The sequence below is a fragment of the Bordetella tumbae genome, assembly GCF_965139195.1.
GTDB classification, from domain to species: domain Bacteria; phylum Pseudomonadota; class Gammaproteobacteria; order Burkholderiales; family Burkholderiaceae_B; genus Bordetella_A; species Bordetella_A tumbae.
The window spans coordinates 48739-97773 of record NZ_CBCSJH010000017.1 but is presented as its reverse complement, the minus strand read 5'-3'; the positions used below and the strand labels follow the sequence as shown (position 1 = coordinate 97773).

The 49035-nt window shown below is 60.7% G+C and carries 43 protein-coding genes and 3 pseudogenes; 25 read left to right on the top strand and 21 right to left on the bottom strand.

From position 1 onward, the window contains the following. Positions 1–203 precede the first annotated feature (203 nt). Complete coding sequence (locus tag ACNA0J_RS17805) at positions 204–842, top strand: bifunctional 4-hydroxy-2-oxoglutarate aldolase/2-dehydro-3-deoxy-phosphogluconate aldolase (RefSeq protein WP_415820185.1); 639 nt, start codon at positions 204–206, stop codon at positions 840–842. After that, positions 835–1767 carry a sugar kinase gene (locus ACNA0J_RS17800; RefSeq protein WP_415820199.1) on the top strand — a complete coding sequence of 311 codons (933 nt, stop codon included), beginning with the start codon at positions 835–837 and terminating at the stop codon, positions 1765–1767. Before ACNA0J_RS17805 ends, ACNA0J_RS17800 begins: the two co-directional genes overlap by 8 nt. On the opposite strand, the gene ACNA0J_RS17795 is transcribed toward ACNA0J_RS17800, so the two are convergent. Further along, complete coding sequence (locus ACNA0J_RS17795; protein ID WP_415820184.1) at positions 1724–2761, bottom strand: zinc-dependent alcohol dehydrogenase family protein; 1038 nt, start codon at positions 2759–2761, stop codon at positions 1724–1726. The two genes, ACNA0J_RS17800 and ACNA0J_RS17795, sit on opposite strands and share 44 nt — an antisense overlap. Positions 2762–2823: 62 nt before the next feature. Continuing rightward, on the bottom strand, positions 2824–3126 hold the full coding sequence (locus ACNA0J_RS17790; protein ID WP_415820183.1) for an ArsR/SmtB family transcription factor: 303 nt from the start codon (positions 3124–3126) through the stop codon (positions 2824–2826). A 232-nt stretch (positions 3127–3358) separates the two neighbouring features. Between ACNA0J_RS17790 and ACNA0J_RS17785 the strand changes: the two genes are divergently transcribed. From ACNA0J_RS17785 to ACNA0J_RS17725, 13 genes and pseudogenes are all read left to right on the top strand, one after another. Further along, positions 3359–3862 (top strand): MaoC family dehydratase, encoded by a 504-nt coding sequence (locus tag ACNA0J_RS17785; protein ID WP_415805800.1) that lies wholly within the window; start codon positions 3359–3361, stop codon positions 3860–3862. A gap of 106 nt (positions 3863–3968) precedes the next feature. After that, the gene (dctP, locus tag ACNA0J_RS17780) at positions 3969–4958 is read left to right on the top strand and encodes a TRAP transporter substrate-binding protein DctP (RefSeq protein ID WP_415820182.1); all 990 of its coding nucleotides are present in this window, start codon (positions 3969–3971) and stop codon (positions 4956–4958) included. Next, positions 4840–6413, top strand: a pseudogene (locus ACNA0J_RS17775) (amidase); the annotation flags it as partial. The gene dctP (ACNA0J_RS17780) and the pseudogene ACNA0J_RS17775, both read left to right, overlap by 119 nt. A 1-nt stretch (position 6414) precedes the next feature. Beyond that, positions 6415–6588, top strand: a 174-nt coding sequence (locus tag ACNA0J_RS17770; protein WP_415820198.1) for a hypothetical protein, incomplete at its 5' end; no start/stop codon positions are given. Then, positions 6585–7589, top strand: coding sequence for a TRAP transporter substrate-binding protein DctP (gene dctP, locus ACNA0J_RS17765; protein WP_415820181.1), 1005 nt, complete (start codon positions 6585–6587; stop codon positions 7587–7589). The genes ACNA0J_RS17770 and dctP (ACNA0J_RS17765), both read left to right, overlap by 4 nt. Continuing rightward, the gene (locus tag ACNA0J_RS17760) at positions 7576–8220 is read left to right on the top strand and encodes a TRAP transporter small permease (protein ID WP_415820180.1); all 645 of its coding nucleotides are present in this window, start codon (positions 7576–7578) and stop codon (positions 8218–8220) included. Before dctP (ACNA0J_RS17765) ends, ACNA0J_RS17760 begins: the two co-directional genes overlap by 14 nt. Beyond that, positions 8217–9488 (top strand): TRAP transporter large permease, encoded by a 1272-nt coding sequence (locus ACNA0J_RS17755; protein ID WP_415820179.1) that lies wholly within the window; start codon positions 8217–8219, stop codon positions 9486–9488. The genes ACNA0J_RS17760 and ACNA0J_RS17755 overlap by 4 nt, the downstream gene beginning before the upstream one ends. A 30-nt stretch (positions 9489–9518) precedes the next feature. Beyond that, on the top strand, positions 9519–10919 hold the full coding sequence (locus ACNA0J_RS17750; protein WP_415820178.1) for an MmgE/PrpD family protein: 1401 nt from the start codon (positions 9519–9521) through the stop codon (positions 10917–10919). Positions 10920–10956: 37 nt separating this feature from the next. Beyond that, on the top strand, positions 10957–12111 hold the full coding sequence (locus ACNA0J_RS17745; protein WP_415820177.1) for an acyl-CoA dehydrogenase family protein: 1155 nt from the start codon (positions 10957–10959) through the stop codon (positions 12109–12111). After that, positions 12108–13298 carry a CaiB/BaiF CoA transferase family protein gene (locus ACNA0J_RS17740; protein WP_415820176.1) on the top strand — a complete coding sequence of 397 codons (1191 nt, stop codon included), beginning with the start codon at positions 12108–12110 and terminating at the stop codon, positions 13296–13298. The genes ACNA0J_RS17745 and ACNA0J_RS17740 overlap by 4 nt, the downstream gene beginning before the upstream one ends. Continuing rightward, positions 13295–14053: a GntR family transcriptional regulator gene (locus tag ACNA0J_RS17735; RefSeq protein ID WP_415820175.1), complete on the top strand. Its 759-nt coding sequence runs from the start codon at positions 13295–13297 to the stop codon at positions 14051–14053. Before ACNA0J_RS17740 ends, ACNA0J_RS17735 begins: the two co-directional genes overlap by 4 nt. After that, a complete protein-coding gene (locus ACNA0J_RS17730) occupies positions 14050–15252 on the top strand; it encodes an MFS transporter (protein ID WP_415820174.1) in 1203 nt (400 codons plus the stop codon). Before ACNA0J_RS17735 ends, ACNA0J_RS17730 begins: the two co-directional genes overlap by 4 nt. Next, complete coding sequence (locus ACNA0J_RS17725) at positions 15253–16080, top strand: HpcH/HpaI aldolase/citrate lyase family protein (RefSeq protein WP_415820173.1); 828 nt, start codon at positions 15253–15255, stop codon at positions 16078–16080. It begins immediately after the preceding gene. A 32-nt stretch (positions 16081–16112) separates the two neighbouring features. Here the strand turns inward: ACNA0J_RS17725 and ACNA0J_RS17720 are convergent, their stop codons facing one another. From ACNA0J_RS17720 to ACNA0J_RS17710, 3 genes are all read right to left on the bottom strand, one after another. Further along, the gene (locus tag ACNA0J_RS17720) at positions 16113–17264 is read right to left on the bottom strand and encodes a CaiB/BaiF CoA transferase family protein (RefSeq protein WP_415820172.1); all 1152 of its coding nucleotides are present in this window, start codon (positions 17262–17264) and stop codon (positions 16113–16115) included. Positions 17265–17274: 10 nt separating this feature from the next. Further along, entirely contained in the window at positions 17275–18252 is a 978-nt protein-coding gene (locus tag ACNA0J_RS17715; RefSeq protein WP_415820171.1) for a Bug family tripartite tricarboxylate transporter substrate binding protein, read from the bottom strand. Between the two features lie 139 nt (positions 18253–18391). Then, positions 18392–20110, bottom strand: a complete 1719-nt coding sequence (locus ACNA0J_RS17710; RefSeq protein ID WP_415820170.1) for an acyl-CoA dehydrogenase family protein — start codon at positions 20108–20110, stop codon at positions 18392–18394. A 134-nt stretch (positions 20111–20244) separates the two neighbouring features. Between ACNA0J_RS17710 and ACNA0J_RS17705 the strand changes: the two genes are divergently transcribed. Beyond that, complete coding sequence (locus ACNA0J_RS17705; RefSeq protein ID WP_415820169.1) at positions 20245–21147, top strand: LysR family transcriptional regulator; 903 nt, start codon at positions 20245–20247, stop codon at positions 21145–21147. Here ACNA0J_RS17705 and purU read toward each other — a convergent pair. The 6 genes from purU to ACNA0J_RS17675 all read right to left on the bottom strand — a co-directional run bounded on the left by purU (position 21144) and on the right by ACNA0J_RS17675 (position 26295). Beyond that, on the bottom strand, positions 21144–21998 hold the full coding sequence (purU, locus tag ACNA0J_RS17700; protein ID WP_415820168.1) for a formyltetrahydrofolate deformylase: 855 nt from the start codon (positions 21996–21998) through the stop codon (positions 21144–21146). The genes ACNA0J_RS17705 and purU overlap by 4 nt on opposite strands. Before the next feature lie 51 nt (positions 21999–22049). Further along, the gene (locus ACNA0J_RS17695) at positions 22050–23156 is read right to left on the bottom strand and encodes an NAD(P)/FAD-dependent oxidoreductase (protein WP_415820167.1); all 1107 of its coding nucleotides are present in this window, start codon (positions 23154–23156) and stop codon (positions 22050–22052) included. 13 nt (positions 23157–23169) lie between these two features. After that, on the bottom strand, positions 23170–23682 hold the full coding sequence (locus ACNA0J_RS17690) for a flavin reductase family protein (RefSeq protein WP_415820166.1): 513 nt from the start codon (positions 23680–23682) through the stop codon (positions 23170–23172). A gap of 48 nt (positions 23683–23730) precedes the next feature. Then, a complete protein-coding gene (gene pdxH, locus ACNA0J_RS17685) occupies positions 23731–24363 on the bottom strand; it encodes a pyridoxamine 5'-phosphate oxidase (protein WP_415820165.1) in 633 nt (210 codons plus the stop codon). A gap of 67 nt (positions 24364–24430) precedes the next feature. Then, positions 24431–25084, bottom strand: a complete 654-nt coding sequence (locus ACNA0J_RS17680) for a gamma-glutamylcyclotransferase (RefSeq protein WP_415820164.1) — start codon at positions 25082–25084, stop codon at positions 24431–24433. Beyond that, positions 25081–26295, bottom strand: a complete 1215-nt coding sequence (locus ACNA0J_RS17675) for an MFS transporter (RefSeq protein ID WP_415820163.1) — start codon at positions 26293–26295, stop codon at positions 25081–25083. The genes ACNA0J_RS17680 and ACNA0J_RS17675 overlap by 4 nt, the downstream gene beginning before the upstream one ends. Before the next feature lie 298 nt (positions 26296–26593). Between ACNA0J_RS17675 and ACNA0J_RS17670 the strand changes: the two genes are divergently transcribed. Continuing rightward, positions 26594–27442 (top strand): tRNA threonylcarbamoyladenosine dehydratase, encoded by an 849-nt coding sequence (locus tag ACNA0J_RS17670; protein ID WP_415820162.1) that lies wholly within the window; start codon positions 26594–26596, stop codon positions 27440–27442. Positions 27443–27513: 71 nt separating this feature from the next. Here the strand turns inward: ACNA0J_RS17670 and ACNA0J_RS17665 are convergent, their stop codons facing one another. From ACNA0J_RS17665 to uvrA, 4 genes and pseudogenes are all read right to left on the bottom strand, one after another. Continuing rightward, a complete protein-coding gene (locus ACNA0J_RS17665) occupies positions 27514–28149 on the bottom strand; it encodes an aminotransferase class IV family protein (protein ID WP_415820161.1) in 636 nt (211 codons plus the stop codon). A gap of 127 nt (positions 28150–28276) precedes the next feature. After that, positions 28277–29333: pseudogene (gene pabB, locus ACNA0J_RS17660) on the bottom strand (aminodeoxychorismate synthase component I); the annotation flags it as partial. A 1-nt stretch (position 29334) separates the two neighbouring features. After that, a pseudogene (locus ACNA0J_RS17655) lies at positions 29335–29548 on the bottom strand (aminodeoxychorismate synthase component I); the annotation flags it as partial. 5 nt (positions 29549–29553) lie between these two features. Further along, entirely contained in the window at positions 29554–35325 is a 5772-nt protein-coding gene (gene uvrA / locus ACNA0J_RS17650; RefSeq protein ID WP_415820160.1) for an excinuclease ABC subunit UvrA, read from the bottom strand. A gap of 314 nt (positions 35326–35639) precedes the next feature. Between uvrA and ACNA0J_RS17645 the strand changes: the two genes are divergently transcribed. Next, entirely contained in the window at positions 35640–35768 is a 129-nt protein-coding gene (locus tag ACNA0J_RS17645; RefSeq protein WP_005016451.1) for a hypothetical protein, read from the top strand. Positions 35769–35944: 176 nt separating this feature from the next. On the opposite strand, the gene ACNA0J_RS17640 is transcribed toward ACNA0J_RS17645, so the two are convergent. Further along, positions 35945–36871: a LysR family transcriptional regulator gene (locus tag ACNA0J_RS17640; protein WP_415820159.1), complete on the bottom strand. Its 927-nt coding sequence runs from the start codon at positions 36869–36871 to the stop codon at positions 35945–35947. 232 nt (positions 36872–37103) lie between these two features. Here ACNA0J_RS17640 and ACNA0J_RS17635 point away from each other — a divergent pair, with 232 nt between their 5' ends. Then, positions 37104–38039, top strand: a complete 936-nt coding sequence (locus ACNA0J_RS17635) for a glycosyltransferase family 2 protein (protein ID WP_415820158.1) — start codon at positions 37104–37106, stop codon at positions 38037–38039. A gap of 40 nt (positions 38040–38079) precedes the next feature. On the opposite strand, the gene ACNA0J_RS17630 is transcribed toward ACNA0J_RS17635, so the two are convergent. Continuing rightward, entirely contained in the window at positions 38080–38592 is a 513-nt protein-coding gene (locus ACNA0J_RS17630) for a hypothetical protein (RefSeq protein ID WP_415820157.1), read from the bottom strand. A 154-nt stretch (positions 38593–38746) separates the two neighbouring features. On the opposite strand from ACNA0J_RS17630, the gene ACNA0J_RS17625 reads away from it, so the two are divergent. From ACNA0J_RS17625 to ACNA0J_RS17610, 4 genes are all read left to right on the top strand, one after another. Further along, positions 38747–39646 carry a DMT family transporter gene (locus ACNA0J_RS17625; RefSeq protein WP_415820156.1) on the top strand — a complete coding sequence of 300 codons (900 nt, stop codon included), beginning with the start codon at positions 38747–38749 and terminating at the stop codon, positions 39644–39646. Between the two features lie 60 nt (positions 39647–39706). Next, on the top strand, positions 39707–41380 hold the full coding sequence (ettA, locus tag ACNA0J_RS17620) for an energy-dependent translational throttle protein EttA (RefSeq protein WP_415820155.1): 1674 nt from the start codon (positions 39707–39709) through the stop codon (positions 41378–41380). Positions 41381–41404: 24 nt separating this feature from the next. After that, positions 41405–41938: an isochorismatase family protein gene (locus ACNA0J_RS17615; protein WP_415820154.1), complete on the top strand. Its 534-nt coding sequence runs from the start codon at positions 41405–41407 to the stop codon at positions 41936–41938. Positions 41939–42119: 181 nt separating this feature from the next. Beyond that, positions 42120–42341, top strand: coding sequence for a glycine zipper 2TM domain-containing protein (locus tag ACNA0J_RS17610; protein ID WP_094820162.1), 222 nt, complete (start codon positions 42120–42122; stop codon positions 42339–42341). Between the two features lie 166 nt (positions 42342–42507). Here the strand turns inward: ACNA0J_RS17610 and minE are convergent, their stop codons facing one another. From minE to ACNA0J_RS17590, 4 genes are all read right to left on the bottom strand, one after another. Beyond that, positions 42508–42768: a cell division topological specificity factor MinE gene (gene minE / locus ACNA0J_RS17605; RefSeq protein ID WP_094819981.1), complete on the bottom strand. Its 261-nt coding sequence runs from the start codon at positions 42766–42768 to the stop codon at positions 42508–42510. A 3-nt stretch (positions 42769–42771) separates the two neighbouring features. Then, a complete protein-coding gene (gene minD / locus ACNA0J_RS17600; RefSeq protein WP_415805700.1) occupies positions 42772–43590 on the bottom strand; it encodes a septum site-determining protein MinD in 819 nt (272 codons plus the stop codon). A 125-nt stretch (positions 43591–43715) separates the two neighbouring features. After that, positions 43716–44675 (bottom strand): septum site-determining protein MinC, encoded by a 960-nt coding sequence (gene minC / locus ACNA0J_RS17595; protein WP_415820153.1) that lies wholly within the window; start codon positions 44673–44675, stop codon positions 43716–43718. Positions 44676–44683: 8 nt separating this feature from the next. After that, positions 44684–46447 carry a glutamine--tRNA ligase/YqeY domain fusion protein gene (locus ACNA0J_RS17590; protein ID WP_415820152.1) on the bottom strand — a complete coding sequence of 588 codons (1764 nt, stop codon included), beginning with the start codon at positions 46445–46447 and terminating at the stop codon, positions 44684–44686. Positions 46448–46562: 115 nt separating this feature from the next. Between ACNA0J_RS17590 and ACNA0J_RS17585 the strand changes: the two genes are divergently transcribed. Both ACNA0J_RS17585 and ACNA0J_RS17580 read left to right on the top strand, forming a co-directional pair. Continuing rightward, a complete protein-coding gene (locus tag ACNA0J_RS17585; RefSeq protein WP_415820151.1) occupies positions 46563–47906 on the top strand; it encodes a cytochrome ubiquinol oxidase subunit I in 1344 nt (447 codons plus the stop codon). After that, positions 47903–48931 carry a cytochrome d ubiquinol oxidase subunit II gene (locus ACNA0J_RS17580; protein WP_415820150.1) on the top strand — a complete coding sequence of 343 codons (1029 nt, stop codon included), beginning with the start codon at positions 47903–47905 and terminating at the stop codon, positions 48929–48931. Before ACNA0J_RS17585 ends, ACNA0J_RS17580 begins: the two co-directional genes overlap by 4 nt. The last annotated feature ends 104 nt before the right edge of the window (positions 48932–49035 follow it).

Sequence of the window (49035 nt, the reverse complement as noted above, 5' to 3'; positions counted from 1 at the left end):
GGCCCCTGCTCATGGGCCGAGTCGCGGCGATAGGNCCGGCNGNGAATTGNCCNGGCACGCGGCAGGGACGCCTCCATNGAGNCACCCGTGAACAGCCTTTGAAACACCCGCGAACACCATCGAGATCCTCGCGAACAGCCTCGAAACATCCGTGACCATCCTAGCGCCGCCCTCGTGAACAGAACATCCCCAGGACAATCCCGATGCCAACCCCTCAGCTAACCACATTGATCCAGACCCGCGTAGTCCCCGTCCTCCGTTACACCGACGCCGACCAAGCCCTCTACGCCGCCGACATCGCCATCCGTGCAGGCTTCGAAGCCATCGAACTGACCTGGACCATCCCCGGCGTCCTGAGCGTCCTGCAAACCCTGCGCCAGCAACACGGCAATGCCGTCCTGCTAGGCGTAGGCACCTTGATGGACGCCGCTCAGGCAACCGCCGTACTCAAAGCCGGCGCAGATTTCCTGGTCTCCCCCGGACTCGCCACCGACATGATCCCGCCCACCCACGAGGCCGGCAAACTCTGCCTCGTAGGCGCCTTCACCCCCAGCGAAGTCATGATCGCGACCCGGGCCAAAGCCGACGTCGTCAAAATCTTTCCCGCCGACACCGGCGGCCCAGCCCATCTGGCCGCGCTGCGAGCCGTGTTCCCCGATACCGTGTTCTGCCCCACGGGCGGCATATCGACAAGCAACATGCACGACTATTTCCGCGCCGGCGCCAATTTCGTCGGCATAGGGTCCTCTCTCTACGACAAAAAAGCCTTTGCCGCGCGCGACACCGACAGCCTCTTGGCAGCCGTGCGCCAGACTCGGGAGACCGCCCATGGCCGTGCATGATTTCGATGTGGTGGGCCTGGGCGAGGCCTTGATCGAATTCAACCAGACCGTGCCGGGCGAGCCCATGTATCGCCAAGGCATCGGCGGCGACACCTCGAACGTCATCATCGCCGCAGCGCGCGCAGGCGCACGCACCGCCTATCTGGGCCGCTACGGCGGCAACGACGATTTCGGCGAATTGCTGCTGCAAACCTGGCGCAACGAGGGGGTCGATGTGTCCGGCATGATATGTGACGAACAGGCCAACAACGGCCTCTATTTCGTACAGCACACGCCAGAAGGTCATCGCTTCAGCTACGCACGCCACGAGTCAGCCGCCGCTCGCATGCGGCCTGCTGACCTGCAGCATGGGCTGGTCGAACGATCGCGCTATCTGCACGTATCCGGTATCAGCCTGGCCATCAGCACCACCGCATGCGATACCGTGTTCGCCGCCATGGAGCGTGCCCGCAGCACAGGCACGCGCTCGTGCCTGGACGCCAACCTGCGCGCCCGCCTGTGGCCGATGTCACGCGCTCGCGCCATCCTGCGCGAAGCCATCGCACAGTGCGACGTGTTTCTCCCCGGCCTGGACGACATGGCGTTGATGACCGGCATGGATCAACCGGATGCGATCCTGGACTGGATTCGCGCCGTCAACGATCATGCCATCGTCGTACTGAAAATGGGCAGCAAGGGCGTTATCCTGGACGACAAGCTCACGCGCACGCCCATCGGCCCGCGCCAAGTAAAAGCCGTCGACGCCACCGGGGCGGGCGATTGCTTCGCCGGCAATTTACTGGCGCGAGCCTGCGCTGGCGACGATTGGTTGCAAGCCTGCCAGTACGCCAATGCCGCCGCAGGCTTGTCGACCACCGGATACGGGGCGGTCGACCCGTTGCCTAGGCCCGAGCAGGTGAGGGCATTTCTGGATGCAGCGGGCTAGGCTCACTGGCCGGAGCAGACGCGAGATGAGCTAGGGGCCCGACTGCTATCGCGATTTTTCCTCGTATCCCGTTGTTGGGTGCCTCCAGCCGGGCATGCGCGAGCGGAATCTCGGCAAGCGGGTAGACTGCGCCCACGTGCGGCCGCAACTGACCGCGCTCTATCAATGCGCTCAACTCATCGAGCTTGCCGCGGTTCTGCCGTGTGAAAACGAAGTGATAACTCGCGTTCTTGCCCCAAGCCTGAACCAGGTTTTGCGGCCGCGCAATGTCCACGATCGTGACAACACGGCCCAGTTGTGCGAGCGCGTCGGGGCTGCGCGACAAGGTGTCACCGCCAATGGTATCGAACACGACATCGACGCCGCGGCCACCCGTTTCCCGCATGATCGCGTCGACATAGTCTTCGCTTTCGTAGTCTATGGCGACATCCGCGCCCAGGCTCCATACAAATTCAAAGTTTGCTTCACGCACGGTCGTGAACACGCGTGCTCCCATGGCTTTTGCGAGTTGGATCGCCACGTGACCGACCCCGCCAGCGCCGCCGTGTACCAGAATGCTTTCCCCCACTCTTAGCGCAGCACGCACGACCAAGGCTTCCCACACCGTCCCGCCAACTAGGGTCAGGCTTGCGGCTTCGAGATGGCTCAGCGACGAGGGCTTCTTTCCGATGATTCCTTCTGCAGCGACGTGGTACTCGGCATAACTGCCTGGTCCGTCAAATATTTGCGGGGTGTACCAGACTTCGTCCCCCGGAGCGAAGGCCGTCACACCTGGCCCGACCGCTTCTACAACGCCAGATACGTCGTGTCCGGTAATGGCCGGCAGTTGCACCAAATCGGAATAATCGCCGCGCCGGACCTGGTAGTCCAACGGATTGATAGAGGTTGCCTGCACCTGGACCAGGACTTGTCCTGCGCCTGGCACAGGCTTGGGCACGTCGCAAAGTTCAAATGCTTCCGGGCCGCCAAATGATTTCAGTCTTAACGCTTTCATTGCATATCCTTATTTCGTTAAAAAGGGATATCGGGAATTATCGATATAGTGGGGTAAAAAAATTACAGCTCTTTGCCTATGAGCTTGGCAAAAGCACTGATGGTTGCTTCGTTTCGCTTGTAGTAGGTCCACTGGCCAATGCGTCTGACTTCGACCAAACCTGCTCGTTGCAGCGTGGCAAGATAATCGGACACCGTCGACTGCGACAGGCCGACACCTTCTTGGATACTGCTGACGCAGACGCCTACCATGAGAACGTCGCCTTCATCCTGTGGAGGGAAGTTCTTCGCAGGATCCTTCAAACCTTTCAAGATTTCAAGACGGGTGCGGTTTGAGAGGGCTTTGAATATTTCGAGCAAGTCCATGCGTGCATGATATCGGGATTTACCGATATGTCAATGCGATAAATAACGCCTGTGTCTGCGGAGCAACGACGGTGCTTCGGTGCGCCTCAGGATCGTTGGCATCGCCATGTGCTCAATGCCAGCGGTTTCTTGTGCGCTGTGTTGCATCGCACGACAAAAAGTCGTTGACACGCTTCTGCGCTTGATGGACTATTTGTCCAGACAAACTAACAAACTGAACAAAGGAGGCAACATGGAGGTAGTAGAGACCGGTCCTCAGCGATATCGCTTCAGCTTTGGACGCTATCTGGAGGAGTTCGAATTAGGTGCGGTGTACGAGCATCGGCCCGGCCGCACGCTGACGGATGCGGACAATATTCAGTTTTCACTGTTGACGATGAATTTTCATCCCATGCATTGCGACGCGGCATTTGCCGCGCAAAGCGAGTTTGGCCGCTTGCTGGTCAACAGTGGCTTGACGGTGGCGATGGTGCTGGGCATGACCGTCGCGGATGTCAGCGGTAAAGCGATCGCCAATCTGGGGTGGAAAGAGATCAACCTGACCGCTCCCGTTTTCGCCGGCGATACCTTGTATGCCGAATCGGAAGTTTTGGAGCTGCGTGAATCGCGCAGCCGGCCGACACAGGGCATTGTGACGACCCGGACGCGGGCCTATAACCAGAACGGCGTAGAAGTCATGAACTTCATCCGTTCCTGCCTGGTACCCAAACGCGGTCACGCTGTCGGCGACAAGTAGCGCCGGCATTTCACTTTCAGCTGTTTGATGGGCCTGCGTGGCTCAGGGGCTCTCTACGTCTGGAGAGAGCCGTGGCATTGCAGTACTCACTTCAGGAGATATTGCTATGTTTTATCCGTTTTTCCGCCGGCTTGCGGTGATATGCGCATTGGCCGTTCCTGTGAGCGCCAGTGCGGTCGAGATGGTGCTGACTTCCGAAGTCGCGGCGTCGCACTGGAAAACGCAATACATGAATGAGTTTGCCAAGGACGTTGCGAAACGTACCAACGGCGAAGTTCAAGTCAAGGTCTTCCCCGCCTCGCAGTTGTACAACGATCAGGACGGGGTAGCGGCACTGGGTACCGGCGCCGTGCACATGGTATGGCCGGTGTCGGTGCGGCTGGAGACACTGGATGCAGGATTGGGTTATCTGAATCTGCCGTTCGGCCTATCGGATCAAAAAATGGAAAATGCCTGCTTTGCCAGCGGCCTGACCGATTTGATATCCGAACGATTGAAATCCCGGCAATTGCAAGTGTTGGGTTTATTGCGCACCGCTGATCTGTTTTTCATCTTTCGTGACCGGGACGTGAAGTCGCTCGCTGATATGCAGGGAGCCAAACTGCGCGTGACAGGCGGCCGCATTTTCCTGGACATGGTGCGTGGGTTTGGCGCCAGCCCGATTTCCATGGCTGCATCGGAAATGAGTTCGGCGCTCGCGCAGGGCGCGATCGATGGCGTGTTGACGTCGCCGGCAGGTTGGGCCGAGATGATAGGCAAAACGGGCAAGTATGCCTTCCATGTTCCGGGCATGTCGTTGGCCACCTATGCCATCGTGGTAGACCGGGGATGGATGGAGACGCTCTCGGCATCGCAGCGCCAAGCCATCGTGGACAGTTTGAACAGCATCATTCCGCGCCAATGGAAAGAGGCTCGTGCAGATGACGCGAAACTCGTGAAGAAAATGCAAGACGAGGGATCGGTCTATCGAGTTGCCGATGAGGCTGCTAGTGCGGAATGGAAAGCCCGTGCCGAAGCCGCCAGAAAGGTCTACACCGATAAATATCCCGAGGTCGTCAAACAGGTCGACGAGCTGGCCAAGCGTTGCGGAGTTTGAGATGAGCACGCTCATTGAATCGGCATTGCATTGGTCTCAGGCGCGCGACTTGCCCATCGATGCGCAGGACGTACCCGAATTGGCGGAGATGGTCGAGGCCCTGCGAGTGGAGCTCAGACAGGATTGGGCAGCATCTGACATGATGCAGACCTGCGAGCCATTTGGCCAGGTGTTGCGCTCATTGGCCCCCGAACCGTTCCCTGATGTCTCGATCGAGGCCCGCAGCGCATCGCCAGATAGTGAATGCCAAGTGCGTTCCAGCCTGGCGGCGATTGAACAGCGCCAGCCTGGCAAGTCCGCCTGGATGCATATCGATGCCGATACTGCGCTGGCCGAAGCACGTTCGCTGGACGAGGAACAGCGTCATGGCAAATGGCGTGGCCCATTGCATGGGATGCCTGTGGGCATCAAGGATATGTTCGACATGCAAGGCCGTACGGCGGGCTGGGGAACGCCTCTGCGTGCCGGCAGCCCTCAGGCGCATGCAGATGCCACCGTCGTGACGCGTTTGCGCCGCGCCGGCGCCGTCATCCTGGGGACGCAGCAGATGGCCGAGTTTGCCATGTCTCCCACTGGCTGGAATGAAACCTACGGGCCTGGCCGTAATCCTTGGGACCTGGACCGAGTGTCCGGCGGCAGTTCCAGCGGGGCGGCTGTGTCGGTGGCAGCGGGGCATGTGCCACTGGCGATCGGATCCGACACAGGTGGCTCGATTCGCCTGCCGGCCGCGTTGTGCGGTTTGACCGGGTTAAAGCCCACGCAGTATCGCGTCAGTGCCGCGGGGGCAATGCCCCTGTCAGCCAGCCTGGATTGTATTGGTCCATTGGCGTGGTCGGCCGAACTGTGCGGCTACGCGTATCGAGCCATCGCAGGCAGGGACCCCGCGGATCTGTCTTGCCTGGATGCACCGGTGACCTTGGGCGCGACGTCGCGACGCCTGAAGGTGGCTGTGCCGCAATGGGACGACGGCGATCCGATCTCTGATGCGATGCGGCTCGCGTTGGACGAAGCGCAACGTGTATGGCGCGATGCTGGCGTTGAGTGCGTCATGGTCCCGTCACCCTATGCCACCTTGCAGCAGGCGAGTGTCCTGGCCTCCGTCGTGTTGGCCGTCGAGGCCGCGGCATTGCATCAGCGGTGGCTGCGTCAGTTCGGCAATGCATACGGACATCAGGTGCGTCGCCGGATCTCGCGTGGTTTGCTGGTGTCTGGCGTGGATTACTACGATGCGCTGCGTCTGCGGCATGCATTCCTGCAGCGGTATTTGCGGGACATTCAGGGCGATGCCGATGCGTTGATGCTGCCCAGTACGCCGGACGTCGCGCCACTGGTGGCGCCCACTCAGCATGCAGATCAAGCCCGCCTGGAACGGGAGTTTGCCCTGCTGTCGATCTGGACGCGAGGCATCAACTATCTCGGATTGCCTGTACTGAGCGTGCCCGCAGGCCAAGGGGCNGCGGGCTTGCCGTTGGGGATGCAATTGGTGGGGCCGCCATTGGGCGAGGATCGTGTGCTGGCGTTGGGACGACGGTATCAACAATTCACCGAGTGGCATCAGCGGCGCCCTGCAGCATGGACAGCTCCATCGCATCGGGATAGTCGGACCACCGCAACGGAGGAGACGAAATGAAAGCACTTCGGAATTGGGCCATGGCCTGGACGGCAGCCGCGGTGGTGGGGTGGGGGGCGGCGGCCAACGCAGCCGACATGATCATCACCAGTGAAATTCCATCGGCGACCAATCCTAGCCCCTACATCGAGCAGTTTATTGCCGCGGTGAGTCAGCGTACTGGGGGCGCGATACAGGGAAAGTATTTTCCAGCATCGCAGCTCTATAACGATCGCGATGGCTTGGCGGCATTGGGTACGGGCGCGGTGCATATGGTGTGGCCGGTGTCTTCGCGGTTGGAGCAGTTCGATGCACGCGTCGGTGTCGCCAGCTTGCCGTTTGCATTGACCTCGGAGGATATGACCAATCCTTGTTTCTCGCAGCGGTTCACACGCCAGATTTCCGGCTATCTCGAGCCGCGCGGCATACAAGTGCTGGGTTTTTTGCGCACGGCCGATCTGATTTTTCTCATGAAAGATCGCGATATCCAGAGCGTGGACGATCTCAAGGGCCAGAAGATCCGGGTCATAGGCGGACAAATCATGCTGGATGCGATGCGCGCCGTGCAGGCCAGTCCGATCTCCATGTCTGCCTCGGAAATGTCGGCGGCATTGTCTCAGGGTGCGATTGATGGCGCCATGACGTCGCCCGCAGGGTGGGTGGACGTCTTGGGAAAAACCGCGAAATTCGCCACCTTGGCGCCAGGCATGGGACTGGCGACGTCCGCTGTGACGGTGGACAAGCCTTGGCTGGATGCATTGCCGGAGGACCAGCGCAAGGCCATCCATGACGTGTTGAACGAGATCATCGTCAAGCAGTGGAAAGAGACCGTCGCCAAAGATCAGCAACTGATCGAGCAGATGGTGGCTCAGGGCGGGCATTACCGGGTCATGGCGCCTGAACAGGTCGAACAACTGAAAGCGCGTGTCGTCGCAGCGGGTGCGGGGTTCCGCAGCAAGCATGCCGATGCGATTGTCGAGCTGGAAAACATACGCAAGGAGTGTGTCCATGATGGCAAGTAATTTGGAATCCCCTCCATTGGCCTCCGCAAAGCAGGCGTCAGGCAAGACCATCCAAACTGCAGCCACCATTGCACCGGTATTCGGCAAACTGGGCTGGATGTCCCGATTGACGTTGGCGCTGGCCACCGTGCTTGCGTTGGGCGCGACCTTGATCATGATCGTGGAGGGCTTTAGCCGCTATGTCTTGAATGTCAGTTATTTCTGGGCCGAGGAATCTGTACGTTTTCTGATGGTGTGGGCCTTTTTCCTGACATTGGGGATCGCCGGTTTTCGTCATTACCACATTCGCACCGAGTTGCTGGTTCAGCGTTTGCCGTTGATGGCGCAGCGCGCCGTGTGGTTGCTGTCTTGCATTGCGGGTATGGGGTTCGCTTTGATTCTGGCGTATTCATCCATCCCGCAAGTGCAGCGGTTTTATTCGATGGGCATGGTGTCTGAGTCATCGCTGGAGCTGCCCATGTGGCTGCTGTTTCTCGCGATGCCGGTAGGAGGTGTGGCGCTGTTTGTCTACTATGCCTGCGCCGCATGGTATGCGTGGCGTTGGGGAGATCCCTTTGCCCCCGAGCCTGTAGAAGAGGCGCCCGATGCGAGCGTCACCGCAGCGTTGAGCCGTCAGGAGCCGTTGCTATGACACTGGGACTCTCTGTTATTGGCTTATTGGTGCTGCTCGCGCTGGGTGCTCATGTCGGCACTGCGATGGGTCTGGTATCCAGCGGCATGGTGTTGTCGGTGGACGGCGTCCCCCTGACTGTCGTCGCCCAGACGGCTTTCAAATCCATCAATAGCTATCCGCTGATGGCGATTCCCATGTTTGTATTGATGGGTAATTTGATGATGCGCGGCAATATCGTCGCAGTCATGATCGAACTCATCGGCAGCCTGGTGCGTTGCGTGCGTGGTGGACTGGCGCTGACGGTGATGCTGGCGTGCGTGTTTTTCGCGGCCGTGTCGGGATCGAGTGTGGGATCGGCGGCCGCGATTGGTGCCGCGACGGTGGATGGCCTGAAGCGTGAGAACTATCCGCCGCGGTTTTCGGCAGCCTTGGTCGCGGTGGGCGGAACACTGGGCTTGATGATCCCGCCGTCATTGGGTTTCATCCTGATTGGCTCCATCGTCGGGTTGCCGGTGGACAAATTGTTCATCGCGGGAATCCTGCCGGGTCTGATGGAAGCGGCGTTTCTATTGATGACCACGGTATGGCTCACGCGCCGGCATGGTTACGGGAATACGGCGGGAACCCCGGATTTCGCAGGCTTTACGCGGCGCCTGCCGCGTGCCGCGGGGGCGTTGTCCATGCCGGTGCTGGTGCTGGGATCCATTTACCTGGGCATTTTTACGCCCACTGAGGTGTCGGCTGTCGCGGCGGGTTATGCCGCATTGTTATGCGTGTTGATCTACCGCACGATGAAATGGCGGGACGTGTGGCAGGCTTCACAAGAGTCGATCCTGCAGTCCACCATGATTTTTATGGTGGTCATGGGTGGAAGCCTGATCGGCTTCATCCTGGCACGTATGGGCGTGTCGGCGTCGTTGATCGGTTTCATGGAACGCATGGACATGAGCGCGTGGCAGTTTCTGCTGCTGGCAAACGCGGTGTTGCTCGTGTTGGGCATGTTCCTGGATGGTGTCGCCATGATTGTGCTGACCGCGCCGTTGCTCTTTCCCATGGCGACCCACCTCGGTATTGATCCTGTTCACTTCGCCGTGATCATGGTGGCGAACGTCGAGATCGCGACGTTGACGCCGCCGATCGGCCTGAACCTGTTCGTGATGAGCGGTATCGCCCGTATCCCGGTCGAGCAGGTCGCCCGTGGCGTGGTGCCGTTTTACGTCACCAGGCTGGTGTCCTTGGCCCTGATCACTTTTGTTCCCGCATTGTCGTTGGCGCTCGTGCATTGACGGCATCGTTATAGATTCTGGAGGACAGACATGAAAGACAATGCAATGCCCGCTGCAGGACTGGCTCTGTCGGAAGTATTGGCGCAATACGCTGCCGGTTTCGATGCACGGCGTATTCCTGATGAGGTGCGTGAGCGGGCCCGGCTGCTGATGCTGGATTCCGTCGGTATCGCCATCGCATCGCATGGCTATGACTTTTCCCGCCGTGCCTTGGCCGCGATTGACGAGCTGGATGGTGGTGGCGACAGCGTTGTGATCGGCAGTTCACGGCGCATGGACCTGCGTAACGCTGCGTTGGCCAATGGCATTCTGGTGCATGGCCTGGATTATGACGACACCCATGCCAGAGGCGTGATTCATGCCACGGCGTCGGCGTTGCCCACCGTGTTGGCGTTGGCGGCGCGCGAGGGCCGCAGCGGTGCGGACATGGTGGCCGCCTATGTGCTGGGCATGGAGGTGTCTACGCGCCTGGGAGCGGTAGCCAAGGGAGGCTTTCATCAAATCGGCTTTCATCCCACGGGATTGATTGGCGCCTTTGGTTGCACCTTGGCAGCGGCTTGGCTGCTGGGGTTGAACGTACAGCAAATGGTGGATGCGCAGGGCATCGCCCTGTCTCTGGCCTCGGGCAGCCTGGAGTTTCTCAACGACGGCGCATGGAACAAGCGGATGCATCCTGGCTGGGCCGCGGCTGCGGGTATCACGGCAGCCACGTTTGGCAAGCATGGTTATACCGGTACGCGTCTAGCCTATGAGGGGCGGTTCGGCTTGTATGCGAGTCATTTGGGCGGAGCCGACTATGACCTCGGCCTGGCCACTGCCGAACTCGGCGATCGATGGGAGTTGATGCGCGTGTCGGTCAAGCCTTTGCCTGCCTGCCACTTTACGCATGCCAGTGTCGACGCTGCCGCACGGTTGCATGCGCAAGGGCTCTCTGCGGAACAAGTACATCGCATTACGGTGCTGGTGCCGCAGGAGGTCGTCAAAACGGTATGCGAACCCGAGTCTTCCAAACGCAAGCCCGCCAATAGCTATGAGGCGCAGTTCAGCATTCCGTACCTGGTCGGTACGGCATTGAGCAAGGGGCGGCTGACGCTGGACGATCTGGAGCCGGACGCGCTGCGCGATCCGGCGGTGCTGGCCTTGGCCGAGGTGACGGATTACCGGCACGATCCCGATAGCGGTTTTCCCAAGCATTACTCGGGCGAGGTCATCGTGGAGCTGAAAGACGGCCGTGTGCTGCGCGAGCGCGAGGCAGTCAACCGCGGGGCGGAAGACCGGCCTTTGACCGAATCGGATATCCGGGCCAAGTATCGGGACAACGTATTGCGCCGAGTGGCGGCGGCGCGGGCTGATGCCATTGAACAGAGTGTGCTGCAACTGGAACAAGGGCCGTCGCGCGCGCTGGCAGATCAATTGGGACGTGAGGTTTGAGCGGCGTGTGCCGCCTATAGGGGTTGAGGAGTATCTGATGACAATGCACGATGATGGGCAGGAACAACTGATTCTGGATATGGTCGGCCGCTTTCTGGAACAAGAGGTACGGCCCCATGTGTGGCAGCTTGAGCATGACGATGTCTATCCCGAAGAAATCGTCGAAAAAATGAAGGCCATGGGGTTGTTCGGCTGCCTGATTGCGCCGGAGTACGGTGGCCTGGGGCTGTCGACGACAATCTATGCCAAGATCATTGAGCGCATTTCCGAGGAATGGATGTCGCTGTCGGGCATTCTGAATTCGCATCTGATCATGGCGGCCGCCGTACAGCGCAACGGTACAGAAGCACAAAAGCAGGCGTTTTTGCCCCGTTTCGCGACGGGCGAGCTGCGTGGCGGCATTGGCTTGACAGAGCCCGATTGCGGCACCGACCTGCAGGCGATTCGGACCACGGCACGGCGCGAAGGCGACGAGTATGTCGTCAATGGCGCAAAGATGTGGATCACCAATGGCTATTACGGAAATTGCTTTGCACTGTTGGTCAAAACGGATCCGCAAGCCGAGCCGCGTCATAAAGGGATGAGTCTTTTCATCGCGGAGAAAGGACCGGGATTCAACGTCAGCCGAAAACTGGAAAAGCTGGGATACAAAGGCATCGACTCGACTGAACTCGTATTCGAGAACTACCGCATTGCGGCCGATCGCTTGATTGGCGGAGTCGAAGGCCGGGGGTTGCAGATGATCCTGAACGGACTGGAGTTGGGCCGCATCAATGTTGCGGCCCGCGGCGTGGGGGTGGCGCAAGCCGCGTTGCGCGAGTCGGTCAAGTACGCCCAGCAGCGCAAGACCTTCGGCAAGCCGATCTGCGAACATCAGGCCATCCAGACCAAGCTCGGCGAAATGGCAACACGCACGCAAGCCGCACGCCTGTTGACGCTGCAAGCGGCACAAGCCTATGACCGCGGTGAACGTTGCGACATGGAGGCGGGGATGGCAAAGCTCTTTGCGACCGAGACTGCCGTGGAGAACTCTTTGGAAGCCATGCGTATTCATGGCGGATATGGCTATTCGAAAGAATACCTGGTCGAGCGTTTCTACCGCGATGCGCCGCTGCTGGTCATTGGCGAAGGCACCAACGAACTGCAACGCATCATCATTTCCAAGCAGTTGATCGAAAGGAACCGCGTATGAGTCTGCCGCTCACTGGATTGCGTATTGTCTCGGTGGAGCAATATGGCGCGGGGCCGTTCGGCACGCAGCATCTGGCCGATCTAGGTGCAGAGGTCATCAAAATAGAAAATCCTCACGATGGCGGTGATGTCGGCCGCGCGGTGGGACCACACTATTTCGGACCGGGAGATAGCCATTTTTATCAGGCCTTCAATCGCAACAAGAAAAGTGTCACGCTGGATTTGAAACAGCCGCAAGGCCAGCAGGTGCTGCGCGATCTGTGCCGGCACGCCGATGCGGTATTCAATAACTTGCGCGGAGACCTGCCAGGGCGGCTCGGGCTGACCTATGATGCCTTGCGTGACGTGCGGGCGGACATCGTCTGCGTGCATTTATCGGCGTATGGCCGCGATGGCGAGCGTGCGAGCTGGCCGGGGTATGACTATCTGATGCAATCGGAGGCAGGGTACTTGTCGCTCACCGGCGAGCCTGATGGTCCGCCGTCGCGATTCGGACTGTCCATCATCGATTTGATGACGGGAACGACGGCAGCGCTGGGCCTGGTATCGGCTGTTCTGGGTGCGCGCCAGAGCGGGATAGGGCGAGACGTGGATGTCAGCCTGTTCGACGTGGCGCTGCACAACCTGGGATATCTGGCAACATGGTATTTGAACGGCGGGCACAAAACAGGACGTGCGCCTCGGTCCGGGCATCCTTCGCTAGTGCCCAGCCAGTTGTATCGTACGGCAGACAGCTGGATCTTTATTATGTGCAACAAGGAAAAGTTCTGGCCTTTGCTGGCGCAAGCGATGGGCCATCCCGAGTGGATCGATAACCCCGATTACCGCAGTTTCAAGGATCGTCTGCAGAACCGCGATCGTTTTAATGAGGAGCTGGAAGCCGTCTTCATGTCCCAGACGACAGACCACTGGATGGCGCGTTTTGCCGGCCGGGTGCCCGCGGCGCCCGTTTATGATGTGGCCCAGGCGCTGGATAGTTCGTTTGTAAAGGCGCGTCAGTGCTTGCTGGACGCTTATGATACGGAGGGCAGGGCGATCCGGAATGTAGCGTCACCGATCCGGTGCCCTGGAGAAGCCCCATTGACCCGGGCGGCGCCAGCCATGGGCGTTGATACTGACGATTTGCTGGCGCAGGCGGGTTATGGACCTGATCAGATTGCCAGTTTGAGGAATAATTCCGTTTTATGACAGTAAAGATCGAAGCGCCAGGGGGCCGCCCGCGATATTTGCAGCTGGCGACGACGCTGATCAACGAGATACGAGCGGGCCGGTATCCGGTGGGCAGTTTGCTGCCCACCGAGTTTGAGTTGTGTGATCAGTTTGGCGTGTCGCGCTTTACCATCCGCGAGGCGGTCAAACAGTTGGTACAGATGGGGATGGTGACGCGTCAGGCGGGCGTCGGCAGCCGCGTGCTCAGGCAGGCGCCGGTGACGCAGTACACGCAGACCATGTCGGGGATTACGGATCTGCGCCAGTATGCCTACGAAACCTCTCTGGAAATCGAGGGCCAGGCATTGTTGAATGTGGACGGAGACCTGGCAGATACCCTGGATGCGTCGCCGGGCGAAACCTGGCTGCACGTATGGGGATTGCGTTACACCAAAGCGCATGACGCGCCTATCTGTTTGACTGACGCGTATATCGCGCCGGCCTTTCGCTCAGTGACGGGCATACAGGGCCGGATGACGCGTGCGCTGTATGCGGTCCTGGAGGAAGAGTTCGACGTACAGATTACGACGGTGCATCAGGATATCCAGGGTGTCGTATTGGACAAGGCGCTGGCGTCTCGCCTGGGGGCCAAGCCCGGATCGGCGGGCTTGCGGCTCGAGCGCCGATATATGGATGCGCGCGATGCGTTGGTTGAATTGGCCGTCAGTGTCCACCCCGCGGATCGTTTCAGTTACCGCGAGTCATTCCGCCGTGAATGGCAGGTGCCTGTGTGAGGGTTTCCAGCGGCGCAGTTCTGGCAATTACGTTGGCGGTGCAGTCATTGGTGGCTGCAGCCGCATTGGTGGTGCCGGTGTTGGCGCCCGCGATCAGTGCCCAGACCGGTGTGGCGGGCGAGTCGGTCGGCATTTACGTGTCGTTGATGTATGTCGGGGCGATGGCAGGCAGCTTGATGGCTGGCGGCTGGGTGTCTCGGCTCGGAGCGATCCGTGCCAGTCAACTGGGACTGGTGTTGTGTGCGGCAGGGCTGCTCTTGAGCGTGGCCGGGTATACGGTGTTGCTGGCTATAGGCGCGGTACTGTTGGGCCTCGGCTACGGACCGATCACGCCCGCCAGTTCGCATCTGCTGATCCAGACAACGCCTGTGCATCGGATGTCGTTCGTGTTTTCCGTCAAACAGACCGGCGTGCCGCTGGGAGGCGTGTTGGCGGGTCTATTGGCCCCCAAGCTCGAGATAGGCGTGGGGTGGCAGGGGGCGCTGCTGGTAACGGCTGCGGCGTGCCTGATATGCGCATTATTGGCGCAATGGGTGCGTGCCGAACTGGATGCGGACCGCAAACCAGCCCGAACGGCAGGACTGGGAAATCTACGTGCGCCGCTGGCGTTGATTTTTTCGCGTAGAACGCTGTCACTGTTGGCTGGCGCCTCGTTATGCTTTTCGGCGGTGCAATGGTCGTTCAGCGCGTACCTGGTGACGTATCTGCACGATAGTCTCGCGTACACCCTGATTGCGGCGGGCGCCCTGTTGTCGCTGGGCCAGGTTGCCGGGGTGGTGGGACGTATTTTTTGGGGATGGTGTGCCGACCGCTATCTGGGGGCGGCTCTGATGCTGGCCGTGCTGGCTGCCCTGATGGGGTTGGGAGTGCTGGTGTTGGCGTCGTTATCGGCCCAGGCTCCTGTGCCGATGGTGGCGCTGGCGCTGGTGGTGCTGGGCGCGGCAGCCGTCGGCTGGAACGGCGTATACCTGGCGGAAATCGCGCGTCAGGCGCCAGCGGGAAAAACCGGCATGGCTACGGGCGGCGCGCTGACATGTACTTTTCTGGGCGTTGTCGTGGGACCGCCTTTGTTCGGCGCGATGATGGCGCTGTTTGACAGCTATCGGATCGCTTTCGTCCTGATCGTGATTCCGTCATTACTGTGCGGCGCGCTGTTGGTGGTGCAGCGGCGTCGTTTTTCAGTTCGCGAGGAGACATGAGTGAGGAAACGTCTGCGTAGCTTGCTGTTTGTGCCGGGTGATCGTCCCGAGCGTTTTGATAAGGCCGCGTCGGCCGGCGCGGACGCCATCATTCTGGATCTCGAGGACGCGGTGTTGCCGGAGGCAAAAGTACGGGCGCGCAGTCTGGCGGTGCAGTGGCTCGCCTCATCTGCCTGCCCTGCGTTGATACGCATCAATGGCGCGGACACGCCTTGGTTTGACGCTGATGTCAGCGCCTTGCAGCAGACGGGCTGTCATGCAGTGATGTTGCCCAAGGCAGAAAACCCGTCAGTGTTGAATCAATTGCGCCGGCGCTTGGGCGATGACGTATGCCTGTTTCCCTTGATCGAAACGGCCGCAGGGGTGGAACATGCAGGGGCCCTGGCGCGGGCGCCCGGGGTCGTACGCCTGGTATTCGGCAGCGTGGATTTTGCGCGCGATACGGGGATTCAAGACGAAAATGGCTGGCTGCCAATACGCGTCGCCCTGGTGCTGGCATCGCGACGGGCCGGGCTGGCAGCGCCTATCGATGGCGCGACCTTGCATTGGGATGATTCCGACGCATTGCAAACCGCGGCAGCGGCTGCCCGCCGCCTCGGCTTTGGCGGGCAGCTATGTATTCATCCCAAGCAGGTGGCGCCGGTGAATAGGGGATTTTTGCCTTCAGAGGATGAGCTGGCCTGGGCCAAGCGAGTGATAGACGCAATCGCGCGAGGCGGGCATGGCGCGGTGACGGTGGACGGCAAACTCGTGGACAAGCCGCTGCATGACCTGGCCCTGGCATGGCTGGACATGATCGATGAGGGATCATCGCCAGCCTGCGCTTGAGCGGGATGTGCTGTTCAGGCTGCACACCGGGCTCAGGGCGTGACGTCTATGGCAGACCGTATCTCCTCGTTGTGTTCTCCCAGTTCCGGCGGCAATCGCCGCAAACTGGCCGGCGTGCGAGACAACTTGATCGGTGATCCCACGCCTCGATAGTCGCCTTGTTCCAACACCATCCTGCGATGCCGGGTATGTGGATGATGCAAGACGTCCTCTACATTTTGTACCGCTGCGGCGGGCACCCCTTGTCGCAAGAGCTGTTCTGCCAGCGTTGCGGCGTCGTGCGAGACCAGTTTTTCCGTCAACACTGCACGCAGGGCATCACGATGTTGCAGGCGATCCGCATTGTTTGTAAATCGTGCGTCAGCCAACAAGGCCTCGGCGTTCAGCGCACGCGCCAGCGCCGCAAACTGCCGATTGTTGCCTACCGCCAGAAAGATCGGGCCGCTTTGTGTCGGCAGCGTTTCATAGGGCGCGATGTTGGGATGTGCGTTCCCGGTGCGGCCAGGGACCTTGCCACTATAAAAATAATTCGCCGCATGCGGATGCAATAAGGACACCGCACAGTCGTACAACGTGATGTCCAGAAACTGGCCCAGGCCGCTGCGCACGCGTTCGTTCAACGCCAGCAAGACGGCGACGGCTGCGTTCAAGCCCGTGACCATGTCGACGACAGGCAAGCCGACCCGTGTGGCATCGCCATCGGCATCGCCATTGACGCTCATCAGGCCGCACATGGCTTGTGCGCAGGCGTCATAGCCGGGCAGGCCACCTAATGGGCCGTCGGCGCCAAAGCCGCTGACGCGGCAGTGAATCAGGCGAGGAAACGCTGCGCTGAGCTGCTCGTACCCGAGACCCCATTTTTCCAGAGTGCCAGGCTTGAAATTCTCGACGAGCACGTCTGCGTCGGCCAATAGATGACGCAGCAGCTCCTGCCCTGCAGGTTCAGACAGATCCAGTGTCATGCCGCGCTTATTGCGATTGACACCAATGAAGTATGACGCAGTCTCGTTCAGGAATGGCGGGCCCCATCCGCGTGTTTCGTCGCCGGCGGGCGGTTCGATCTTGATGACATCGGCGCCATGATCCGCGAGCAACTGCGTGCAGTAGGGTCCGCCCAGTACGCGCGACAGGTCAATGATTTTGCATCCGGTCAACGCGCCAGGCGGCAGCGAAGGGAGAGACATGCTGGATTCCTTAGTCTAAGGCGACGCCGGCTTCCTGGATGATGGCGTGCCATTTCGGAACCTGTGCATCGATGAACGAGGCCAGGCTTTGAGGGGTTTTGTCGTCTGCTTCAACAATGCCTTGTTTGTGCAAGGTCTCTTTGACGTCAGGATCGGCCAGGACGGCGATGAATGCCTGGTTCAATTTATCGACCACATCGCTGGGGGTATTCCGCGGCGCCACGATGCCAAAGAACACGCTGACGTCATAGCCGTCCAACCCTTGTTCTGACAGGGTGGGCAGATCGGGCAGCGCTTGTGAACGCTGCGCGCTGGCCAGGCCGATGGCGCGCAATGTGCCTGCCTGGACATGCGGCAGCGCGGTGAGAATATCGGTGAACGACATCGATACCTGTCCACCCAGCAAATCGTTCAACGCAGGCCCCGTGCCTTTATAGGGGATGTGCAGAATCTGCGTGCCCGCCATTTTGTTGAACAGGATGCCGGCCAGATGCGAAGAGGCGCCGTTGCCGGACGAGGCATAACTGAGTTTGTCCGGATTCTGTTTTGCATAGGCGATCAGCTCTTGCACATTGTGTACGGGCAGCGACGGATGAACGACCAGGATATTGGGCAAATGGCCGATACGGATGATGGGAGCAAAGCTCTTTTGCGGATCGTATTGCTGCTGTTTGTAGAGGCTGCCGTTGATGGCGAGCGGGCCCGAGGTACCGAACATGATGGTGTAGCCATCGGGTTTGGCGCGGGCGACATATTCCGCGCCGATATTGCCGCCGGCGCCAGGGCGATTTTCCACGACGACAGTTTGGCCCAATTGGCGTTTTAATCCTTCGGCCAGGCGTCGCGCCATCGCGTCGGTGGGCCCGCCCGGTGGAAAGGGCACGATGAGCGTGACCGGCTGATTGGGGAATGCCTGCGCGGCGCGAACAGAGGTGGACGCCAACAAGGCGGCGCTGGCCAGTGTCAGGCAGAAATGTCGTCGTTGCATAGTTGTCTCCTGTGGTGTGAATATTTGCCCGTTGAACAGGTCTGATGTTTTGGGAAAATTTCCCTACGCTGCGCCTGCGCTCCGTTGCATTCGACGTGCGCAGGTTTCTGAGTTCTACGAGGCCGCGCTTGCTAAATGCCTAGCTGATGCTTTGTGCCTCGGGGCTGTCTGGCCGCAAGAAATGCCGCAGCAGTTCGCGGCAGCTGTCGTCCTCATCGTCTGGAATGGCGCACGGATTGGGCTGCGCCAGGCGGTGTCGCACGACATGGTCGGCCAGCAGGCTACGATCGGCCAGCGCCGTCCCTGAGGCCTCCCAGCGCAGTGCGGCAATCGATAGCGCATGATAGAGCGCCGATGCCGCTTGGCGCGCCAGGTCGGGACGGTCTTTCAGTGCCGCATGATGGGCGAGCGAAAAGGCGCTCTCCAGGGCTTTGGCTTGCGTGTCAGCTACGGCAGGGCTGCACGGTACGCCAGCTTGCAAGAGCGCATCGATATGCTGGCGCAACGCTGCCAAGGCATCGGTTTTCTGAATCGCACGCAATACGTCCAGCGCCACGATGTTGCTGGTGCCTTCCCAGATGGATCCCAGATGGGCGTCACGCACCAGGCGGGCTTCGACGAATTCTTCGATATAGCCGCAGCCGCCGCGTACTTCCATGCCGTCTCCGGTGACTTTACGCGCATCGCGGCAGGCGCGGAATTTGATCAACGGTGTCATGATGCGGGCCAATGCCGCGGACTGTGTATTGTGTTCGGCTTCAGCCAACGCTGCCGCAGTTTGAAACATCACACTGCGCGCTTGCTCTGCCCAGACGGTCATCTTGACCAACTGCCGGCGCATCAACGGCATCTCGATCAACCGTTTGCCAAAGGCACGGCGATGTTGGGCAAAGTAAATCGCCTCAGTGACCGCCCGCCGCATCAAGCCGGCTGCCCGCATGCCATTGGATAGCCGGGAATTGTTGATCATGTCGGCCATCTGCTGGAACCCTTTGCCGCGTTCACCGACCAGCCAGGCTTGTGCGCCCTCCAGGCGGATTTCTCCGCTGGCCATCGAGCGTGTGCCGAGCTTGTCTTTCAGACGCAGAATCCGATAGGCGTTGTGCGTGCCGTCCGGCAAGTCGCGCGGCAGCAGGAAAAGCGATACGCCTTTCAAGCCCTCGGCGGGCTCGCTGCGCGCCAGCACCATGGCGAACCCCGCATCCGCATTGGAGCAAAACCACTTGTCGCCATATAGCCGCCAGGTGCCGTCTTCCTGCAATGCTGCACGCGTGGTGGTGGCGCTAACGTCGGAGCCCGCGCCTTGCTCTGTCATGAACATTGCGCCTTGGCGCAATTCATCGAAATCCTGCGAGGTGACTTGGGGCAGCACCCGTTCGATCAGTGCTGGGTCGCCGAACTTGCGTAACGTACGTGCCAGCGAGTCCGTCATGCTGACCGGGCAGCACAGGCCGAATTCCGCCTGAACGAACAGATGGCTCAAGGCATATTTGGCCGCGGGCGGCATGGGGAGGGGCCAGCCCAGCACGCCGCCGCGATGCGACATGGCCGCCAAACCGAATTCGCTGTAGGCCAGGCGTTCCAGCTCGATATAGGCGGGATGTTTGTGTAGGCGCGATTCGTCCTGCCCGGCACGGTTGCGTACAGACAGGGTCGGGGGATTCTGATCCGCAATGGCGGCCAGTTCGTCGATGCGTGAGCCGGCCAGGGTTCCGAGGCGATCCAGATGCGGCAGCAGGTGCGCGTGTAAGTCAGGCGGCAGATAACGTGCGCTCATCGCGGCTGCATAAGGATCCGCGCGAAACAGATTCAGGCCCCGGGAATCGGGCACATCGGAGGAGGCTGGCGACAAAGTCATGGCGGGCTCGAGAAAGGACGTAATGCATGCGCTGGAGCACGCATCGTTACCGAAACCATCCATCTATACAAATACTGTTTTAATGTTGAACGATATAAATTAAATATAGATTCAAACATCGACGGGAGATGCCCATGGATCTGGAGCCACGTCTGTTGCGTTACTTCATTGCGGTCGCCGAAGAACGCCATTTCAGCCGTGCCGCGCAGCGGCTGCATATTTCTCAGCCGCCTCTCAGTTATGCCATTCGGCAATTGGAGACGACGCTGGGAGCGCAACTGCTGGAACGCACCAGCCGCCACGTGGCGCTGACCGAAGCCGGGCGCGTGCTGTATCGCGAGGCGCAGGCCTTATTGCGTCAGTCCGAGGCCATCGGGACGTTGGTACAGCGTGTTGACGCCGGCTTGCGCGGGCGTCTGCGCATCGGGTTTGTCGGGTCGATGCTGTACCGGGGCTTGCCTGATTTGCTGGCGTCGATGCGTGCGGCTTTGCCCGATGTCGAGCACGTGCTGATTGAGCTGAATTCACATGATCAACTAGAGGCCGTGCGCCGAGGCGAACAGGACTTAGGGTTCATTCACGCGAATCCTGCACCGGGCGAAGTCCGGACGCTGGATCTGTTGGCCGAACCTTTTGTGCTGTGCGTGCCTGATACGCATCCGTTGGCCCGCCGCCGCCGGGTGTCGCTGCGAGCGGTCGCCAAGGATGATTTTATTTTCTTTGCGCGTGAGGCCTCGCCCAGCTATTACGAGACGGTATTGTCGATGTGTGTGACCGCAGGCTTTCACCCAGTCATACGCCACGAGGTTCGCCATTGGCTCAGCGTTGCAGCGCTGGTGTCGCAGGGATTGGGGGTGTCTATCGTGCCTGCGTGCCTGGCTCGCAGCGGTTTGGCGGGCACGCGCTTTATCGCGTTTGATCACCAGGCGCGGTCCATCAGTCAGGCTATCTGGCCGAGACCGGTGGATTCGCCGCTGTTGCGCACCGCCGTCCGGCTGGTGCGCAACCACTATGGCAAGACCGGCGAAAAGGCCTAACGGAACACGACTGTCTTGTTGCGATTGAGCAGAATGCGGTGCTCGACATGGCTGCGCACGGCACGGGCCAGCACCAACGATTCCACATCGCTGCCGACTTGCGTCAGGTCTTGTGCCGTCATCGTGTGATCCACGCGTTCGATGTCTTGCTCGATGATCGGACCTTCGTCCAAGTCGGACGTCACGTAGTGTGCGGTCGCGCCGATGATCTTGACGCCGCGGGCGTGCGCCTGGTGATAGGGGCGCGCACCCTTGAAGCTCGGCAAGAAGCTATGGTGGATGTTGATGGCGCGGCCATTTAGCGCCTGGCACATGTCTTGCGACAGGATCTGCATGTAGCGCGCCAGGACCACCAGATCGATGTTTTCTGACTCGACCAGGCTCAAGACCTGTCTTTCCTGGTCGGCCTTGGTGTCGGGCGTGACCGGCAGATGGTGAAACGGAATACCGTACGACGCGGCCAGGCTCGCGTAGTCATTGTGGTTGGACACGATGGCAGCGATCTCGGCATGCAGCTGGCCGCTCTGTACGCGGAACAGCAGGTCGTTCAGGCAGTGTCCTTGTTTGCTGACCATGATCAACAGGCGAGGCTTGCGGCGTGCATCATGGATTTGCCAGTCCATGGCAAACGTATCGGCCATGGGTGCAAACCGTTCGCGCAGGCTGTCCGCGGTCACGTCGGCAGGCAAGTCGAAATGCACCCGCAAAAAGAAACGGCCGCTTTCGTCATCGCCGAATTGCTGAGAATCCAGGATGTTGCAGCCCAGCTCGAACAGCAGGCCGCTGACGCGATACACGATGCCCGTGCGATCGGGGCAGGAAAGGGTCAGGATATGATCGTTATGCGGCATGATCTGAGAAAAATAATAAGGTCACTACGCTGCGGCTCGGCGGCGGGAAAATTACGATAACCGAGCGACGGTCTCGTCGGCGATGGCGAGGCTGGCGGTCAGGCCCGGCGATTCGATGCCGAACAGATTGACCAATCCTGCGACGCCGTGCATGGAGGGGCCGGCAATGACAAAATCCGCGGCAGGCTCGTGAGGGCCGGAAATCTTGGGGCGGATGCCAGTATAGCCAGGAGCAAGCGCGCCATCAGGCAAGGCGGGCCAATAGGTGCGGACCGCGTCATAGAACACGTCGGCCCGGCTCGGGTCCAGCGTGTAGTCTTCGACAGGAATCCATTCGGTATCCGGGCCGAATTTGGCTTGCCCGCCCATATCCAGCGTCAGGTGCACGCCCAGGCCGGCGTGCTGAGGCACCGGGTAGATCAGGTGCGAAAACGGCGCCCGGCCGGTCAGCGTGAAATAGCTGCCTTTGCACAGATATTCGTTCGGAATGCTGGCCGGCGGCAGGCCATCGATGTGGCGTGCCAGCGTAGGTGCATGAATGCCCGAGGCATTGATCAATACATTGCACGACAGGCTCATCGCCTCTTCGCCGCCGAACTGCACCTCGAATCCGCCTTCGGGCCGGACGCGGGCCGATTGCATCGGCGTGTAAAAGACGCATTGCGCGCCTGCGTTTTCCGCATCGCCCTGGTAGGCCAGCATCAGTGCGTGGCTATCGACGATACCGGTGGATGGCGACAGCAGGGCGGCCGTGCAGTGCAGGGACGGCTCCAGTGCCATGGCCTCGGCGGCGGTGAGCTTGCGCATATCGTCAACACCATTGGCGAGGGCGCGCTGCGCGATGCCGTCCAGCAAGAGGGCTTCGTCGTCCGTCGTCGCGACAATCAGTTTGCCCAGGCGCTGGTGAGGCACGCCACGTGTGGCGCAATAGTCGTACAGCATGTGTTTGCCGCGCACGCACAATTGCGCCTTGAGGCTGCCGGCGGGATAGTAGATCCCCGCGTGGATGACTTCCGAGTTGCGGGAGCTGGTGCCTGTGCCTATCCCTTCGGTGGCCTCGGCCAACAAGACCTCGCGGCCTTGCAGGGCCAGTGCGCGCGCTACTGCCAGGCCTACGACGCCAGCGCCGACCACGATGCAATCGATGTCAGTACTCATAAGGGAACCGGGTTTATTTTGAGTCAGCGTGAGCCGGGGTCAATTCGAATCCGCCGGCATGAAAAACGAGGGGCGCTTCGGCGGTGTGGCCGCAGCGTTCGACTTCGCCCACCATGATGATGTGATCGCCCTCGACGTAGCGGCTGCGGTTGCGGCATTCGAACCAGGCCGCGCAATACTCATCCAGCATGGGCGTACCGCCAGGGGCCTGGCCTCGGGGCAGCCCGTCAAAGCGCTCGCGGGTATTGCCTGTGGCAAAGCGCCGCGCCAGCGCAATCTGGCCGGCAGACAACACGTTGACCACGTAGCATTCGCATTGTTCGAATACCTCGAGCGAGCTCGACCGGCGGGACAGGCTCCAGAGTATCAGGGGAGGGTCCAGCGAGACCGAATTGAACGAACTGACGGTCAGGCCGATCGGCGCGCCATCGGGAGCGGCCGTCGTGACGACCGTGACGCCGGTGGCAAAACGGCCAAGCGCGGTACGGAAAAAGCTCGCATCGAAGGAAGGGGCTGTATGGGGCATGCAGGCAGCGGTCGGCGGGGGCGAGAGTCGCTCAGGAGGGCTTAGGGTTCAAGGCGACAGGCGATCGATGACCCAGCTGCCTTGGCCGTCGGGCAAATACCGCAGGCGGTCATGCAGCCGCGATGCGCGGCCCTGCCAGAATTCGAACAAGGTCGGTACGAGGCGGTACCCTCCCCAGTGGGGGGGCCGGGGCGGCTGATCGCCGTAACGCTCGCGGAATGTCTGCTCGCGGGCTTCGAGCTCGGCGCGCGTAATGGGCTGGCTTTGCTCCGAGGCCCAGGCGCCCAGGCGGGAGCCCAGCGGACGGCTATGGAAATACGCGTCGGATTCCTCGGCCGAGGCCTTTTCGATGACGCCCTCGATGCGCACCTGACGCTCGAGCGGTTGCCAGAAAAACAGCAATGCGGCGCGCGGGTTGTCCAGCAGGTCACGCCCTTTACGGGACTCGTAATTGGTAAAGAACACAAAACCGCGCGCATCAAAGCCCTTGATCAGCACGGTGCGGGCCGACGGCTGGCCTGTGCTGTCAACGGTGGCCAGCGTCATGGCATTGGGCTCGGGGACCTTGGCCTGCAGGGCTTGGTCAAACCACTGGCTGAACTGTTCGAGCGGCGACGCAGCAGCGGTCTCCTCGAGCAGGACATTTTTTTCGTAGCTTTGGCGCAGATCAGAGACAGACATGAGGCGGGACATCCAGGCGCATCAGAAATCGGGTATCCCCCAGTTTACCGCCTTCGTGAGATGGGGTTCAGTTATCGGGCAGAGGGTCGGCCTGTTCTTCGAGTTGCCGGGCGATCCGGTCCAGGCGCGCGTCATGTATGCCGGCCTCGCGCAGGGCCGAGGCGGTTTGGACCACATATTCCGTGCAGGGGCCGCAGCTGCCGGAGGCGCGTCGCACGATAGCCAGCAGTTCGGGCTCGGGCAGCGTCCGGATGTAGGCCGGGTTGTCGCGGTTCATGATGAATACCAGCGCGCGTACGGAGCCTTGGTCCGTGGTGCAGTTGATCCAGCGGGGCAAATAGGCGCCGGTGGACATTTCGCGATTCCACAATGCCGGGAAAAAATCAGGGACGGAGTTGCCCGCCAAGCGATAGACCACTCCCCGGCAGGAGCCTCCACGATCGAGCCCGAATACCAGTCCCGGGCATTCCGGGGTGCCACGATTGACTCGAGACCACAAGCAAAGCGCACGATGGTGGCCACGCAAGGTCGCCAGCCGGCGTTCCTGAAAATCGAAATCGGGGCGCCAGATCAGGGAACCGTAGGCGTAGACCCAGACGTCTTCGCCCTCGCGCCAATGCTTGAGAGCCTCGTCAAGCGAGGCGCGTCGTTCTTCGGGCGTCCAGAGACGAAAAGGGGGGACAGGGGCGGTGAGGGCGGAAGGAGGGGTCGGCGAATTCACGGCGCGGGAGTTTCTGCGTCTTGCGGGGGGTGACGATTGGCCCAGCCGCCTGCGCTCAGCGCGGCAGCGTAGGCCCAAAACAAGGGAGCGATGCCAATTACCGCACCCAACGCGCCAAAGGTCAATGGCAGAGAGACTTGCGAGGCATTGATGAATGCCATCCGCAAACCCACCGCCTCTGCGGCACGACCATGCGGCGTATGTTGGTGCAGTAGCGACAGCATACTCGGTTGGCAGCATCCCAGGGCCAAACCCAGAACAAAAGATAGCGCAATCAGGACCGCAACGTCGGCGAAAAGCGGGTAAACGAGAAAATCTACCGCCGTGATGACCATGGCTGTGCGCACGAGCGTCCAGGAACGTACGCGCGTCTGGATAAACGGCAATGCCAGCCGAATGAGGAAAGTTCCCAGCGCGAAGGACGCAAGTATGGTGCCGATCGTGGTGGCGGACAGCCCGATGGCGACCCCGAACAGCGGTACGACAAACAGGTGGGTATCCCAGGCGCCCGACAAAATGGTATTGACCATCAGGATGCGCCGCAGGGGTGGGAGTTGCAGTAATTCGGTGGCCCGCCGGCGTGCGATCTGCCGCGCAGCGGGCTCTATGCTCTCGTCCACGGCGCGCAGAGCGGGCTGCAGCCGGCGCAGCCCGGCCAGGGCCAGCAGTGGCCCCAGGGTCAAAATGCCGAATGCCAGCCGTGAACCCAAATGATCGATGGCCAGCCCGGCGATGAGCGGACCGCTGAATCCGGAGCCCGCCATGGAGAGCGACAACCAGGAAAAATTGCGCAGGCGGCGCGCAGGTTCGGCATGCCCCAACACATCCTGGGTCGCGACTTGGTGCAACATGAAGCCAGTACCGATGCTACAGGCTGCAATGAGCAGCGTGATCTGGTGTTGGTGGATAAAGGGCAAGACTGTGCCGGTGACAACCAATGCATTGCCCAAGGTGATGGGGCGGCGTATCCCGATACGGTCGATCCACTGGCCGGCCCGTACCGACATCAACATGGGGATGACCGCGAATACCGCGACCAAACTGCCCACAATAAACGTAGATAGCCCCAGTTGCAGGGCAGTTAGCGATACGGTGATGCGTCCGCCGGTGAGGGCGATGTGGTTGAGCATGGCAACCACGCACAGCAGACCCGCTCCGGAAAACTCCGTCGCATGAGAGGAAGAAGAGGGGGAAGGGGCTGAAGTTGACACTGATGCGGCATTAACTTCTGCGATTTTGATCTTAAGTCTCCGGGGTGTCGAGAGAGCGCAGCCGGGCAATTTGATGGAACAAGAAAACCGAACGGCACATTTGTCGGCATATAGCCGCCCGGTTGGGATGAACTGATGTTAATTAATTGATAGATCACAGAAGTTGTGATTTCCCAGGGCGCGACGCGCATCGAATCAGAGATTGTCAGGGTGTGTCCTTATTGCAACGTTTGGCCGAAGCTGGGTCGTTTTGTGTGGATTGCGCTGTGCGGTACGCCGTCGTGGGAAAATAGCGCCCATGGATATTTCACCTACCTTGGATGACGTCGACGCCGAACGCCGTTTTGGTGGTTTGGCGCGCCTATATGGCCCGGATGCGCCGGCTCGTTTGCGAGAGGCACACATTGCAGTGGCGGGTTTGGGCGGAGTGGGGTCCTGGGTTGCAGAGGCGCTGGCCCGATGCGGCGTGGGGGCGTTGACCCTGATCGATCTGGACAACATCGCGGAATCCAACGTCAATCGGCAGATTCATGCCCTGACCTCAACCATCGGGCAGTCCAAGGTCGACGCCATGGCGGATCGGATTCAGGCGATCAACCCGGCGTGCGTGTTGACGCGTGTCGAGGATTTCGTCGAGCCCGGCAATATCGATCAGGTGTTGCCTGGGCCGTATGCCGTGTTGGTCGATTGCACGGATCAGGCAGCGGCCAAAATCGCGATGGTGCTGTATGCCCGCGAGCGCCGCGTGCCACTGCTATTGTGTGGCGGCGCGGGGGGCAAGACGGATCCGCTGGCCTTGCGCGCGGGGGATTTGTCGCAGGCGGTAAACGACGCGCTACTGGCCAAGCTGCGCAATCAATTGCGCCGCCAGCACGGATTTCCCAAGGCCAGCGACGCACGCGGCAAGGCGCTCAAACGGGTCCCGCGCATGGGAGTGAGAGCGCTCTGGTTCGATCAGCCGGCGATCATGCCCGCGGCTTGGGCGCGCGCTGCCGAGGTGACCGACGATATGGGGGCCGCCGCTCAGACGGTTGCGCCGCAGGGACTGTCGTGCGCGGGATATGGCTCTGTCGTGACGGTGACGGCAGCGATGGGGATGGCCGTCGCTAACGAGGCGTTGCAACTGGCGTTGAAAGCAAAGGCGTAGTCAACGCCTGAACGTCTTCCCCTGTTTAACGTCGGCGCCGGCCGCTTGAGGCCGGCCATGCTACGCATGGATCAGACTGATCGCAAGGTGACGTCGAACCAGCCGCGCAGCGCGTTGGACAGGCGTATGCCTTCGGCCTGATGCAGGTCTTGCGCGCTCAGGGTGCGTTCGTGCACCGACTCTCGATCGAGCAACTCCGCGCGCTGCACGCCCGGCAGGCAGCCGCTGCTGGTTGGAGGCGTGTACCAGACACCCCGGATCAGCAGATAAACGTTGCTGCGGCTGCCTTCGCAGAGCTCCCCGCGTTGATTCAGGTACAGCAGGTCGAATACGTCGGGATGCGCGGCCAGCCAGCTCGCGGCGTCGGTGTACCAGGGGCGATAGGTGGTTTTGTAGCGCAGCAGGGGTTCGTCTGCGTCCAGTACCTCATCAGACAGCATGATGTGCTGAACGTCGGGCAACGCGGGCAAGGGGGCCGTTTGGACAGTGCGGTGTCCCGTGCGATTGAGCAGCAATCGCAGCCGGTGCATACCGGGTGTGGCCAGCATGGATAGCGCGGAATACAGGGCCCGTTCGATTTCCAGCGCACCCGCCCATGGATAGTCCAGCGCGGCGCAACTGGCTTCCAGGCGGGCCAGGTGGCGGGGCAGCAGGGGGATGTTGCCGTCTGCGTCGACAAGCATGGTTTCGATCAGCTCAGCGGACATGATCTGAATCTCGAGTGCAGGAAAAACGGCCCGGTGATGGAATGCGGGGGTGAGTTGGAATGTTATCCGATGATGGAGTGAGAGGCCGATGCCGGTGCGGCCGCCGCAGCCGTGCCGCGGCAGATAACTATGCCGGTCCCGACGCAGAGGCTGGCATGGCATCCTGCAAGAGCCGAGCTTTCCACTGGCACTCCTGCCATTCCAGTTCCGGATCCGAGTCGTGCACGATGCCGCCTCCGACGCTATAAACCCCTTGGCCAGTTTGATCCAGCACCAGCGTCCGAATCGCGACGTTCAGCGAAAAATCCCCATCGGGCGCGAGCCAGCCGATGGCCCCGCAGTACAGGCCGCGCGGTGCGATTTCCATTTGGCGGATGCGCCGCATGGCGGCGATCTTGGGCGCGCCGGTAATCGAGCCGCAAGGAAACAGGGAGTGCAGGATCTGGCTGAACGTCGCGTCCGGGACCTCGGCGGTCACCGTGGAGGTCATCGTCCACACGGTGGGGTAGCGTTCCAGGGTGAATAGCGCAGGCACCTGGACCGAGCCAGGGCGGGCCAGGCGGCCGAGATCATTGCGCAGCAGGTCCACGATCATCAGGTTTTCTGCGCGATTTTTGGCGCTGGCGTGCAGTTCGCGGCCGAGCCGTTCGTCTTCGATGGGATCTGGATGGCGTGGCGAGGTGCCTTTCATCGGGCGTACCGTCAGGCGGGCGCCCTCTCGCCGCACAAACAACTCTGGGGAAAACGACAGTACGGTGCGTTGGCCGTCTTCGATATAGGCGCCGTGGGCTACCGGATGGCGAGCTGCGAGGTGTTGGTAAAGCGAACGTGGGTCGCCTTGCAGCTGTACATCCAGAGGCAGGGTGTAGTTCACCTGATAGAGTTCGCCCGCGGCTATCAGCTGGCGGATGGCTTCGATCTGGCGCAGATAGTCTGCTCGTGCCATGCGAGGCCGGATGGAAGTGATATGTGCGGCTGGTACATGCCGAGTCGTTATGTCTGCGGTATTTGCGGAGCCGGGGGAGGTCGAGGCAGGGACCTCGCTTGCGTGCAGGGTGGGCGTGTTTTCCGCAGTCCGTGTCGGTACGGTGTTCTCCGCCGGCCACGGCGCTTCAACGGTCATGCGCTCGAATACCAACCCTGCCAGGCGAGCTGTGCCATCGGCGACTTGCCGTGTTGCCGCGNCGCCTGTGGGCGGCGGCAAGGTGGTTTCGGGGGCCAGCCATTCCCCCAGCTCGTAGTCGAGCAGCAGCGCGACCCAATACCCTGCGCGGCGCGCGGCCTCGATGGCGTCCAGCGCGGCAGGCAATTCCTCGCGGTGACGGGCTTCGATGCGTTGGCGCAGGCGCTGCAGATTCAGTGCACGCCCGGCCAGACGATCTTCAAAACGACATTGCATGATGCTTACTGCTGTTGTGCGAGAAATTCCGTCAAGACACGGCCGGTATGCGAGCGTTCGCGCAAGGTCATCACGTGTTCGGGCGAACCCTCGGCGACCAGTTGGCCGCCTCCGGTGCCGCCCTCGGGGCCGAGGTCGAGCAGCCAATCGGCCTCGGCGATCACGTCCAGATTGTGCTCGATCACGACAACAGTATTGCCTGCCTCGACCAGGCGATGCAGCACGTGAATCAGTTTTTCCACATCGGCCATCGACAGGCCGACCGTCGGCTCGTCCAATACATACAGCGTGTGCGGAATGCGCGAAGCACGGCCTGTCGTGATGACGCCCTCGGTCAAGCGGGCTTTCGACAGCTCTGTGACCAGCTTGATGCGCTGCGCCTCGCCTCCGGATAGGGTGGGCGAGGGTTGCCCCAGTGTCAGGTATCCCAGCCCCACGTCCTGCATCAGTTGCAAGGGACGATGAATTTTGGGATGCGCGGTGAAGTAGCCCAGCGCATCGTCGACCTCCATGTTGAGCAACTCGCCCGCGTTTTTGCCGCGCATTTGTACTGACAACGTGTCGCTGTTGAAGCGTGCGCCGTTGCAGGCATCGCAGGGCACTTTGACGTCGGGCAGGAAGTTCATTTCGATGGTGCGCATGCCCTGGCCTTCGCAAATGGGGCAGCGGCCATCGCCGGTGTTGAACGAGAACCGTGCGGCGCTCCATCCGCGCATGCGGGCCTCGCGCGTATCGGCGAATTGGCGGCGCACGTCATCCCAGAACCCGATATAGGTGGCCGGGCAGGACCGCGGGGTTTTGCCGATGGGTGTCTGGTCGACTTCCAGGACGCGATCGATCGTCTCCCAGCCGCTGATGCGTTCGCAGCCGTTCCAGCGCGGGGCTTTGGATTGCGAGACGGCTTGCAGCAGGTTGTCGAGCAGGACCTCGCGTGCGAGCGTGGACTTGCCGGATCCGGACACGCCCGTGACGACGCTGAGACGGCCAATGGGAATTCGGGCATCGACATGGCGCAGATTATGCAGGTGTGCGCCATGGATCTGAATCATCTGCGTGTCATCGTCGACCGCGCGGCGGCCATTGAGCGGATGCTTCAAGGGCTTGGCCAGATAACGGCCGGTGACCGACTCAGGTGCGTCGATCAGGTCCTGCGCGCTGCCTTGCGCCACAACGCGGCCGCCGCGCACGCCTGCGCCGGGGCCAATGTCGATGATGTGCGAGGCACGGCGGATGGTGTCGTCATCGTGCTCCACCACGACCAGCGTATTGCCGTTGCCTTCGAGACGGGCCAGGGCGTCCAGCAATATGCGGTTATCACGTGGATGCAGGCCGATGGTGGGCTCGTCCAGCACGTAGCACACGCCTTGCAGGTTCGAGCCCAACTGTGCCGCGAGCCGGATGCGTTGGGCTTCGCCGCCCGACAAGGTGGGTGCGGCACGATCCAGCGCCAGATAATCCAGGCCGACCTCTTTCATGAAATTCAGGCGGCCGCGAATTTCCGTCAGGATATCGCGCGCAATTTCGCCCTCGCGGCCGCGCGCAACCAGGCCGGTGAAAAAGGTGTGTGCCTCGGAAACCGGCATGGCGGCGAGCTCGGCGATGGAGCGGTCACGCCAGCGCACGGCTCGCGCTACGCGATTCAGGCGCTGGCCATCGCAGACCGTGCAAGTGTGAGCCTCGCCATCGTAGCCCGCGTTCCAGGCGGATTCCTCGCCGGTTTGCTCGGCGTCGAAATCCTGCAGTTGTACGCCCGTGCCAAAGCATCCCGTGCACCAGCCATGTTTGGAGTTGTACGAAAACAGGCGTGGGTCCGGCTCTGGAAAGCTGGTGCCGCACGAGGGGCAGGCGCGTTTGACCGAGAAATGCTGCTGCTGCAGCTCGCTGTCGAGCGCCTCGTGCAGTTTGTTGACCGGCCAGACCATGCTGAGGACGCCTTGGCCGTGTTCCAGGGCCTGTTTGACGGCATTGCGCAGCGCCGCCTCGTTGTCGGGATCGACGATCAGATCGGCGATCGGCAACTCGATGGTGTGTTCCTTGTAGCGATCCAGGCGCGGCCACGGACTGACGGGAATGAACGTGCCGTCGACCCGCAAATGCGTGTAGCCCTTGGAGCCCGCCCACTTGGCCAAATCGGTGTAGTAGCCCTTGCGTGCAGTGACCAGCGGCGCGAGCAGGCCGATATGCTGGCCCTTGTGCTCGCGCAACAGGCGCGCCACGATCTGGTCGGTGTTTTGCGGCTCGACGGCGACCTGGCAGTCGGGGCAATATTGCGTGCCCAGCTTGACGTACAGCAGGCGCAGAAAATGGTGAATCTCCGTCATTGTGGCGACGGTGGATTTACGCCCGCCGCGGCTGGTGCGCTGTTCGATCGCGACCGTGGGCGGAATACCGAAAATCGCGTCCACATCCGGCTTGCCCGCAGGCTGCACGATGGCGCGCGCGTAGGCATTCAACGATTCCAGATAACGGCGTTGGCCCTCGTTGAACAGGATGTCAAAGGCCAGCGTGGATTTGCCCGAGCCCGAGACGCCGGTGATGACGGTGAACTTGTCGTGGGGAATCTCGACGTTGACGTTTTTCAGGTTGTGTTCGCGCGCATTGCGTATCTCGATGGCTTGCGCCTGGCGCCGGCGGCGCATGAGAGATTGCAGCGGCGTACCGGCGCTTTCCGCATAGGTGGCGGCGGGCTCGGCCAATGTGAGGGCGGAAGAGGCTGACGCGGCGTCAATGTCAGTATCTCCAGCCGTGACTGCCTCGATGGCCTGGCTCGGCAATACGCTGACTTCGTAGTCGCGTAACGCCGTCCCGGTATGCGAGTGCGGGTTGTCCATCAAGTCTTGCGGGGTACCGACACCTACGACGAGGCCGCCGGCGTCGCCACCTTCGGGGCCCAGGTCGATCAGCCAATCTGCGGCGCGGATGACGTCGAGATTGTGTTCGATGACCAACAAGGTATGGCCTGCCGCGAGCAGCTTGCGGAATGCGCGCATCAGGCGCGACACATCGTCAAAGTGCAGTCCGGTCGTCGGCTCGTCGAACAAGAACAGGCTGCCTTTTTTAGCAACCTTGGCGGTCGAGATGCCACTGCGCGCGGCTTCGGCCAAATGGCCGGCGAGCTTCAGGCGCTGGGCTTCGCCGCCGGATAACGTGGGGACGGGTTGTCCTAATCGTACGTATTCGAGACCCACATCGGCCAAGGGCGCCAGCCCGGTCTGCACATCGCGCAAGCCTTTGAAAAATTCCAGGGCCTCGCTGACGGTCATCTCCAGGACCTCGTCTATCGAGGCGTTCTTGCCCAGGTGTTCGATGCGCACCTCGAGGACTTCGGGACGGAATCGCCGTCCGTCGCAATCGGGGCAACGCAGATAGACATCGGACAGGAACTGCATCTCGACATGCTCGAAACCGGTGCCGCCGCAGGTGGGGCAACGCCCGTCGCCGCTATTGAAACTGAACGTGCCTGCGGTGTAGGCGCGTTCCTTGGCGAGCGGCGCTTGGGCAAAGAGCTTGCGGATCGCATCAAAGGCCCCGACATAGCTTGCCGGATTCGATCGTGCGGTCTTGCCGATAGGCGTCTGATCGACCATGACCACGTCGGCAATCTGCTCGGCGCCCAGCAGGCGTTCAAACGGGCCGGGGGCCTCGGAGGGCTTGCCTTGGTATTTGAGCAGGGCCGGATACAGCACATCCTGGACCAAGGTCGATTTGCCCGAGCCCGACACCCCGGTAACACACACGAGACGGCCGAGCGGCAGTTCGATAGAGACGTTGCGCAGATTGTGTGCGGTCGCGCCCTCTAATAACAGGCGCGGCGTGTTGGCAGCGACGGGCATGGGGCGCGGCGCCTCGACACGTTGGCGTCCGCCCAGGTAGTCGCCAGTGAGCGTGTGAGAACTGCGCAACTGGGCGGGCGTGCCGTCGAACACAATACGTCCGCCGCGTTCGCCCGGACCCGGCCCGATGTCGATGATGCGATCCGCAGCCACCATGACTTGAGGGTCATGTTCGACGACGACCAGGGTATTGCCGGCCTGGCGCAACCGATGCATGACTTCGACGACGCGGTGCATGTCGCGCGGGTGCAGCCCGATAGACGGCTCGTCCAGGACGAACAGGGTGTTGACCAGCGAGGTGCCCAACGCCGTGGTCAGGTTGATGCGTTGTACTTCGCCGCCAGACAAGGTGCGGCTTTGACGGTCCAGCGTCAGATAGCCCAAGCCCACGTCGCAGAGAAATTTCAATCGCGCGCGGACTTCGGTCAGCAGCAGATCGGCGGCGGCATCCAGCACGCCGGTAAACGAGAGCGTGTCAAAGAAGCTGCGCACGCGTTCGATGGGCAACTGCATGACATCGTGAATCGACAGGCCGTCCAGGGACTCGAGCTGTTCACGGCTCCAGGCCGCGCCTGCGGGCATGAAACGCGTATAGCGCCCGTCGCCCGGCGGCAGAACTGCATCGGCCTCGGCCTTGGTCCCCAAGCGCCACAGCAAGGCATCGGACTTGAGACGCGCGCCATGACACGTCGGGCAGGGGGTATAGCTGCGGTATTTGGACAGCAGTACGCGCACATGCATTTTGTAGGCGCGGCTTTCCAGCCAGGCAAAGAATCGATGTACACCGTACCACTGGGTTTTCCAGGCGTTGTTGCCGCCTTTCCAGTCGGGATCGCCATGCAGCACCCAATGGCGCTGTTCCTCGGTCATGGATTTCCATGGCACAGAGAGCGGGATACCCGCGCGCGGTGCGTATTTGGCCAAATCGTCCTGGCATTCCTTGTACGAGGGCGTTTGCCAGGGCTTGATGGCGCCTTCGTTCAAGGTTTTGTTTTCGTCAGGGATGACCAGGCCGTAATCGATGCCGATGACGCGCCCAAACCCGCGGCAGGTTTCGCAGGCGCCGAGCGGCGAGTTAAAGGAAAAACTGCTGGGTAGCGGATCGGTGTATTCGATATCGCAGTCTGCACAGTGCAGGCGATCGCTGTATTTCCAGACCTGTGCGTCGGCGCCTTCGTCGTCGAGCGCATGAACGGCCATGTGGCCGCCGCCCATGCGCAGCGCGGTATCCAGCGCCTCCATCAGGCGTTCGCGTTCTGCGCTGGAATGACGGAATCGGTCTTGCACTACGTGCAGAATGCGGCGTTCGTCGTTGGTCGTTGCGGTTTTGGCCTTGCTGGCGGTCTTTGCGCGTTTGCTGGCGACCCTGGTTGCCGACGGTGCACGGGTTTCTTCGTGGTGCACGCGGGTGTAGCCCTGCTGCTCGAGAAAGCCGCGAACCTCGTCTTCTGTGAAGTTGGCGGGTACGGCAATCGGGAACGTAATGACTAGGCGCGGGTCGCCCGCCGCCGGTGCGCGCCGCGCCAGCGAGGCGGCAATCGAGTCGGGCGTATCGCGCCGCACGAGCTTGCCGCAGCCGCGGCAGTAGAGCTTGGCGCCGCGCGCGAAGAGCAGCTTGAGATGATCGTTCAGCTCGGTCATCGTGCCCACGGTGCTGCGCGAGCTGCGCACCGGGTTGGTCTGGTCGATGGCGATGGCGGGCAAAATGCCCTCGATGCGATCGACCTGGGGTTTGTCCATGCGGTCCAGAAACTGGCGTGCATAGGGCGAAAAGGTTTCGACGTAGCGGCGCTGGCCCTCGGCATAGAGCGTATCGAACGCCAGGGAGCTTTTGCCTGAGCCCGACACGCCGGTAATGACGACGAGCTCGCCGGTGGCGAGCGTCAGATCCAGGTTTTTCAGGTTGTTTTGGCGGGCGCCGACGATGCGAATTTGAGAGCTCATGACGAGGGAACGATGCGTGGACGAAGCGGAATCAGACCAGAATCCGCGGACGATAGGATATCGCTGAGATATCTGTATATTTAAACAGTATCTTAGATTACCGCTAATCCGTGTAATTGTCGCGTGAATATCCTTGGCCAGGGCTGGGGCCGGGCTCGATTTGGCTGCTGGCAGCGTTTAAGGCTACAATGCTGAGTTATCCAATTTCTGCCACCAGCCTGTGGCCCGTCAGTATTGCAGCGTAGTTTGTCTATGCTTTGATACTGGGAACGTCGGGCGGGTTTGGGCACTATCGAACCTTACCGGAGATCATCATGGCTGAGCGCAAACGTGTGCGTCGTAACACCCTGGAACGCCGTTGCCTGGGCAAGTCTTTCAAGCGCTTGTTCGTCAACGCCCCCAAAGGTGTTTTCAAGATGCTGGAAAAAATCAAACGCGTGTAATTCTTGCGCCTTGATGTAAAAAACCACCGATTATGTCGGTGGTTTTTTTTTTGCCGCCGGGCCGCCCCAAGGCAAAAAACGGCCCCCTCGGGGGGCAGCAAGCCGAAGGCGCAGCGTGGGGGCTTTTTTTACCGCCGGGCCGCCCCAAGGCAAAAAACGGCCCCCTCGGGGTATGTTTAAACAACCGGGTCCAGCCAAGGACGCAGAAAATCCATGAAGGCCCGCGTTTTGGCGGGCATCACAGGGGTCGGCAGTTCGGCATAGACCGAGAGGGGCTCCAGGCGCCATTGCGGCAGGATGCGCCGCAAGGCGTTGCTGTCGATGATGGGAGCCAGGGCTCGGCAATTGGGCAATCGGGTGATGCCCATGCCCAAGCCAGCCAATGAGCCAATCACACTGATACTGTTGCCCGCGATAGCGCCTTTGACGGCTACACGTTCGCTGTGTTGGCCGTTATGCAGCACCCAGAATGAATGTTCCGGGTCGATCGTGGTACGAAAGCACTCGTGCTCTGACAGGTCGGAAGGCTGCTGCGGTTCGCCGTGTTCGCGCAAATAGTCGGCCGACGCGTACAGATGAGTGTCCAGCGAGGCAATTTCCTGCGCGATCGATTCTTCGGCGGCGCCAGGCTCTGACGCGGGGGCGCTGCGGCCGAAACGCAGGACCAGATCGAACGGGCCGCCTTGCGAGTTTTCGGCGGCTTTCATGCTCATGTCGAACTCGCATTCCAAATCGGGGTAGCGTTCGGTGAAGGCCTTTAACGCATCAGGCAACAGCCAGATCGCGATGCTGTAGGGGATCGCAATGGTGAGCCGTCCCTGCGGACTGGCTGACAGGGTCTGCAGTTGTTCATGCGCCAGGCGGGCTTCGTCAACGAGACCTTGGCATCGTCGCAGGTAAGCGGCGCCGGCATTGGTCAGCTCCAGGCGCCGGGTGTTGCGGTTGATGAGCCGTAATCCAATCGCTTGTTCCAGTTGGCCGATGCGGCGTGACAGCGTCGAGGTCGGCATGGCGAGCGCTCGTGCGGCCAGACTGAAGCTCTTGCGGCGAGCAACTTCGACAAACAGCGCGATATCGTTTAACTGGATAGGATGAGTGTCCATAGGTCGTCCGTGGCAGCCGCCAGAGTTTACCTGCTGGATGGCATTTTGTTCGCGGGTGGCGTCAGACAATGACGACATGCCTGTTTCACTACGGCAGAATTTGCAAAATTTGTTTTCAAAATGGCTGTTTCGGAATACCTCCCGGGTCTAAATATCCTCCTACACTTACCCAGTTTTTACTTGTAAGCAGCGTGGCTGCCGTTGGCGCGCTTGCGCAGACCTGTTTGATTGCATGAGTGAGCCTCAATACACGTTCACGATACTGACGCCCACTTATAACCGGGCAGGCACTCTGTATCGTGTGTACGAATCCCTGAAACGGCAGGTTTGTCGTGATTTCGAATGGTTGGTCGTAGACGACGGATCGACGGATCGGACTCACGAAGCGGTCCGGGCATGGCAGGCCGAGGCCGAGTTTCCCATCAGATATATCTGGCAGAAAAACCAGCATAAAAAAACGGCATTCAATCGAGGCGTACGTGAGGCGTATGGCGAGTTCATCATTACGCTGGACAGCGATGATGAGATGCCGCCGGAGGGACTGCAGATATTGAAGGACGCCTGGGAACAGATTGCGCCGGATCAACGCGAGCGATATGTGGGCGTGATGGGCCTATGCGCCCGGCCCGACGGTGACATTGTGGGAGATCGTTTCCCGCAGGACATTTTCGATGCGTCCGCCGTCGATCTGTATTTCCGTTATCGAATCAAGGGCGAAAAATTCGGCAGTCTGCGTACGGCTGTGCTGCGCCGTTTTCCTTTTCCCGAGGATGTGGCGGGCTTTGTGCCCGAGAGCCTGATCTGGTGGGCGATGGCGCGGGCGGGATACTTGAACCATTGTATTAACCGCGTGGTTCGGGTTTATCACCCGAGCCCGGACGGGTTGAGCAGGGGGGCGGTATCGATTCGCAATAATGCGCAGGGCCTGTATTTGCTGGCGTGGGATGTGCTCGAACACCACATGGAGTGGTTCCGGTTTCGGCCCAAGGATTTCTTGATGGCTGCTGCGCGGTTTACGCGGTTCCGATTGGATCTGGAGCACTCGGGCGTACCCACGGCAGTGCAGGCCTATCCGCTGACTCGGCCGACAGCCAAGATGCTGGTGGGGTTGATGTGGCCGGTGGGCTATATGTTGTACCGGCGGGATCAGCGGCGCGGAGTGGCTTAGGTCCCACCAGGATGATTTTTACCTGGCCCGCTCCCCGGTTTCAGTGAATGCGATGTCCAGGAGGGAGAGCGGCGTCGTAGTCGCCGTCATCATCCTCGTCATCATTTTCCTCTTCTTCCTCGTCTACATCAGGCAAGGGCTCATCGGACAGCGCAAAGGGCAGGACGTCCAGCAGGTCGTCGGACCAGGCGGTTTCTTCGCCGGATTGGTCCAGTTTGACGAAGCGTTCGCCTTCGGCCAGAGTGATCTGGATGGCCCAGAGGTAGAGGCAATCGTAGGTATCATTGTCGGTGGGGCTGAGGCCGCCACGATTACCCAGGAGGCGGGCCTGCGGCCCTCCCAGTTGGACATGGGGTTGCTCATCGTCTTTGGCGCTTTGCTCGACGGGTATGCCAAAGCTGACCCATTCGGTGCCTTCGTCACCCAGCACGACTTCGGCCAGAACGGGTTTGCCTAGGTAGGCGCTGAGGGCGTCAGCGGTTTTGGCGAGCATGTCGAGCTCCTGGGAGCTGAAATGCGTCAATGAGGCCGGGGGCGTGGAGGAGGCGGTCATGATGGGTCCTGATAGGGGCACTGCGTGCGATCCAGGCAATGCCGGTTGCAGCCGTATATACGAAACCCATATTGTCGCTCGTTTCTCAAGCACGGCGGCGATGTTCACGATACAGCGCTAATATCGCGGCTTTGCTTGCGCAAAGTCTGTTGTCATGTCGAATGCTGTAACGGCGCCATCGGCGCGCCATATGTTGTTTCCACTATTGGCGGCGTTGATCTGGTCATTGAATATGGTGGTGACCAAGATGGCGGCCGATGTGATTGAGCCGGCCGTGATCGGGTTTTATCGCTGGGTGCTGGCCGGCGTGATCCTGACGCCTTTTGTGTTGCCCGGCGTATTGCGTGGCTGGCGTGCGATCGTGCCGCATCTGGGCAAGCTGGCCGTATTGGGCGCGCTAGGGATGGCGGTGTATCAAGGGTTGATTTATGTGGCGGCGGCGACGACCACGGCGACCAATATGGGCATCATCACTGCCATGGTGCCGCTATTGACGATTGTGCTGGTTTGTATCGTGCTGCGAGAGTTGCCGGCCTGGACGGCGGTGGCGGGCGGCGCCTTGTCGCTGCTCGGGTTGGGCGTATTGCTCGGCGAGGGGAATCCCCTGCGCTTGCTTGAGGTCGGCGGCAGCATCGGTGACGGGTTGATGGGCGTGGCGGCGCTGGCTTATGCGATGTATGGCGTGTTGCTGCGCCGTTGGCCCTTGCCGATCGGGGTGTGGCAGTCGCTTTACGTGCAGGTGTTGTTCGGCATTTTGTTTCAGGTGCCTTCGTTTTTGTTGGCACCGGCTTCGCCGTTGAATGCCAGCAATATTCCGTTGGTCCTGTATGCGGGGATTTTTCCTTCGTTGTTTGCACCGTATCTGTGGATGCAGGGTGTGCGTTATTTAGGACCGAATCGGGCCAGTATTTTTTTGAACCTGATGCCGGTCGGCACGGTAGCGATTGCGGCCTTCATGTTGAACGAGGTGCCGCATAGCTATCACATTGTGGGTGGTCTGATGGCGCTGGCGGGAGTCAGTCTGGCGCAATGGCGGCCGCGCAAGGCTGACTGAGGCTATTCCGGCCTACAATCATGGCTTCCCTCTGATTCGTCTTTTTTTGCATAAGAGTCCATGGCCCAATACGTCTACACCATGAATCGCGTTGGCAAGATCGTGCCGCCAAAGCGACAGATTTTGCGTGATATTTCTCTTTCGTTTTTCCCCGGCGCCAAGATCGGCGTGCTGGGCCTGAACGGTTCGGGCAAATCCACTTTGCTCAAGATCATGGCCGGCGTGGACAAGGAAATCGAAGGCGACGCCGTACCCATGCCGGGGTTGAATATCGGCTATCTTCCGCAGGAACCTCAGTTGAATCCCGAGCACACGGTGCGCGAGGCCGTCGAAGAAGGCCTGGGCGCGGTGGTGAACGCCAAAAAACGGCTGGATGAGGTCTATGCGGCCTACGCCGAGCCCGATGCCGATTTCGATGCCTTGGCGGCCGAGCAGGCCGAGCTCGAGGCGGTGATTGCCGCGGCCGCATCGAGCGGCGCGGACGATATCGAGCACCAGATGGAAATCGCGGCCGATGCGTTGCGTTTGCCGCCCTGGGATGCGACTGTAGGTAATTTGTCGGGCGGTGAAAAACGTCGCGTGGCCTTGTGCCGCCTGCTGCTGTCCAAGCCTGACATGCTGCTGCTGGACGAGCCGACCAACCACCTGGATGCGGAAAGCGTCGAGTGGCTGGAGCAATTCCTGCATAAATTCCCGGGCACGGTGGTGGGTGTGACCCACGATCGCTACTTCCTGGACAATGCGGCCGAGTGGATTCTGGAACTCGACCGGGGTCATGGTATCCCGTGGAAAGGCAACTACAGTTCCTGGCTCGAGCAAAAAGACGCTCGCCTGAAACAAGAAGAAGCCTCGGAATCGGCTCGCCAAAAGACCATCAAGAAAGAACTCGAATGGGTGCGCCAGAACCCGAAGGGCCGTCAGGCCAAGGCCAAAGCCCGTCTGGCGCGGTTCGAGGAGCTGTCTTCGTACGAGTACCAAAAGCGCAATGAAACCCAGGAAATCTTTATTCCCGTGGGCGAGCGTTTGGGTAACGAGGTCATCGAATTCAATAACGTCAGCAAAGCCTATGGCGACCGTCTGCTGATCGACAACCTCAGCTTCAAGGTGCCTCCCGGCGCGATCGTGGGCATCATCGGTGCCAACGGCGCGGGTAAATCTACGTTGTTCCGCATGATTGCCGGCCGCGAGCAGCCGGACTCGGGCAGCGTGGTGCTGGGTCAAACCGTGCAATTGGCCTTTGTCGATCAGTCGCGTGACTCGTTGCAAGACGGCAAGTCGGTCTTCGACGCTGTGGCAGACGGGGCAGATCTGTTGACTGTGGGCAAATTTGAAATGTCGTCGCGGGCTTATCTGGGCCGCTTCAACTTCAAGGGCGCCGACCAGAACAAGGTTGTCGGGCAATTGTCGGGCGGCGAGCGCGGCCGTTTGCATCTGGCCAAGACGCTGGTCGCGGGCGGCAACGTGCTGCTGCTGGACGAACCGTCGAACGATCTCGATGTGGAAACCTTGCGTGCGCTCGAGGACGCCTTGCTCGAGTTCCCGGGCAGCGTGATGGTCATCAGCCACGATCGCTGGTTCCTGGATCGTATCGCGACGCATATCCTGGCATTCGAGGGCGATTCGCAGGTGGTGTTCTTTGATGGCAACTACCAGGAATATGAGGCCGACAAAAAACGCCGTCTGGGCGAAGAGGGCGCCAAGCCGCGCCGTTTGCGCTACAAGGCTTTGAAATAATCTTTGACATAGGTCCTGCTAGCCATGTTGCTCAACGCCGCTGATTCGACATTGTTGATCGTGGATATGCAGGAACGCCTGCAGCCCGCGATTTCCCAGGCAATGGAGTCTGCAGCGGTGGCTCACAAGCTGGCCCAGGGGGCTCGCTTGCTGGACGTGCCTGTCGTCGCGACTCAGCACAGCAGTGCGGCGTTGGGCAAGACCATCGCGCCGTTATGCGAGTCGGTGCAGTCAGTGTTTCAAAAACGGCATTTTTCTGCCGTGCGAGAACCAGGCTTCGAAGCCTGGCTGCCCCCGGCCCGGCGCACGATTCTGGTGGCTGGCTGGGAGGCTCACGTTTGCGTGCTGCAAACGATTGTGGGGCTGCTTGAACTGAATTATCACGCGGTTTTTGTCACCGATGCGGCCGGCTCTCGCCGTCCTGCGGACCACTATGCTGGCCTGCGGCGTATCCGGGCGTCGGGCGCGACGGTCATTACTGCCGAGATGGCCTTGTTCGAATGGATGGAGACTTGCGACCATCCTCGCTTTCGTGACGTGTTACAGCTCGTGAAATAATCCCGACAACAGGCTACGGTCGCGTGGGGCGATCAGGGTTATTACCTACCCATGGATACAATTTATCGGTATCCCTCACAGCCTGGCGGGGCACTTTTTGAGATCCTGACGGTTCATAAGAGTGCGGGGGTGTTTTCGCCGTGGGGCGGCTCGCCGGCAAGAACAGGAGTCTCAAATCATGATGAAAATCGGAACTATCTCGAAAGTGGGTATGGCTATTTTGCTGGCAGTTTCTGTGGCGGGCTGTTCGTCATGGGACAGCATGAGCCGTCGTCAAAAGAGCACGGTGGGCGGCGCAGCCGTGGGCGGTGTGGCCGGTGCCGTGATTACCAACGGTGGTATCTTGGGCACGATCGGTGGCGCTGCGTTGGGCGGTATCATCGGTGATCAGGTCGGCAAATAACGCCAGACTGCAGCGCGAAGCCATGTGCATGGCTTCGTACTGCACAAGGAATGATCACAGGGATAGCGTTTGATTTGCGCTTAGCTGGTATTCCAGGGTTTGATATGACAAAGGGCCCCGACTATACGTCGGGGCCCTTTGTCATATGACAGCCAAGATGCCGCGATCAGGCTTCTTTTTGCGGCATTTCGATTTTGACTTCCAGCACTTCCAGGGTGTCCTGGCGTTCCAGGTGCACCCTGATGTCATCAGGGTTGATGTTCACGTACTTGGAGATGACGGCGACCAACTCTTGCTGCAGTTGCGGCAAGTAGTCGGGCGATGCGCCACGGCCCGTGCGTTCGTGTGCCAGGATGATCTGCAGGCGTTCCTTGGCGACTACCGCCGAAGTTTTTTTCTGCCCAAGCAGAAACGACAGGAAAGACATTGCTTACTTCCCTCCGAATAGGCGCTTGAGCAAGCTGGGTTTGTTGTAGTCCGTGAAGCGCAGTGGTTTTTCTTCGCCGAGATAACGTGCGACGACGTCCTTGTAGGCTTCGGAAACGTCGCTGTCGCGCAAGTGGATGGCGGGCAGGCCCTGGTTGGATGCCTGCAGTACGGCTTCGGACTCGGGAATGACACCGATGAGCTTGATGCGCAGGATGTCTTCGATATCGCTCAAGGACAGCATTTCGCCGTCATTGACACGCTTGGGGTTGTAGCGTGTCAATAGGAGGTATTCCTTGACGGGATCTTCGTCGGCCTCGATGGCACGACGTGATTTGGAGGCCAAAATCCCCAGAATACGATCGGAATCGCGCACCGAAGAGACTTCGGGATTGGTGACGACCAGCGCATCATCGGCGAAATAGGCCGCCATCAATGCGCCTGCTTCAATCCCGGCCGGCGAGTCGCACACAATGTAGTCGAAACCCATTTCCTTGAGTTCTTCGATGACTTTGCCGACGCCTTCTTGGGTCAGCGCATCCTTGTCGCGTGTTTGCGAGGCGGGCAGGACAAACAGGTTTTCCAACTGTTTGTCTTTGATCAAGGCCTGCTTGAGCGTGGCTTCGCCCTGGATGACGTTGACGAAGTCATACACGACGCGGCGTTCGCAGCCCATGATGAGATCCAGGTTGCGCAGGCCGACGTCAAAGTCGATCACGGCGGTTTTGTGGCCGCGCATGGCCAGACCGGAGGAAAAGCTGGCGCTCGTGGTGGTCTTGCCGACTCCACCCTTTCCGGAAGTCACCACAACAATTCGTGTCATGACTGTTTAACCCTTATGTTCGAATAAATCGCGTTATCGTAAAGCAAAAAGCCTATGTAAGGCTTCTTACAAGATGTAGACCTCGTTATCGGATGGTGTATCCGATAACGAGATCCATGTTTGGTTCATTTCTTCAGGGCGTCGACGCGCAGTGTTTCGCCGTCGAGATGCACGAGCGCAGGTTGGTTGTGCAAGGCACTGTCGAGTTTGGCCTCGACGACACGATACACGCCTGCGACTGCCAGCAATTCTGCGTCAAGCTGCGTGGTGAAAATACGCGCCGAGGTATCGCCGCGTGCGCCCGCCATCGCTTTGCCGCGCAAAGGGCCGTACACGTGCACATTGCCATCGGCAATGACTTCGGCACCTTGGCTGACCATGCCGATGACGACCAGATCGGTATGCCGTGCGTAAACGCGTTGACCTGAGCGTAGTGGTTTGGTGATGACCAACGCGGTGGTGGGAACGGCCGGAGCTGGCTCAACTGATGCCGTCTCGGGTGTTGCCGAAACCGCTACTTTGCCGGGGGCATCCTTGCTCGTGGAGGCCGCTGCTTTGCCAGTCTTGGCCGAGCCCTTGTCGGTTTTGGCCGGCGCAGAGGCTTTGTTCGCCGAGGCGTCTTGAGCGGAAGCCGTCGACGTGGTCGCGTTGTCGGAGGCTTCGGCCTCGTTCGTCGCGGCAGATCCCGTCGCTAACGCGGCTGCGGGCACGCCAGGCACCGGTGTCGAGACATGGTTGGGCGGCGCCATCTCTACCGTGGCGGCGGGGCGCGCGACGGGCGTCGACAGCTCGACGGGCGCCAGGCCCGCGGCTTGGGCTGCCTTGAGATTATCGCCTTCGGCGACCACGCCGATGGGAGGCAGGTTGTGGCCGCGCAGCGCGGCGAGCAGGGCCGGCCAATCGATGGGGTCTGTCACGCGGCTGGCGTCGATGACGACCGGTTCGTTTTCAAAAAAACTGCCGGCGTCGGCCATGCGCTGATCCAGGGCGGCGGACAAGCGCGTCAAATCGGCGCTGTGCAGCACCACGCGGATGGCATACAGCGTGGCGCTTTTGAAGTCGAGGGCGAGGGAGTCTGTCGTCATGGTCAAAATCAGGCCGTGGCCCAGGAGTCGCGCAACGTCACGATGCGATTGAGTACGGGGGCCTCGGGGGTGGAGTCCTTGCTGTCCGCGGTGAAATAACCCAGCCGTTCGAATTGCCAGGTAGCACCCGGCGTGGCGACGGTGCCGGGTTCCAGCCAGGCCGTCACGGTTTCGCGCGATTTGGGGTTCAGGCAAGCCAGGAAGTCTTTGTCACCGCCATCGGGATGCGGATCGGCAAACAGGCGGTCATACAGATGCACCTTGGCCGGGATGGCATGCGCCGCGCTGACCCAGGTGATGTTGCCCTTGACTTTGACGCTGTCGGCGCCCGGCGTGCCGCTCTTGGTGTCAGGCAGGTACTCGGCCTGGACCTCGGTGATCTGGCCAGATTCGTCTTTGGTGAAACCGGTGCAGCGCACGACGTAGCCGTATTTCAGGCGGACGGTGTTGCCGGGATACAGGCGGAAGTACTTTTTGGGAGCCTCCTCGCGGAAGTCGTCGCGTTCGATCCAGAGTTCGCGCGAGAACGGAAACTCGCGTTTGCCGGCGTCGGGGTCGTGGGGATTGCGAGGCGCCGAGCAGAGTTCCTCTTGGCCAGCCGGGTAGTTGGTGATGACCAGTTTGATCGGATCCAGCACGGCCACGGAGCGCGATGCGATGGGGTCCAGGTCGTCGCGCACGGCTTGTTCCAGCAGGCTGTAGTCGATGCGCGAGTCGGATTTGGACACGGCGGTGCGATCGCAGAACAGGCGGATGGAGGCCGGCGTGTAGCCGCGGCGGCGCAAGCCGAATATCGTGGGCATGCGCGGGTCGTCCCAGCCGTCGACGTAGCCCTCGCGCACCAGTTGCAACAGTTTGCGCTTGCTGGTGACGATGTAGCTGAGGTTCAGGCGGGCGAATTCGTATTGGCGCGGCAGGGGGCGCGCCAATTTGCCGAGCTCGGCCAGGCGCGCCAGGATCCAGTCGTAGAACGGACGCTGGTCTTCGAATTCCAGCGTGCAGATACTGTGGGTGATGCCTTCGAGGGCGTCTTCGACCGGATGAGCCCAGCTGTACATGGGGTAAATACACCACTTGTTGCCGGTGCGGTGGTGCGTGGCATGCCGCACGCGATACATCACCGGATCACGCAGGTTGATGTTGGGCGAGGCCATGTCGATCTTGGCCCGCAGCACCAGACTGCCGTCGGGGTACTTGCCGTCACGCATGTCGGCCAGCAGGGTCAGCGACTCCTCGGCCGGACGATCCCGCCACGGCGAGGCCTTCCCCGGCTCGGTCAGGGTGCCGCGGTTCTGGCGGATCTGCTCGGGCGTCTGCTCGTCGACGTAGGCATGGCCGGCCTGCACCAGCGCCTGGGCGAATTCGTACATGAATTCGAAATAGTCGCTGGCGAAATACAGGTTGTTGTTACCGTCGGCCTTCCAGTCGAAACCCAGCCAATTTACGGCTTCGATGATGGAGTCGACGTATTCCTGGTCTTCTTTTTCGGGGTTGGTGTCGTCAAAGCGCAGGTGGCAGACCCCACCGTATTCGCGGGCGAGCCCGAAATTGACACAGATGCTCTTGGCGTGGCCAATGTGCAGGTAGCCATTGGGCTCCGGCGGAAAACGGGTGCGGATGCGCGCGGTGTCCGGCTCGCCCTGGGACTGTATCGAGGCTGGGCCAGGCGTGCCGGACCAGCGCTTACCTTGGTAGCGGTTGGCCTGCAGGTCATCTTCGATGATGTTGCGCAGATAGTTGGTGGCGGCAGTCGGAGTCGGGGCGGTGGTCATGCTGAATGGATAGGTGAATGCAGCAGCAAAGCATCAATTTTGCCACGTTCGCACTCCGATGCCGTCGCGGCCCATCTCCCGCGTTCAGGAAACAGGCTCTACACTACCGGCCATCATGGATATTGTTCCCCTCTTGCTGGCTCGGATCCAGTTCACTACCAGCCTCAGTTTTCTGGCGCTATTTATGGCATTGGCGTTCGCGCTGGCCTGGTTGCTGCTGTTTTTCAAATTGCGCGCGCACGGCACCGGGCAGGCCGGATGGACGGCCGCCTATCGATTCTGGGTGCGCATTTTTGCCTTGTCGTTCGTGTTGGCTCTGGCGGCCGGGTTGCCGGTATTGATCCAGCTGGGCAGTCTGTGGCCCGGCCTGATGGACAAAATTGGTAACGTGGCCGCGCCGCTGATCGGCTTTGGCGTGCTGTCGGTGTTTGTCCTGAAATCCTGTTTTCTGGGCGTCATGCTGTTTGGCCAGCGCCGGGTCTCGAACTGGGTGCATACCTTTGCGGTATTCATGGTCGCTGTGGGCCAGGGCGCCGCACTGTTTTGGGTGTTGGTGCTGCAATCATGGGTACAGACTCCCGCCGGCGCGACGCTGATTGACGCCCGTTACCGGGTGCTGGACTGGCAGGAGGTGATATTCAATCCCTCTCTCGGCTGGAATCTCGGGCTGATGGCGTTGTGGTCGCTGCTGGCGGCGGCTTTTTTGATGCTGGGCATTACCGCGTTGCAAGCTTTGCGCCGTCCCTTGCAGGATGGAGAGCGCTGTACGTTCAAGACGGCATTGGTCGTGGCGGTGGTGGCTTCGACGCTGCAGGTCCCGGTCCTGAATGGGGCAGGTCGAGTCATGGCGGAACACCAGCCGGCCAAGGCGGCCGCGGCAGCGGGCTATTGGAAAAGCGGTACTGTGCCGAGTTGGACGGTATCGGGTCTGCCTGACAGTCGGTCGGAGGTCAATCGCTATGACTGGACGCTCGAACAAGCGGGCGGCAGCTGGCTGGGGCGTGATGAGCAGGGGCGTTATCTCGGGCTGGATAAATTTTCCGGCATGCGTCCGCCTGTGGGGCTGACGTTCTGGACGCTGCGTGCGATCTTGGTATTGGGTGTGTTGATGTTGCTCGTATCGTGGGCGACCGCAGCACTGACACTGCGGCGCAAACTGGATCCAGCCCCTTTACCGGCGTGGTGGCTGCGTTGCATGGTGGGCATGTTGTACAGCGGCGGGCTGATGGTGTTGGGGGGCGGAGTGTTTTCATTGGTGGGCATGCAGCCCTATGTCGTCAATGCCACCATTACACAAACCGAAGTCCTGGGGACTGCCAGCACGACCTCGTTGGCGCTGGGGGTAGCAGGCTTTGGCGTGTTGTATATCGTGTTGATTGCAGCGTTTAACGGCATGTTGTTTCATGCGGCTCGTTACGGCGTGGTGCCGGTACGCAAACCCGGAGGACCGTCTCAATGATCGCCGCACTGGCCGCTTCCCTGGGCGTCAACGCCAACGATCCGACGTTCTGGATTCCGTTGGTGTTCATGGGGCTGTTGTTTTTGCTGATTATCGGCGGCGTGGTGCTCGATGGCTTTGATATTGGCGTGGGCATGTTGTTGCCTGTAGCGCCGGTCGATGAGCGCGGACGCATGATGGCGCTGCTGAGCCCCTGGCGCGATGCCAACGAGTTTTGGCCGCTGCTGGGTATAGGCTTGTTCGCCGCGGCTTTTCCGCTGGCGTGGGGCGTTATTTTTGGCAAACTGTATGGGCCATTGGCGCTGATGGCCATGGGCATGATGTTGCGCAGTGTCTCGTTTGAGTTCCGGATTCGCGCTCGCGCCGAGTTGAAATCACGATGGGTGTTCGGGTTCTGGCTGGGGTCGTTGGCGACGGCATTCGGGCAGGGGCTGGTCTTGGGACGTATCGCCACGGGGTATCAGACGGAGGCGGGCTACGGGTGGTTTTCTGTGGTGATGGGCTTGTGTGTGGTGGCTGCCTATGTGCTGCTGGGCGCTGCCTGGCTCGTCATGCGCGTGGACGGGGATTTACAACGCCGTGCAGCCCGCTGGGGACGTCATGCCATTCGCTGGACGGCTGTGGGGATGGTGGCGGCCTCGGTGATGCTGGGGCTGGCTAACGCCGGGATTTTCTACAAGTGGAGCAATCCCGGGGGATTTGCGACGGTTGCAGGGGTCTGGGCGATCATGCTGCTGTGTTTCTCCTGCGCCGAGATGTTGCTGGCTCGTGTGCCCCGGGAGGAGTCGCCGTATCAATGGCTGCCATTTGTGTTGTGCATCGTGCTGTATTGGCTGATGCTGGCGGGGTTGGGGTATAGCTTGTTTCCCTATCTGATTCTGGATGATATGACGTTGTGGGATGGGACGGCGTCGATTGAGTCCATGCGGCTGGTGCTGTCGGCTGCGGTGGTGGGGGTGCCTGTGGTATTGGTGTTTAATCTTTGGGCTTATCGGTCGGTGTTTGGGAAGGAACGGCGGGGGTGACCGTTGGTGCCCGTGGTTGTCGTTGAGTCTGGGCTCGTACGTTCGGTGATNAGTTCTTCTGGCGTCGAGCAGGGGCAATCACGGTGTGGGGGCTTCGCGTGGCC

What these genes read in the sequence shown, in the direction of transcription:
- ACNA0J_RS17805 (WP_415820185.1), top strand. Translation starts at nt 204, where the DNA reads ATGCCAACCCCTCAGCTAACCACATTGATCCAGACCCGCGTAGTCCCC.
- ACNA0J_RS17795 (WP_415820184.1), bottom strand. Translation starts at nt 2,761, where the DNA reads ATGAAAGCGTTAAGACTGAAATCATTTGGCGGCCCGGAAGCATTTGAA.
- ACNA0J_RS17790 (WP_415820183.1), bottom strand. Translation starts at nt 3,126, where the DNA reads ATGGACTTGCTCGAAATATTCAAAGCCCTCTCAAACCGCACCCGTCTT.
- ACNA0J_RS17785 (WP_415805800.1), top strand. Translation starts at nt 3,359, where the DNA reads ATGGAGGTAGTAGAGACCGGTCCTCAGCGATATCGCTTCAGCTTTGGA.
- dctP (WP_415820182.1), top strand. Translation starts at nt 3,969, where the DNA reads ATGTTTTATCCGTTTTTCCGCCGGCTTGCGGTGATATGCGCATTGGCC.
- dctP (WP_415820181.1), top strand. Translation starts at nt 6,585, where the DNA reads ATGAAAGCACTTCGGAATTGGGCCATGGCCTGGACGGCAGCCGCGGTG.
- ACNA0J_RS17760 (WP_415820180.1), top strand. Translation starts at nt 7,576, where the DNA reads ATGATGGCAAGTAATTTGGAATCCCCTCCATTGGCCTCCGCAAAGCAG.
- ACNA0J_RS17755 (WP_415820179.1), top strand. Translation starts at nt 8,217, where the DNA reads ATGACACTGGGACTCTCTGTTATTGGCTTATTGGTGCTGCTCGCGCTG.
- ACNA0J_RS17750 (WP_415820178.1), top strand. Translation starts at nt 9,519, where the DNA reads ATGAAAGACAATGCAATGCCCGCTGCAGGACTGGCTCTGTCGGAAGTA.
- ACNA0J_RS17745 (WP_415820177.1), top strand. Translation starts at nt 10,957, where the DNA reads ATGACAATGCACGATGATGGGCAGGAACAACTGATTCTGGATATGGTC.
- ACNA0J_RS17740 (WP_415820176.1), top strand. Translation starts at nt 12,108, where the DNA reads ATGAGTCTGCCGCTCACTGGATTGCGTATTGTCTCGGTGGAGCAATAT.
- ACNA0J_RS17735 (WP_415820175.1), top strand. Translation starts at nt 13,295, where the DNA reads ATGACAGTAAAGATCGAAGCGCCAGGGGGCCGCCCGCGATATTTGCAG.
- ACNA0J_RS17720 (WP_415820172.1), bottom strand. Translation starts at nt 17,264, where the DNA reads ATGTCTCTCCCTTCGCTGCCGCCTGGCGCGTTGACCGGATGCAAAATC.
- ACNA0J_RS17715 (WP_415820171.1), bottom strand. Translation starts at nt 18,252, where the DNA reads ATGCAACGACGACATTTCTGCCTGACACTGGCCAGCGCCGCCTTGTTG.
- ACNA0J_RS17710 (WP_415820170.1), bottom strand. Translation starts at nt 20,110, where the DNA reads ATGACTTTGTCGCCAGCCTCCTCCGATGTGCCCGATTCCCGGGGCCTG.
- ACNA0J_RS17705 (WP_415820169.1), top strand. Translation starts at nt 20,245, where the DNA reads ATGGATCTGGAGCCACGTCTGTTGCGTTACTTCATTGCGGTCGCCGAA.
- purU (WP_415820168.1), bottom strand. Translation starts at nt 21,998, where the DNA reads ATGCCGCATAACGATCATATCCTGACCCTTTCCTGCCCCGATCGCACG.
- ACNA0J_RS17695 (WP_415820167.1), bottom strand. Translation starts at nt 23,156, where the DNA reads ATGAGTACTGACATCGATTGCATCGTGGTCGGCGCTGGCGTCGTAGGC.
- ACNA0J_RS17690 (WP_415820166.1), bottom strand. Translation starts at nt 23,682, where the DNA reads ATGCCCCATACAGCCCCTTCCTTCGATGCGAGCTTTTTCCGTACCGCG.
- pdxH (WP_415820165.1), bottom strand. Translation starts at nt 24,363, where the DNA reads ATGTCTGTCTCTGATCTGCGCCAAAGCTACGAAAAAAATGTCCTGCTC.
- ACNA0J_RS17670 (WP_415820162.1), top strand. Translation starts at nt 26,594, where the DNA reads ATGGATATTTCACCTACCTTGGATGACGTCGACGCCGAACGCCGTTTT.
- ACNA0J_RS17665 (WP_415820161.1), bottom strand. Translation starts at nt 28,149, where the DNA reads ATGTCCGCTGAGCTGATCGAAACCATGCTTGTCGACGCAGACGGCAAC.
- uvrA (WP_415820160.1), bottom strand. Translation starts at nt 35,325, where the DNA reads ATGAGCTCTCAAATTCGCATCGTCGGCGCCCGCCAAAACAACCTGAAA.
- ACNA0J_RS17645 (WP_005016451.1), top strand. Translation starts at nt 35,640, where the DNA reads ATGGCTGAGCGCAAACGTGTGCGTCGTAACACCCTGGAACGCCGTTGC.
- ACNA0J_RS17640 (WP_415820159.1), bottom strand. Translation starts at nt 36,871, where the DNA reads ATGGACACTCATCCTATCCAGTTAAACGATATCGCGCTGTTTGTCGAA.
- ACNA0J_RS17635 (WP_415820158.1), top strand. Translation starts at nt 37,104, where the DNA reads ATGAGTGAGCCTCAATACACGTTCACGATACTGACGCCCACTTATAAC.
- ACNA0J_RS17630 (WP_415820157.1), bottom strand. Translation starts at nt 38,592, where the DNA reads ATGACCGCCTCCTCCACGCCCCCGGCCTCATTGACGCATTTCAGCTCC.
- ACNA0J_RS17625 (WP_415820156.1), top strand. Translation starts at nt 38,747, where the DNA reads ATGTCGAATGCTGTAACGGCGCCATCGGCGCGCCATATGTTGTTTCCA.
- ettA (WP_415820155.1), top strand. Translation starts at nt 39,707, where the DNA reads ATGGCCCAATACGTCTACACCATGAATCGCGTTGGCAAGATCGTGCCG.
- ACNA0J_RS17615 (WP_415820154.1), top strand. Translation starts at nt 41,405, where the DNA reads ATGTTGCTCAACGCCGCTGATTCGACATTGTTGATCGTGGATATGCAG.
- ACNA0J_RS17610 (WP_094820162.1), top strand. Translation starts at nt 42,120, where the DNA reads ATGAAAATCGGAACTATCTCGAAAGTGGGTATGGCTATTTTGCTGGCA.
- minE (WP_094819981.1), bottom strand. Translation starts at nt 42,768, where the DNA reads ATGTCTTTCCTGTCGTTTCTGCTTGGGCAGAAAAAAACTTCGGCGGTA.
- minD (WP_415805700.1), bottom strand. Translation starts at nt 43,590, where the DNA reads ATGACACGAATTGTTGTGGTGACTTCCGGAAAGGGTGGAGTCGGCAAG.
- minC (WP_415820153.1), bottom strand. Translation starts at nt 44,675, where the DNA reads ATGACGACAGACTCCCTCGCCCTCGACTTCAAAAGCGCCACGCTGTAT.
- ACNA0J_RS17590 (WP_415820152.1), bottom strand. Translation starts at nt 46,447, where the DNA reads ATGACCACCGCCCCGACTCCGACTGCCGCCACCAACTATCTGCGCAAC.
- ACNA0J_RS17585 (WP_415820151.1), top strand. Translation starts at nt 46,563, where the DNA reads ATGGATATTGTTCCCCTCTTGCTGGCTCGGATCCAGTTCACTACCAGC.
- ACNA0J_RS17580 (WP_415820150.1), top strand. Translation starts at nt 47,903, where the DNA reads ATGATCGCCGCACTGGCCGCTTCCCTGGGCGTCAACGCCAACGATCCG.